This is a genomic window from Sebaldella termitidis ATCC 33386, from assembly GCF_000024405.1.
GTDB classification, from domain to species: domain Bacteria; phylum Fusobacteriota; class Fusobacteriia; order Fusobacteriales; family Leptotrichiaceae; genus Sebaldella; species Sebaldella termitidis.
In genome coordinates, this window is record NC_013517.1 from 3,748,644 (window position 1) to 3,806,314 (window position 57,671).

General features: G+C 33.6%; 53 protein-coding genes (2 of these 53 cut by a window edge). 7 read left to right on the forward strand and 46 right to left on the reverse strand.

The window, feature by feature from the left end:
• The 20 genes from STERM_RS17460 to STERM_RS17555 all read right to left on the reverse strand — a co-directional run.
• On the reverse strand, positions 1 to 77 hold the start of the coding sequence (locus STERM_RS17460; protein WP_012862952.1) for a flavodoxin. 418 nt of this gene lie to the left of the window's left edge; the window shows 77 of its 495 coding nt (coding positions 1–77); the start codon lies at positions 75 to 77; its stop codon lies off the left edge, out of view.
• 158 nt (positions 78 to 235) lie between these two features.
• Complete coding sequence (locus STERM_RS17465; RefSeq protein WP_012862953.1) at positions 236 to 1,309, reverse strand: D-alanyl-D-alanine carboxypeptidase family protein; 1,074 nt, start codon at positions 1,307 to 1,309, stop codon at positions 236 to 238.
• Between the two features lie 196 nt (positions 1,310 to 1,505).
• A complete protein-coding gene (locus tag STERM_RS17470) occupies positions 1,506 to 2,438 on the reverse strand; it encodes a carbohydrate kinase family protein (RefSeq protein ID WP_012862954.1) in 933 nt (310 codons plus the stop codon).
• Positions 2,439 to 2,456: 18 nt separating this feature from the next.
• Positions 2,457 to 3,404: an ABC transporter permease gene (locus STERM_RS17475; RefSeq protein WP_012862955.1), complete on the reverse strand. Its 948-nt coding sequence runs from the start codon at positions 3,402 to 3,404 to the stop codon at positions 2,457 to 2,459.
• Complete coding sequence (locus STERM_RS17480; protein ID WP_012862956.1) at positions 3,385 to 4,899, reverse strand: sugar ABC transporter ATP-binding protein; 1,515 nt, start codon at positions 4,897 to 4,899, stop codon at positions 3,385 to 3,387. The genes STERM_RS17475 and STERM_RS17480 overlap by 20 nt, the downstream gene beginning before the upstream one ends.
• A gap of 22 nt (positions 4,900 to 4,921) precedes the next feature.
• Entirely contained in the window at positions 4,922 to 5,863 is a 942-nt protein-coding gene (locus tag STERM_RS17485) for a substrate-binding domain-containing protein (RefSeq protein ID WP_012862957.1), read from the reverse strand.
• An 18-nt stretch (positions 5,864 to 5,881) separates the two neighbouring features.
• Entirely contained in the window at positions 5,882 to 6,889 is a 1,008-nt protein-coding gene (locus STERM_RS17490) for a LacI family DNA-binding transcriptional regulator (protein ID WP_012862958.1), read from the reverse strand.
• Positions 6,890 to 7,239: 350 nt separating this feature from the next.
• Positions 7,240 to 8,628 carry a DKNYY domain-containing protein gene (locus tag STERM_RS17495; RefSeq protein WP_012862959.1) on the reverse strand — a complete coding sequence of 463 codons (1,389 nt, stop codon included), beginning with the start codon at positions 8,626 to 8,628 and terminating at the stop codon, positions 7,240 to 7,242.
• 29 nt (positions 8,629 to 8,657) lie between these two features.
• The gene (locus STERM_RS17500; RefSeq protein ID WP_012862960.1) at positions 8,658 to 9,539 is read right to left on the reverse strand and encodes a DMT family transporter; all 882 of its coding nucleotides are present in this window, start codon (positions 9,537 to 9,539) and stop codon (positions 8,658 to 8,660) included.
• 75 nt (positions 9,540 to 9,614) lie between these two features.
• The gene (gene recG / locus STERM_RS17505) at positions 9,615 to 11,681 is read right to left on the reverse strand and encodes an ATP-dependent DNA helicase RecG (protein WP_012862961.1); all 2,067 of its coding nucleotides are present in this window, start codon (positions 11,679 to 11,681) and stop codon (positions 9,615 to 9,617) included.
• A gap of 66 nt (positions 11,682 to 11,747) precedes the next feature.
• Positions 11,748 to 12,386: a hypothetical protein gene (locus STERM_RS17510; RefSeq protein WP_012862962.1), complete on the reverse strand. Its 639-nt coding sequence runs from the start codon at positions 12,384 to 12,386 to the stop codon at positions 11,748 to 11,750.
• Positions 12,387 to 12,419: 33 nt separating this feature from the next.
• Complete coding sequence (locus STERM_RS17515) at positions 12,420 to 13,172, reverse strand: YebC/PmpR family DNA-binding transcriptional regulator (RefSeq protein ID WP_012862963.1); 753 nt, start codon at positions 13,170 to 13,172, stop codon at positions 12,420 to 12,422.
• Between the two features lie 132 nt (positions 13,173 to 13,304).
• Positions 13,305 to 14,246 (reverse strand): tetratricopeptide repeat protein, encoded by a 942-nt coding sequence (locus STERM_RS17520; protein ID WP_012862964.1) that lies wholly within the window; start codon positions 14,244 to 14,246, stop codon positions 13,305 to 13,307.
• Positions 14,247 to 14,285: 39 nt separating this feature from the next.
• The gene (locus STERM_RS17525; RefSeq protein ID WP_012862965.1) at positions 14,286 to 15,551 is read right to left on the reverse strand and encodes a tetratricopeptide repeat protein; all 1,266 of its coding nucleotides are present in this window, start codon (positions 15,549 to 15,551) and stop codon (positions 14,286 to 14,288) included.
• 197 nt (positions 15,552 to 15,748) lie between these two features.
• Entirely contained in the window at positions 15,749 to 16,393 is a 645-nt protein-coding gene (locus tag STERM_RS17530) for an L-fuculose-phosphate aldolase (protein WP_012862966.1), read from the reverse strand.
• 15 nt (positions 16,394 to 16,408) lie between these two features.
• Positions 16,409 to 17,476: a 2-hydroxyacid dehydrogenase gene (locus STERM_RS17535; protein WP_012862967.1), complete on the reverse strand. Its 1,068-nt coding sequence runs from the start codon at positions 17,474 to 17,476 to the stop codon at positions 16,409 to 16,411.
• Between the two features lie 40 nt (positions 17,477 to 17,516).
• Positions 17,517 to 18,926 (reverse strand): PTS galactitol transporter subunit IIC, encoded by a 1,410-nt coding sequence (locus STERM_RS17540; protein WP_012862968.1) that lies wholly within the window; start codon positions 18,924 to 18,926, stop codon positions 17,517 to 17,519.
• 11 nt (positions 18,927 to 18,937) lie between these two features.
• Positions 18,938 to 19,234 (reverse strand): PTS sugar transporter subunit IIB, encoded by a 297-nt coding sequence (locus STERM_RS17545; RefSeq protein ID WP_012862969.1) that lies wholly within the window; start codon positions 19,232 to 19,234, stop codon positions 18,938 to 18,940.
• A gap of 14 nt (positions 19,235 to 19,248) precedes the next feature.
• On the reverse strand, positions 19,249 to 19,710 hold the full coding sequence (locus STERM_RS17550; protein ID WP_012862970.1) for a PTS sugar transporter subunit IIA: 462 nt from the start codon (positions 19,708 to 19,710) through the stop codon (positions 19,249 to 19,251).
• Between the two features lie 14 nt (positions 19,711 to 19,724).
• Positions 19,725 to 21,833, reverse strand: a complete 2,109-nt coding sequence (locus STERM_RS17555) for a PRD domain-containing protein (RefSeq protein ID WP_147289495.1) — start codon at positions 21,831 to 21,833, stop codon at positions 19,725 to 19,727.
• A 187-nt stretch (positions 21,834 to 22,020) separates the two neighbouring features.
• On the opposite strand from STERM_RS17555, the gene STERM_RS17560 reads away from it, so the two are divergent.
• On the forward strand, positions 22,021 to 23,442 hold the full coding sequence (locus tag STERM_RS17560) for a TrkH family potassium uptake protein (protein WP_256594989.1): 1,422 nt from the start codon (positions 22,021 to 22,023) through the stop codon (positions 23,440 to 23,442).
• A gap of 100 nt (positions 23,443 to 23,542) precedes the next feature.
• On the opposite strand, the gene STERM_RS17565 is transcribed toward STERM_RS17560, so the two are convergent.
• From STERM_RS17565 to STERM_RS17645, 17 genes are all read right to left on the reverse strand, one after another.
• Positions 23,543 to 24,277, reverse strand: coding sequence for a class I SAM-dependent methyltransferase (locus STERM_RS17565; RefSeq protein WP_012862973.1), 735 nt, complete (start codon positions 24,275 to 24,277; stop codon positions 23,543 to 23,545).
• A gap of 72 nt (positions 24,278 to 24,349) precedes the next feature.
• A complete protein-coding gene (locus STERM_RS17570; protein WP_012862974.1) occupies positions 24,350 to 25,831 on the reverse strand; it encodes a carboxypeptidase M32 in 1,482 nt (493 codons plus the stop codon).
• 229 nt (positions 25,832 to 26,060) lie between these two features.
• Positions 26,061 to 26,342 (reverse strand): hypothetical protein, encoded by a 282-nt coding sequence (locus STERM_RS17575; protein ID WP_012862975.1) that lies wholly within the window; start codon positions 26,340 to 26,342, stop codon positions 26,061 to 26,063.
• Between the two features lie 11 nt (positions 26,343 to 26,353).
• A complete protein-coding gene (locus STERM_RS17580; protein WP_081439666.1) occupies positions 26,354 to 27,913 on the reverse strand; it encodes a PAAR-like protein in 1,560 nt (519 codons plus the stop codon).
• Between the two features lie 180 nt (positions 27,914 to 28,093).
• Positions 28,094 to 28,300 carry a hypothetical protein gene (locus tag STERM_RS22320; RefSeq protein WP_041310104.1) on the reverse strand — a complete coding sequence of 69 codons (207 nt, stop codon included), beginning with the start codon at positions 28,298 to 28,300 and terminating at the stop codon, positions 28,094 to 28,096.
• A gap of 9 nt (positions 28,301 to 28,309) precedes the next feature.
• A complete protein-coding gene (locus STERM_RS17590; protein WP_012862977.1) occupies positions 28,310 to 28,942 on the reverse strand; it encodes a DUF502 domain-containing protein in 633 nt (210 codons plus the stop codon).
• A gap of 15 nt (positions 28,943 to 28,957) precedes the next feature.
• On the reverse strand, positions 28,958 to 30,298 hold the full coding sequence (locus tag STERM_RS17595; RefSeq protein ID WP_012862978.1) for an FAD-dependent oxidoreductase: 1,341 nt from the start codon (positions 30,296 to 30,298) through the stop codon (positions 28,958 to 28,960).
• Positions 30,299 to 30,338: 40 nt separating this feature from the next.
• A complete protein-coding gene (udk, locus tag STERM_RS17600) occupies positions 30,339 to 30,980 on the reverse strand; it encodes a uridine kinase (RefSeq protein ID WP_012862979.1) in 642 nt (213 codons plus the stop codon).
• A 213-nt stretch (positions 30,981 to 31,193) separates the two neighbouring features.
• Entirely contained in the window at positions 31,194 to 32,051 is an 858-nt protein-coding gene (locus STERM_RS17605; RefSeq protein ID WP_012862980.1) for an AraC family transcriptional regulator, read from the reverse strand.
• Between the two features lie 135 nt (positions 32,052 to 32,186).
• Positions 32,187 to 32,648: a PTS sugar transporter subunit IIA gene (locus STERM_RS17610; protein WP_012862981.1), complete on the reverse strand. Its 462-nt coding sequence runs from the start codon at positions 32,646 to 32,648 to the stop codon at positions 32,187 to 32,189.
• A gap of 52 nt (positions 32,649 to 32,700) precedes the next feature.
• Positions 32,701 to 33,063: a hypothetical protein gene (locus STERM_RS17615; RefSeq protein WP_012862982.1), complete on the reverse strand. Its 363-nt coding sequence runs from the start codon at positions 33,061 to 33,063 to the stop codon at positions 32,701 to 32,703.
• A gap of 40 nt (positions 33,064 to 33,103) precedes the next feature.
• Positions 33,104 to 33,889 carry an ADP-ribosylglycohydrolase family protein gene (locus STERM_RS17620; protein WP_012862983.1) on the reverse strand — a complete coding sequence of 262 codons (786 nt, stop codon included), beginning with the start codon at positions 33,887 to 33,889 and terminating at the stop codon, positions 33,104 to 33,106.
• A 116-nt stretch (positions 33,890 to 34,005) separates the two neighbouring features.
• Entirely contained in the window at positions 34,006 to 34,752 is a 747-nt protein-coding gene (locus STERM_RS17625; protein ID WP_012862984.1) for a DUF4253 domain-containing protein, read from the reverse strand.
• A 163-nt stretch (positions 34,753 to 34,915) separates the two neighbouring features.
• Positions 34,916 to 35,353, reverse strand: a complete 438-nt coding sequence (locus STERM_RS17630; protein WP_012862985.1) for a hypothetical protein — start codon at positions 35,351 to 35,353, stop codon at positions 34,916 to 34,918.
• Positions 35,354 to 35,415: 62 nt separating this feature from the next.
• The gene (locus STERM_RS17635) at positions 35,416 to 36,762 is read right to left on the reverse strand and encodes an Nramp family divalent metal transporter (RefSeq protein WP_012862986.1); all 1,347 of its coding nucleotides are present in this window, start codon (positions 36,760 to 36,762) and stop codon (positions 35,416 to 35,418) included.
• A gap of 31 nt (positions 36,763 to 36,793) precedes the next feature.
• A complete protein-coding gene (locus STERM_RS17640) occupies positions 36,794 to 37,606 on the reverse strand; it encodes a ZIP family metal transporter (protein ID WP_012862987.1) in 813 nt (270 codons plus the stop codon).
• A 15-nt stretch (positions 37,607 to 37,621) separates the two neighbouring features.
• Positions 37,622 to 38,281 (reverse strand): metal-dependent transcriptional regulator, encoded by a 660-nt coding sequence (locus STERM_RS17645; protein ID WP_012862988.1) that lies wholly within the window; start codon positions 38,279 to 38,281, stop codon positions 37,622 to 37,624.
• Between the two features lie 234 nt (positions 38,282 to 38,515).
• Between STERM_RS17645 and STERM_RS17650 the strand changes: the two genes are divergently transcribed.
• Together STERM_RS17650 and STERM_RS17655 are read left to right on the forward strand one after the other, a co-directional pair.
• Positions 38,516 to 39,364: a hypothetical protein gene (locus tag STERM_RS17650; RefSeq protein ID WP_012862989.1), complete on the forward strand. Its 849-nt coding sequence runs from the start codon at positions 38,516 to 38,518 to the stop codon at positions 39,362 to 39,364.
• Positions 39,365 to 39,518: 154 nt separating this feature from the next.
• Positions 39,519 to 40,316 carry a DKNYY domain-containing protein gene (locus STERM_RS17655; RefSeq protein WP_012862990.1) on the forward strand — a complete coding sequence of 266 codons (798 nt, stop codon included), beginning with the start codon at positions 39,519 to 39,521 and terminating at the stop codon, positions 40,314 to 40,316.
• A gap of 152 nt (positions 40,317 to 40,468) precedes the next feature.
• On the opposite strand, the gene STERM_RS17660 is transcribed toward STERM_RS17655, so the two are convergent.
• From STERM_RS17660 to STERM_RS17675, 4 genes are all read right to left on the reverse strand, one after another.
• The gene (locus tag STERM_RS17660; protein WP_012862991.1) at positions 40,469 to 40,921 is read right to left on the reverse strand and encodes a hypothetical protein; all 453 of its coding nucleotides are present in this window, start codon (positions 40,919 to 40,921) and stop codon (positions 40,469 to 40,471) included.
• 229 nt (positions 40,922 to 41,150) lie between these two features.
• Entirely contained in the window at positions 41,151 to 41,735 is a 585-nt protein-coding gene (locus tag STERM_RS17665; RefSeq protein WP_012862992.1) for a hypothetical protein, read from the reverse strand.
• A 25-nt stretch (positions 41,736 to 41,760) separates the two neighbouring features.
• Positions 41,761 to 43,017 (reverse strand): DKNYY domain-containing protein, encoded by a 1,257-nt coding sequence (locus tag STERM_RS17670; RefSeq protein WP_012862993.1) that lies wholly within the window; start codon positions 43,015 to 43,017, stop codon positions 41,761 to 41,763.
• Between the two features lie 13 nt (positions 43,018 to 43,030).
• The gene (locus tag STERM_RS17675) at positions 43,031 to 46,018 is read right to left on the reverse strand and encodes a UvrD-helicase domain-containing protein (RefSeq protein ID WP_012862994.1); all 2,988 of its coding nucleotides are present in this window, start codon (positions 46,016 to 46,018) and stop codon (positions 43,031 to 43,033) included.
• Between the two features lie 183 nt (positions 46,019 to 46,201).
• On the opposite strand from STERM_RS17675, the gene STERM_RS17680 reads away from it, so the two are divergent.
• Positions 46,202 to 47,629 carry an MFS transporter gene (locus STERM_RS17680; protein WP_012862995.1) on the forward strand — a complete coding sequence of 476 codons (1,428 nt, stop codon included), beginning with the start codon at positions 46,202 to 46,204 and terminating at the stop codon, positions 47,627 to 47,629.
• Between the two features lie 57 nt (positions 47,630 to 47,686).
• Here the strand turns inward: STERM_RS17680 and STERM_RS17685 are convergent, their stop codons facing one another.
• Positions 47,687 to 50,350, reverse strand: a complete 2,664-nt coding sequence (locus tag STERM_RS17685) for a phosphoenolpyruvate synthase (RefSeq protein ID WP_012862996.1) — start codon at positions 50,348 to 50,350, stop codon at positions 47,687 to 47,689.
• A gap of 244 nt (positions 50,351 to 50,594) precedes the next feature.
• Between STERM_RS17685 and STERM_RS17690 the strand changes: the two genes are divergently transcribed.
• The gene (locus STERM_RS17690) at positions 50,595 to 51,005 is read left to right on the forward strand and encodes a hypothetical protein (protein ID WP_012862997.1); all 411 of its coding nucleotides are present in this window, start codon (positions 50,595 to 50,597) and stop codon (positions 51,003 to 51,005) included.
• A gap of 209 nt (positions 51,006 to 51,214) precedes the next feature.
• Here the strand turns inward: STERM_RS17690 and STERM_RS17695 are convergent, their stop codons facing one another.
• The 3 genes from STERM_RS17695 to STERM_RS17705 all read right to left on the reverse strand — a co-directional run bounded on the left by STERM_RS17695 (position 51,215) and on the right by STERM_RS17705 (position 55,046).
• Positions 51,215 to 51,679 carry an NUDIX hydrolase gene (locus STERM_RS17695; RefSeq protein WP_012862998.1) on the reverse strand — a complete coding sequence of 155 codons (465 nt, stop codon included), beginning with the start codon at positions 51,677 to 51,679 and terminating at the stop codon, positions 51,215 to 51,217.
• Between the two features lie 36 nt (positions 51,680 to 51,715).
• Complete coding sequence (locus STERM_RS17700) at positions 51,716 to 54,277, reverse strand: PD-(D/E)XK nuclease family protein (protein ID WP_012862999.1); 2,562 nt, start codon at positions 54,275 to 54,277, stop codon at positions 51,716 to 51,718.
• Positions 54,278 to 54,452: 175 nt separating this feature from the next.
• Entirely contained in the window at positions 54,453 to 55,046 is a 594-nt protein-coding gene (locus STERM_RS17705) for an FMN-dependent NADH-azoreductase (RefSeq protein ID WP_012863000.1), read from the reverse strand.
• A gap of 135 nt (positions 55,047 to 55,181) precedes the next feature.
• Here STERM_RS17705 and STERM_RS17710 point away from each other — a divergent pair, with 135 nt between their 5' ends.
• Complete coding sequence (locus tag STERM_RS17710) at positions 55,182 to 55,508, forward strand: winged helix-turn-helix transcriptional regulator (protein ID WP_012863001.1); 327 nt, start codon at positions 55,182 to 55,184, stop codon at positions 55,506 to 55,508.
• A gap of 125 nt (positions 55,509 to 55,633) precedes the next feature.
• Complete coding sequence (locus tag STERM_RS17715) at positions 55,634 to 56,200, forward strand: hypothetical protein (RefSeq protein WP_012863002.1); 567 nt, start codon at positions 55,634 to 55,636, stop codon at positions 56,198 to 56,200.
• Between the two features lie 993 nt (positions 56,201 to 57,193).
• Here STERM_RS17715 and STERM_RS17720 read toward each other — a convergent pair.
• Positions 57,194 to 57,671, reverse strand: the 3' portion of a protein-coding gene (locus STERM_RS17720; protein ID WP_012863003.1) for a DUF1848 domain-containing protein. Its footprint extends 458 nt past the window's final position; only the last 478 of its 936 coding nucleotides appear in the window; its start codon lies beyond the right edge, outside the window — the gene reads right to left on this strand; the stop codon is at positions 57,194 to 57,196.

Sequence of the window (57,671 nt, forward strand, 5' to 3'; positions counted from 1 at the left end):
AGCTTTGCTGATATTTTATTCGCTACCTCTTCAGTTACTCCTGTAGTTGACCCGTAAAATACTCCTATTTTCGCCATTACCGAACCTCCTGTTATTATTTAATAATATAATATCAGATTTTATTTTGATTGTCAAATATTTTTATCTATATTTTTGAAAAAAATTTTATTTACAAAATAATTAAAAATCCGCTTTTCTTTTTATAAAAAGCGGATTTTCTGTAATCTAAATCATTTTATTTTGATATACTAATCTTATCAGATTCCTTGTATTGGAGTTTTCCCGTATATTCATTTCCTTCAAATACTACTGTGTAGTCTCCCAGAACTTCTCCGTTTTTTATCTTTCTGGGAAGAGTTTTTATTACATTAAACTTATACTCTATCTTAGAAGCATCAAAATTATTTATGTTGATGATTTCCTCCACATCCTCGCTCGGATACAGACTATAGTCCTTATTGCTGATTTTTATTGTAGCTATTGCTTTATTGGTGTCCACTATTTTACTTTTTTTATAAGTGGAAAAGAATGAATTAATTTCATCAGCGCCTACAGTATCTCTGTTCTTAGATTTTTCAGAGCCCATAACCACTGCTATCATTCTCAGACCGTCTCTTTCAGCTGTTAATACAATATTTGACCCTGCTGCTTTATGATATCCTGTTTTCAGTCCGTCAACGCCCTCGACTTTCCCGAGCAGATTATTCGTAGCCTTCAGCTGTATTGTACCGTCTTTTATATAGTCAGAACTTTTATCGGCTATTTTCATATATTCAGGATACTGTATTGCTGTCATAGCCAGCTTGTAAATATCATATGCATTCCCCTGATCCATACAAGTGCCTGTATTGCCGGGCGGCAGTCCGTGCGGCGTACAGTAACGCAATGAGTCAAGACCCATGCTTCTTGCTCTTTCATTCATCTTATCCACGAAATCATAAACATCTCCGTGGCTTACATATTCTGCCAGTGCATAAGCAGCATTATTAGATGATCTTATTGCTGTAGCTTTCAGCAGCTCTTCCACAGTAAATGTTTCTCCCGCATTCATTTTTACACCATATGGAACCTTTGAAGCCGTATATGAAATAGTTACATTATCGTCTAAAGATATTTCTTTTGCATTAACTTTGTCTAATGTTAATAAAATAGTCATTACCTTTGTCATTGATGCTAAGGGTCTTACCTCGTAGATATTATCCTGAACATAAATATTTCCTTTAGTATCACCTACTAATAACTCTTTATAATCATAAGAAAAAATAAATACTGATAATAATAACATCAGGCTTAAAATTTTTGTTTTCATGTTTCCTCCTTAATTGACTTACCTTCTATTTTACTAGTTTTTTCTTATTTTTGCAAGTCATGTCAGAGCACTTGATTCATAAGCTGTTTATAAATAATAATGAGTAATTTTCCCGAAAATACAGATTAAAAAAAATTTACTTTATCAAAAAATGACTTTCAAAATCCAAAAAATCAAAAGTCATTTTTTCCAGTGTTTACTTTTTATAAATATTATCTATTTCCTCTTTTGTAAGATTTCCTTCCATAGGACCCTGTTTAGTAACAGAATATGCTCCTGCAAGATTAGCATAGAACAATGCTTCTTTGTAGCTGTAGCCCTGAGAGACCAAAGATACAAAAGTTCCTCCGAAACAGTCACCTGCACCTGTAGGATCTACTTCTGTTACTTTGACGGAATCCACACTTATCTCCTCAGTTTCAGTGTAAAGAGTCGCTCCTCTGTCTCCTCTTTTTACCACTACTACCACAGTACCGTCTTCAAGAAGTTTTTTTACTGCATCTTTTTCTGTTTCCATTCCTGTCAGGTCAAGAAGTTCCTGCTCTCCCGGAAGAATTATATCTGCATTCCGCATTATTTTTACTATTAATTCTTTTATTCGGGGATTTTCCATAAATTCTTTCCTGAAATTCGGGTCAAATGTTACTTTTATCCCTCTTCCTTTTAATTCAGGAAGAAGATTATTAAATAAATCTATCATATTCTCATTAAAAACTGAGCATCCCATGATATGAAAATATTCACACCCGTCGAGACAGCTCTTGTCTATTTTTCCGTAATTCAGTTCCTGCAGGGCTGAATCCTTTATAGTAAAGATAAAGTCTCTGCTGCCGCTTTCCTGATATACCACAAATGCTACCGCTGTAGTTTTTTCATTTGAAATATGTACCTGCGAAACATCCACTCCGTCCTTTTTCAGTCTGTCCGTATTTATTCTTCCGAAGTCATCATTCCCGATAACGGAGATAATTCCGGTATTTCCTCCCATTTTGGCTGCCTGATCTATAAAAATAGCCGGCGCACCGCTTGGATAAGGTCCGGTAAACTCTCCCGTTTCTCTGAAAGTCTGATTTTTTCTGGTTCCCATGATTTCTACCAATACTTCTCCTGCTGTTAATATCTTAGGCATATTTCCTCCTGTGTCATTCTATTTTTTCTTTTTTTTGCTCTGCACATCAAAATAAACTGCAAGTATTATTACCAGCCCTTTTACTATTAACTGATAAAAATATGTTATATTCAAAAGATTCATTCCGTTATTGATAACCCCTATTATTATAGCCCCTATAAATGTTCCTGTTATCGTACCGTATCCTCCGCTGAGACTGGTACCTCCCAATACTGCCGCTGCTATAGCATCCAGCTCATATCCGTTTGCCGAGTTCGGCTGTCCTGAATAAAGTCTTGACGCCAGAATTATTCCGCTTAATGAAGCAAGCAAACCAATAAGCATATAGATGTAAACCTTGACTTTTTTTACATTTATACCGGAATACAGTGCCGCTTCCTCATTACCTCCTATAATGTAAGCCTGTCTCCCAAACTTTGTTTTCCCCAGAATTATATTCATAATAATAAATACTACTATTAATATAACAATAGGAAATGGTATGCCGAATAGCTTTTCATTTCCCAGATAGAGAAATTTTTCATTTGCTATCTGTACAGGTCCTCCCCCGGTCAATATATATGCAATCCCCCTGAATATTCCCATTGTGGCAACAGTTACTATAAATGCCGGAATTTCTGCCTTTGAAATCAGAAATCCGTTTATGAATCCCAGAATAACACCCATAAGCAGACATAATGCCAATGCCAGTGCAAACGGAACCTTCAGATTAAGCAGCAATGCTGCCGATGTTCCTGATAATGCTATGATCGAACCTATAGAAAGATCAATCCCCGCTATTATCAGTGCAAATGTCATTCCAAAAGCACTTATTGCTATTATTGATACCTGTAAAATTATATTCAGTATATTGTTAAATTCTCTAAAACTCGGTGATAAGAAAGAAAATACAGCTATAAGAGCAATTAATCCGATTAATATTCCTCCGTACATCTTAAATATTTTTTTAAAATTTATCATTTCCATCTAAGTTTACACCTCCTGTTGAATATCTCATTATTTCCTCCTGAGTTGTCAGCTCCGGATTCAGCTCTTTTACTATTTTTTTCTCTCTCATTACAAAAAGCCTGTCACTCATAAACAATACCTCGGATAACTCTGAAGATATCATTATTATTCCCACACCTTCACTTGCCAGTCTTCTCATTATTTCATATATTTCGTGTTTGGCTCCTACATCTATTCCCCTTGTAGGCTCATCCAGAATCAATATATCCGGTTTAGTCTCCAGCCATTTTGCCAGTATTACCTTCTGCTGGTTTCCTCCGCTCAGGTTTCTTATGTGCTGGTCACTGCCCGACGTTTTTATTCTCAGATTTTTTATTTCAGTCTTGGCAATTCCTTCTTCCTTTTTATTATCAATCAGCTTTAGCCTGCCTATTATGTTATCTATTGTAGCCATGGTAATATTCACCTTTACATCATTATCCAGCACTACTCCTTCTTCTCTTCTGTTTTCTGTAATAAATGCTATTTTATTTTTTATGGCGTCTTCCGGTGATTTTATATTTACTTTTTTATTATTTATAAAAATCTGTCCGTTATCCAAAGAAGCAACACCAAATATTGCCTTTGCCACATCACTTCTTCCGGCTCCTACGAGACCGAAGAAACCGACTATTTCTCCTTTTTTTATATCAAAGCTTATGTCTTCAAAATAATCCTTCTTTGATAGTGACTCCACTCTCAGGACAGCTTCATTTCCTGTTTGATAGTCTTTTTTAGGATAAATATCTTTCATTTCCCGTCCTACCATCATTTTTATAAGCCCGTCAATATCTGCCTTTTCTCTCGGAACAGTTCCGATATATTCCCCGTCTCTCATTACTGTTATATTATCAGATATTCTCAAGAGCTCATCCATTCTGTGCGATATATAAATTATTGATACCCCGTCTTTTTTCAGCTTATCTATAATTTCGAAAAGTTTTTCTGATTCTTTCAGACTGAGAGAAGAAGTGGGTTCGTCCATAATTATTATATCAGCTTTAAATGCCACTGCTTTGGCTATTTCGATCATTTGTCTCTCGGAAATACTAAGATCCTGTACCAAAACCGACGGCTCCATATCTACATCAAGATATTCCAGTATTTCCTTACTTTTTTTTGTCATTTCCTTATAATTAACAAAAAGATTATTCATCGGCTCCCTGTTTGCAAAAATATTTTCTGATATGCTCATATTGGGACACAGACTTAGTTCCTGATATATTATGCTTATTCCGAGACTCTGTGATTCTTTAGGATTTTTTATATCAGTTTTTTTCCCTTTTAAAATTATTTCACCTTCATCAGGGGTATAAACCCCTGATAAAATCTTCATAAGTGTAGACTTCCCGGCTCCATTTTCCCCAAGCAAAGTATGTACCTCACCCTTTGCAAGCTTTAAATCTACATTTGATAATGCCGTGACACCGCTAAATCTTTTTGTAATACCCTTCATTTCCAAAATGTATTCCATTCAGGACAGCCTCCGTTACAATTTATTTTTTTTCTCCCTCTTTTGTAAAAATTCCTGGTGTTACAGGTATATTTTTCTCCACCTGCTCGCCTTTTAAAATTTTCAGAGTAGTATCTACTGCTATTTTTCCCATATCCTCAGGATATTGTGTTATTACTGCCGCAAATGATTTTTCTTTTGTTACTGCATCTCTTGCTTCCTGCATCCCATCGAATCCTATTACTTTTATCTGGTCTTCTTTACCAGCTGATTTTACTGCTGCTACTGCTGCAAGAGCCGCATCATCACCAAAACCAAATATTCCTCCCAGATTTTTATTTGCCTGAATCATATTCTGTGCTGCTGTAAGAGCTTCCGGTCTTGTAATCCCTGCCTGTATAGCTACTATTTTTATATCTGGATATTTAGCTATTACTTCTTTAAATCCTTCTATTCTCTGTACCACTGAATCTACTGTAGGATATTCTATGACTGCCACTTCACCTTTACCGTTAAGTAGTCTTGCCATTTCTTCACCGGCTATTTTTCCTCCTGTATAGTTGTCTGTAGCCACATGAGCTGCCACATCTACGCCTATAGCAGGAACATCTACTGTTATTACTGGGATATTAGCCGCTTCTGCTTTCTTTACCGCAGCAAGAACTCCTTTAGAATCCACCGGACTGATAATGATAGCATCTACTTTTTTTGTAATGAAATCTTCTATATCCGAAATCTGTTTATTCAGATCCTGATTTGCTATTGAAACATTTAATTTTACATTCTGTGCCGCTGCTTCTTTTTCAATGGCATCCTTCAGACTAAGGTAAAAAGGATGCTGCTGTGTCAGAAGTGACACTCCTATTGTATAAGTCTTTTCACCTGTTTCTGTTGGTTTATCCTCTGTTTTACCGGCAGCCTGGTCCTTTGACCCGCATGAAAAGATAAACAACATTGTTACTAACACTAATAAAATTTTTTTCATATTATTTTCCTCCTGTTTTTATTTCAATTTTTTTATAGATTCTGTTATCACCAATTTTGTATCAAGTATTTTTACGTTACTTTTTCCGGAACTTCCGTTATTTGTTTCTTCAAGAATACTTTTGGCAGCCTCTGTTCCTATAAGCTGTGTGGGCTGATATATAACCGATATCTGCGGCTTTATCATCTTGAAAAGATCACTCTGGTCATATCCCAGAAGCGATATATCCTCTCCTATTTTCAGACCTTCGTCATACATATACCTCAGACAGCCGAGAGTCGTCTTATAGTTTGTGGCAAATATAGCTGTCGGCTTTTCTTTCATGCTCATCAATTCTTTAATTGCCCTGTATCCTTCTATTTCCGTATAATCTGTATATTTAACATAATCATTGTCCAGCTTGATACTCTCTTCTTTAAGTGCCATTTTATAGCCTTCAAATCTGTTTTTGGCAGTGTAAACTGTTTTAGGACCGTTTATTATACCTATTTTAGTATGTCCTCTTTTTATGATCTCTGAAACTCCCTCATAACTCCCCGTAACATTGTCACAGACTACTGCATTTAAGGATACTCTGTCAAATATCCTGTCTATAAGAACAAGTGGGATGTTGTTCTTTTCAAATTCTTTTATGTGTTTATATATACTTGAGGTAGGCATCAAAATAATTCCGTCTACCTTTTTCTTCCTTAAAAAGTCTAATTTTTCGCTCTCAATATTCCATTGATTCTGTGAACTGCATATTATTGTACTGAAATTCTGTTCATTCAGCACTGTTTCTATTCCCTCTATTACCTGAGTCACGAAAATATCTCCTATATCCGGTACAAGAACACCTATAGAATTGGTCTTCTTGCTTCGCAGCCCCTGTGCAAGATAGTTTGTTTCAAAATTTAATTTTTTTATCGCCTCCTCTATATGTTTTTTATTCTTTTCTTTTACAGAAAATCCATTAATGTACCTCGATACTGTTCCTATAGAGACTCCAGCCATTTTAGCAACTTCCTTAATAGTAGATTTTCCCATGATTTCTCCTTTTTTGAAACGTTTCAATTTTTTTAAAAAAATAAAAAGAGAATATTTTCTTGTTATCTTTCAAACAAAACCTTTATATAATAGGTTTTTATTCTTTTTCTTTTTTGTTTTTTTAAAACGTTTCAATTTTTATATTATAATATACCTCGTTTTTTTTTAAAGTCAAATTTTTTTTACAGATTATTTTTCACTATAGAGAAAAATACCTTTAATATACTGTAATTTTATTATATTATTTTTTTTGCACAAAAAAAACGGAGATATTTTTTTCCTATCTCCGAAATTATTTTAAAAAGAATTCATTATTTTATTCCCAGTTCCAAGCATTTCTGTTTTACCTGTCACTCCCCTATAATATATGAATCCAACAATACTCCGCTTACATTTTTTATTCCTGTCAGTTCTGTTACTTCACCATTGTACATATCTGAAATAAAATAATATTTTTTAACTGCTGAATTATAAAATAAATTTCCGCTTATATTTTCTGTAGAATCCAGCAATTTTATTTTTTCATTTTTTATTTCACTAAACTGCCATCCGGTAGTATCTCCGCTGTACAGATAATAACCATTTTTATCACTTGCTATCTTATTATTATATCTGTCATTATATATCAGCCTGAATGTATCACTGTCATATTTTTGCTCCGTAATTCCGTATATCGGGGATATAAGATATATTTTTTTACCGTTTCTAAATAAATTCCCATTATCCAGCCACTCAAAATCCTCGGACTTAGCTGTTTTCACATCCAGATACGGATCATAATAATAGCTTTCATCATCCAGAATCCATTCTGTATATTTTGCATTTACCGGTATATTTCGTTTTTCTATCTTTATCTCCGGCTCATATTCACGAAATATATAAGTCTGATTCTCATCCTTAAAAATCGTTTTTCCTATAACCTCTGCTTTTCCCTGCAAAGCTGTACTGCTTATTTTTTTTCCTTTGTAATATATCCCGTCTTTGCTGTAGCCGATTACAAAAACCTCAGGCTCTGGATTCCACAGCTTCAGCAGCCGAAAACCTTCTGTATCTTTTATTTTAAGTGCCTTGTTTTTATAGTATATATTCTTTCTGTCCCTGGCATAATTTTCATCTAATACCTGAAAAGTTTTTTCATCCGCACCTTTTATTTTCAGAAATTTCGATTGTGCTGAAAAATACTCATAAACATAAGAATATATCCCGTTTTTATCTTTAAAATAATTATTTCCAATCTGCTTTATACTTGCTGTATCTATATTTCCGATATTTACTCTCTCTTCCTCTGAAAAAGAATCCGGGCTGTCTGTATGATACATTTTTTCGTTTTTCAAAATCAGATATCCCGAATATTTTCCGGGAATTATATTTTCATCCAGTCCGCCAAAAATTTTCAAATTTTTCAAAATTACATATGGATTATCTGTATCATAAGTACGAACGGCATAACTGCCCTCAGGCTCGCTTGTCCACACTTCATCAGATATTTTTTCCTTTAAAATATACATTGTTGAACTCATAACCGCGGCTTTATATTTTTCCCCCTCAGCTGCATTTTCTTTTCCATTTATATAGAATTTTCCGCCGTTTTCCAGCATATTCCTTTCTTTGACAGCATGTGTACTTTCACTTTTCCCAAGATTCAAAACTGTGCCGTCTTTTCCCACGTAATATACATTTTCTGACAAACTGCTCCATATGCATACTATAAATGCTAAAAAAATATATCCCTTTTTCATTAATCCTCCTTTTTATCCTCTGAATTTTCTTAAGTGCTCTGCTCCTTCTTTGCTCCAAATCCGAGCTTAGTTTCTGAAACTATAACAGAAATCAGAATAAGTGCTGCTCCCGCTATTGCCTTTGGCGTTAATACTTCATGCAGTATCAGAAATGACAAAACAGGTGCAAATAATGATTCAGTACATAATAATATCGAAGCTCTTGCAGGTGTTGTGTACTGCTGACAGGTAGTCTGAAGCAGAAAGCATATTCCCGTGGAAAAAATCCCAAGATATAATACTGCCAAAAACTGTGTCTGTGTTACATTTAATGTTATACTTCCGTTGAATACACATGTAATAAATGAAAACACAGTCATAGTATACATCTGAACCAGATTCAGCCTTATTGCATCTACTTTTTTTGACAGTATCCCGGTAAATGTTATATGACAGGCAAAAAACACAGCACAAATCATTGTAAGTATATCCCCTTTATTGAGAGAAAAATCTGTTCCTGTCAGACTGAGCAGGCCGATCCCGCATAAACACAGTACAGCTGATAAAACAGCGAATATATCAGGTCTTTTTTTATAAAACATCCAGTATAAATACGGCACTAAAACTACATTTATCGCTGTAAGAAAAGCATTTTTAGATGCTGTCGTATACACCAGACCCACAGTCTGAAACGAAAAGCCGAGATATAAAAAAACTCCCAGCAGAACTCCAGCCAAAACCTCTCTTCTTGTTACATTGCGCAGCTCTCTGAAAAAGATCACGCTTATAAATATTGATGCAAAAGCCGCCCGCAGAAACATCATATAATACGGTGTAATTCCGCCGTCCAAACCTATTTTAGTCGCTGTAAACCCTGTTCCCCAAATAAAACCTACCAATAACAGCCCTAAATCAGCTGAATACTTTTTCATAGTTCTCCATTCTGTAAAATATCATGTTGTTATTTGATACTTACTCTAAATAAATTATACTCTTATATAAATTTTCTATTTTATCAGGCTTTCACCATCATGAAACTTTCTGTATACATCACTTTTCAAATATTCATTTTCCACATGTCCGTTATTTTCCTCAAGATATTTCAGAACAAAATCTCTTATATATTTTATCTCTTTTATATTTTTTATAATATCAGTAAGCAGGAGGTCTGATACACCGCTTTGCTTTGTACCGAATATCTCTCCCGAGTTTCTCAGCTTCAGGTCTTCCTCTGCTATTTTGAAGCCGTCTATGGTATTTTCCATTATTTCCAGACGTTTTTCCGATATCTCATTAATGGTTTCCGATTCCAGAAAGCAGTAAGACCTGTATTCCCCTCTCCCTACACGGCCTCTGAGCTGATGCAGAGAAGAAAGACCGAATCTCTGTGCGTCTCTTATTACCATTATCGTGGCATTAGGCACATTCACCCCTACTTCTATTACAGTAGTAGATACCAGTATATTCAGGTTTCCTTTTCTGAATTTTTCCATTACTTCCTGTTTATCTTTATTTTTCATTCTTCCATGAATCAAGGCTATCTCCATCCCCTTAAAAATTTCCGAATATTCTTCAAATGTGCTTTCCGCAGACTTTACATTAAGAGTCTCACTCTCTTCTATCAAAGGTGAAACAACATATACCTGTCTTCCTTCCCTGATTTTCTCCTTTATAAAGTCATACATTTTATTTTTTTCTTCCTGATCCTTTATCCATTTTGTCTTTATCTGTTTTCTTCCCGCAGGAAGCTCGTCAATAACAGAAACATCCAGATCTCCGTAAATAGTAAGCGCAAGAGAACGCGGTATAGGAGTGGCACTCATAACTATAAGATTGGCGAGCTCGCCCTTATCTCTCAGCAGCTTTCTCTGTACTACCCCGAATCTATGCTGTTCATCTATTATTATCAGTCCCAGACTGTGAAATACTATATCATTTTCTATAAGTGCGTGTGTTCCTATGACTATATCCACAAGTCCTGCTTCTATTTCTTTCAAAAGCTTTTCTCTTTTTTTGCCTTTAACACTTCCTGTAAGCAGCTCTACACGGACATTAAGATTGTTAAATTCATCCACTATTCCAAGATAATGCTGTGTAGCCAGTATTTCAGTAGGGGCCATTATCGCTCCTTGATAGTTATTTTCTACCATGTATAAAAGCATAATCAATGATACTATGGTTTTTCCCGAGCCTACATCACCCTGTATCAACCTGTTTAGTATCTTTCCTTTTACCAGCTCATTATAAATTTCTTTAATTACTTTTTTCTGTGCTCTTGTCAGCTCATAAGGAAGCTCCCTTATGAACTGCTTTACCAGCTCTTTATTATTTTCTATTTTATATAATCCCTTATTAGCCTTATCCACTTCAAAACGGCTTTGAAGTATACCCATTTCCAGCAGAAAAATTTCTTCCAGCATAAATCTTCGCAGTGCTTTTTGTTTCAGCTGTTCATTTTCCGGGAAATGAACATTAATTACAGCATCTTTTCTGGGAAGAAGCCCTTCTTTCTTCATAAGTTCATCAGGCAGATTCTCTTCAAGCAGATAACCGAAATTCAATATAGCCTCATGTATTATCTTTCTTAAGTCTCCTTGTTTCAAAGAAGAAGTAGATGAATATATAGGCAGAATCTGATTTCCGGGAAGCAGTGAAGCCACACTTACATTTTTGTACTCAGGATTGACTATCTGCATTCTCATCCCTTTTTTTGCCTTTCCGTAAACAATCATTTCATCGCCGATTTTTATGTTTTTTTGTACAAATCTGTTATTAAACCATGTGAGCTCTATTACTCCTGTATCATCACCAAGCCAGGCACGATACATATATCTTCCGCCTTTTATGTAGTTATTCGAGGCTTTTAATATTTTTCCCTTCAAAACTACAAATTCATCAGGCAAAACCTCACTTATATTCTTACTGTTGCTTCTGTCTTCATAGGCCCTCGGAAAAAAATAAAGAAGATCGTATAATGTACGCACATTTAATTTATTCAATTTAGAAACATTAGCTTTTCCAAGTCCTTTTATTTTTAATTCGTCTAAATTTTTAAACAATAAATTATATGTCATTATTCTCTCCTTTTTATTATTTTAAAAACTCTCTAAGAACCTTTCCGTTATTAGAGAGTCTGTATTTTATTTGAATTCTTTTTCCAGATAAAATGTCACATAATTAGAGCCGCCGTGTACTCCGTTTATCAGACCGAAAATACCTGATCTGTGCGATATTCCCACACCGCCGTAAAAATCATCAAGCGGTTCTATTCTTGTGATATCTCTCAGATTTACTGCTATTCCGAACTCCAGATAATTCAGGAAATTTGAATGAGACTTGCCCTCAAAATCCAGATTTTCCTTTTCCAGATAAGGTATCTGATTGGCATAGGATAACCCTTCCAGTACATATACCTTAGTTCTTACATATTTAGACCACGGAAACTTTTTCCATGTGAACTTTACACCTGCATTATACTGAAAAAAATCATCCTGATAATTATTCTCCAGATGATATATCAGTCCCGCCTGAGCACTGATATCCAGTGACCCGTTCCATATATTAGTCCACAGATATTTTTCTCCCGATAAACCTACCAGTGATGTTCCTGCCGGATCCCTGTTATAATCCCAATCTAAGACCAGATTTTGAAGTGTTGACTTATAACCGTTTCCATACATTAATTTAACTCCGTATTTTGGTTCATCCGGTTCAAATCCAGAATCCGAAAATGAAACCAAAAAAGCTAAAAAAAATAATCCAATGATTACTTTTTTCATTTCTCCTCCTTTTTATTGCCCTTTTAATATTTTTTAAGCATCCAGTTCTGCCATAATCTCGTCTGCTATATCAAAATTACTGTATATCTCCTGTACATCCTCATTTTCTTCCAGATCGTCATACAGTTTCATTAATTTTTTAGCTGTTTCAAGATCAGTAATCTCTATTTCAGTAGCGGGATGCATAGTTACCTCACCCTCTTCATAAATCAGTTTATTAGTATCAAACGCTTCTTTTACTGTATCAAAATCATTGGTATCTGTTATTACCAGCCATGCTTCTGATTTTTCCACTACGTCTTCTGCTCCGGCATCTAACGCAGTTTCCATTAATACATCTTCATCTATTCCGTCTTTTTTAAATTCAAAAATACCTTTTCTGTCAAATAAAAAAGATACCGAGCCAGTTTCACCTAAATTTCCGTCATTTCTAGAGAAATTCATTCTTACTGTAGATGCAGATCTGTTTTTATTATCTGTAACTACATCTACTAAAAAAGCCACTCCTCCCGGTCCGTATCCTTCATATCTGATTTCCTGATAATCTACGCCTTCGAGCTCGCCTGTTCCTTTTTTTATAGCTCTTTCCATATTATCTTTAGGCATATTTGCTGCTTTTGCCTTATCTACTGCCAGTCTCAGTCTTGGATTAAATCCTATGTCTCCTCCTCCAAGTTTAGCTGCTATAGTTAATTCTTTTCCGATTCTTGTAAAAACCTTGGCTCTCTGGGCGTCCTGTCTCCCTTTTCTATGTTTTATATTAGCCCATTTACTATGTCCTGCCACAAAAATTACCTCCACATTTTTTGAATATTATACCATATTTATAATTCTTTGAAAAGATTTCATACACCTGAAAATTAACTGAAAGGAATTTTTCAGTTAATTTCAGACAAAAATATACTGTTAATTATTCTATTAAAATTTTTTCTTTTCCCAGTTTTCCTTGCCAAGCTCCTGCCCTGCCGCAGCTTCTATCTCATCGGCCTTTTCTTTGTTTCCTTCTTCTATATTTATTTTATACAGATAAGCATAGGCATCTCCCAGATAGTCCAGACTCTGATTTTTTTGATACATAGGCACTACCTTTTCCAGATATTTTAGAGCCTGCTTATTATCTCTTTTATAATAATAATTTACTCCTGCGCCGAAGTAGTTCTCCGCTTCATCAGGATCGGCTTTCAAGCCTTTAAGATTATACTTTAAAGCTTCATCAAAATTCTTTTCCTCATAATAAAAATTTGCCAGCTGACTGTAAAAATATCCCTGAGCCAGTCCTTTTGAAACAGAATCATTAAGAAACTTTCTTGCCTTATCTCTTTCGCCTTTGTCCAGATATGTGAAATAAAGCATTCTTGCAGCCTTATCAGCTTTATCTTTTGCTTCTGCTTTCGTATAAAGTGCAATCGCCTTTTCAAAATTTTTCTCTGCTTTATCATATTCACCCATATCCGAGTATATAGCTCCGGCACCATAAAAATTCCCGCCCATTCCAGGATCCTTTTCACTTCCTTTTACATAAGTTTTCAAAGCCAGATCAGTTTTCCCCTGAATACTCTGCAGATAGCCGAGTTCATTATAAGCATAGCCTTCATTCGGATTTATTTCCAATGCTTTATTTAATACAGCCTCAGCTTTTTCATAATCCTTTTCCTCTATATAATAATAACCCATTTTAGCTGTATAATACGCTTTGTTCTGCGGGTCGGTCCTTCCCATCTTTTCGAGATACTTTATTGTTTCTTCTATACCCGAATCCTGATAAATTTTCAAATCATCAGGCAGTTTCTCCTCGCTCTTTAAATTATTACAAGATAATACCGTGCATACCAACAGCATAATTAAAAATATTTTTTTCATATTTCTCTCCTTTATTTTGATTTTCTCTATATTTATAACTTATTTTTTCTTTCTTTCCCATTCCATACTGCCCAGATCATTTCTTGCAGCCTTTTCTACTTCGGCGGCCTTTTCCCCGTCATTATTTTCTATGACAGTTTTATATAAAAAAGCATATGTTTCACCCAGATATTCCTTATTATCAGTTTCACGATAAAGCCTTGCCGCCTCTTCAAAATATTTCGCGGCATTATCCAAGTCTCCTTTATAATAATAGCTTATCCCTGCTCCGAAATAATTTTCCATACTGTAAGAATCAGCCTTTATTCCCTCAAGATTATACTTTAAGGCATCGCTGAATCTTCTTTCCTTTATATAAAAAGCTGCCAGATGAGAACAGAAGGTAGCCTTATTAATATTATTTCCTATTGACGTTTTCAGGAATTCTTCAAGCTCATCCTTTGTTCCCGAATAATTTTTCACATAATAAATTCCGTCATATGCACGCTCCACACCTGTATTATTTCCCTCTTCACCGTATAGTTCCACAGCTTTCTTTAAGTATTCCTCCGACTCTTTATATTTTTTTGTTTCATAATACAAAACTCCTGCGAGATAATAAGTATCTGCATTTTCAGGCTCATTTCTCATTCCTATATGTACATACCTGATGGCAGCCCTGCTCATTCCCTTGGAATAATAAAGTTCAGAAAGCTTTTTGGAAAAAACGTTTTTATGAATATCTCTTTCTATCGCTCTTTTCAAAAATCTTTCCAGTTTTCCGTCATCACCGATAGAATTATATGTATAATACAGTAATATTGCCGCCCTGTTAAGCTCGTCCCGTTTATTCGCCATTTTATACATATTAACTGCTCTTTCCAGATATTCAGCGGCTTTTTCATAGCTGCCAAGATCAAAATATGCTGCCCCGGCACCAAAAAATATATCAGGATATTTCTCTTTTAACCTTGTTCCTTTCAGATAATATTCCAGTGCCTCTTTATTTCTTCCCTGCAGACTGTAAAGAGTCCCTATCTTAATATAAACCTCTTCCATTTCTTTATCTTCCGAAAGTGCTTTTTTCAACATTCTTTCAGCATTTCCATAGTCCTTTTCCTCATAGTAATAATATCCCATTTTTGCGTGATAAAGAGCTTTTTTCGCGCTTTCTATTTCTGCCATATTTTCCAGATATTTTAAAGTTTCATTTATTCCCTTGGAATAATACATATCATAATCATAATCCGTGATACGTACCAGCGGTCCGCTGTTATACCATGATGCTGTCCCTAAAAAAAATAATACCAATAATAATTTTTTCATCAGCTCCTCCTCCGCTTTTTTATCAATTATATCATAATTTTTAGTATTTTTGGGTATCATATTGAATTTTATTACAAAATAAAATTTTAGCTGTATAAATTCTTTTATTGATTTAAAATAGATTTTTTATTATAAAAGAGTCAGCAGCCAAAAAATGATTTTGACACTGACTCATATATTTTATAATAGTCTAAAATTTATAATTTTTTCCCGTAAGGCTTAAACTTCTCAAGAAATTCGTCCATTTCCTCTGATTTCAGCGGAATCGGCTCTCCCACACATTTTGCTTTATAGTATAATTCCGCCACAAATTCTGTTTCTTCCGCTGTATCAAAAGCATACTCCACTGTTCCGCCTATTGCAAGCAGTCCGTGATTGGCAAGAAGACAAGCGTTTCTGTCTTCCATTGCTTTAAGCGCCGCCTGTGCAAGCTCCTCTGTACCAAATAATTCATAAGGCGCACATCTTACATTTTTCCCTGCATATCCTATCAGATAATGAACAGGCTCTATTTCCCAGTGCAGTGTTGCCAGCACTCCTGAATATGTCGAATGTGCATGTACCACTGCTCCTACATCATCTCTGTCTCTGTAAAATACCCTGTGCATAAAATACTCGCTTGAAGGCTTTTTATCCCCGTCTACCTGTTTTCCGTATAAATCAAGTACTGCCACATTTTCCGGCTTTGTCTCAAAATAATCTATTCCGCTGGGACTTATTGCCATCAGCCCCTCTTCCTTATTATAAATACTTATATTCCCCCCTGTTCCTTTAGTCAGACCGTGTGTTATCAGTTTTTTTCCGTATTCCACTATAAGTTCTCTTTCTTTTTGTAAAATCATATTTATATTCTCCTTCTATAATTTAAAATTTTCGGCTGTTTTTCGGTTTATTATCATATCCAGCTTTCCGTTATTAAAAAATTCATTCATTTCATTCACAAGAAGCTTAGGTGCTTTTGGTATTGCATCTACAGTATCTCCGGCTATGTGTGTAGTCAGGGTAACATTATCCAGCTTCAATATAGGATGATTCTCTGGAATCGGCTCTTCCCAGAATACATCTATTGCGGCTCCGGCTATTTTCTTTTTAGCGAGAACCTCTACAAGTGCTTTCTCATCAAGTATTCCTGCTCTCGCTGTATTTATAAGATATGCGCTTTCCTTCATGAGCGATAATAACCCCATATTGACAAAATTCCTTGTTTCATCTGTAAGTCTTATATGAAGTGATATAATATCAGAATTTCTGAATAAATCCTCCAGCGGTACAAGCTCTATATCTCCAAGCCCGTCTTTTTCCAAATCCTCCTTATTTATAAACGGATCATGAGCTTTTACTTTTATTCCGAGCTTTATTAGTTTTCCCGCTACTATCTTTCCTATATAGCCCATGCCGAGCAGACCAACCTGAAGCTCTGAAAGTGTAGTAACATATCTGCTGTTTGGAAATGACTTTCTCCATCCACCGTTTATTATAGATACATGACTTCTTGTTATATTTCTGCATTCACTGTAAATAAGTCCCAGTGTAAATTCTGCCACAGGCTCTGCATTTCTTATCACATGAAGCACGGGTATATTTTTTTCAGTGGCGGCCTCTATGTCTATATGCTCTACTCCTCCCCTGCATGTTCCTATAAGTTTAAGATTTACCGCCTTGTCCAGCGTCGCCTTTGACACAGGGGCAAAGTGCACCATTAAGATATCCGCATCTTTTAGCTCATTTGTTATTTCCTCTGAAAGCTTCCTTGCTTCCGGACCGTTTTTTTCAAGATCCAGTATTACCTCCTGAAATTCTTCTTTTGTTTTCATTTCCCAGTCGAATTTCACGATCTTTTTATCATGTCCGGGAAATAATCTTTCTGCCTGCTTTTCCATATAATCAGAACTTACAAGAGTATCTCCCACTACTACAATTTTCATCTCTCCTCCTTAATTTTTTGTATTATAAAATTATTGTTGTTTATTCCAAAGCAACTTCGCCGCTTTCTTTTTCAGCAGCTCTTTCCAGATAATCGTGTACTCTCTCTCTATTCTTTTGAAAAATAAAATAAAGCACAAAGTAAAGTAATATAACCCCGCCTATTATTAAGAAATTTCCTGACAGAAAGGCAAAAAACAAAAGTCCCATTACCGGATGTCCTATTACTGCAAAACTTGTTATTAATGCAGCTCCCGCCGGTATGCTTACTCCTGTACTCAAAGCTACCTCTGTGAATATCGGGGCTACTGCCGAACAAGTATACAGAGCTATTGCATACCATATTCCCCCTGATATGACACTCTTGAAAATATTTCCGTTTCCTACGCATATTATCAGTTCCACCATATAAGGAAGTGCTATTAAATCCACCATAGGCAGAGTTTTATTCCCAGGAAGCAGAAATGAAGCTGCAAGTATAATCGGTATTAACATTATTCCTGTAATTAATGTAGCAGGCTCTCCGTATCCCGCCGCATCATTTATGGCAAGATACCATTCTCTTGATTTTCCGCCGGCTTTAGCTGTTCCTCTTGAAGCTTCAGTCAAAATCTGGAATGCTGATGCAAATATTCCCGCTACTTTCGGGAAAATAGCCAAAACTGCCGCCGTACTTATTCCCACTGTTGCTATCTCTCCCCAGGAAGCCAGCTGTCCCAAATCCTTCAGATTTCCGAGAATTCCAAGAAAAAGTCCCAGAATCAGCCCTAAAAACATAGGTTCTCCAAGCAGACCAAGCCTTTTTTTCAGATTTTCCGGATCAAGCTTTATTTTATTCGCTCCGAGTTTGTTTAATACCCAGTCCATAGCTATTGCATAAGGCACAGACTCTATATGGTGCGGCGCCGTTATTGTACAATTCGGGTATCCGTAATATTTTGACCATCTCTTCTGAACTACCTCGGCTAGGAGTAATGTATAAAGATTCATTACAAGCATACATCCAAGTGACAGCCACAGGTTTCCCGTTACAAAGTAAAGCATCGAACCCCACAGCATATATGAATAATTATTCCAGAGATCTCCCGGCATGAATATATTTGTCCATTTCAAAAGAAACAGTACTGCCTGAAATAAAAGACCGAGTCCCACAAAGATCATTCCTATCTTGGTAGAATATCCTACTATTGCCGAAGCCTGCCATCCCGTATCTATAACCGGAAGATTGATTCCTGTTATATCTACCATTTTCTGTACCGTAGGTACTATAACAGGAATATAAGCCCCTATAAGCATATTAAATCCCGTAAGACCCACACCTGCAAGCAATGCGGAATTAAATGCTTTTTTGACATTTACTTTCATTATCAGTGCTATTATAAATAAAACAGCCGGAACAAATATTGCAGGTCCAAAGGTGTCAAAAATACTTTTCAAAGTCTGAAAAAACATAAAAATCCTCCCTATCCTTTAGAATTCAAAATTGTCAATACTTCCTCGATAAACTCCTCTTCGCCGAAACCTGTAAGAAATCCCATCGCACTTACTATCGGAACCCCGTAGACATCTTTAATCGGACATGTGTATGCAATAAAATCAAAGCTTCCCGAACCAAGAGCTGTTTCTATTCCTCCGGGATTCACTTCCGTAGCATTTACATTAAAACCGTGTTTCCCTAAATGCTCTTTTATTTTTGCCGATAACATTGAAGATGTTACAGTACCGGAACCGCATACTGATAAAACATTAATTTTAGCCATGATTCTCACTCCTTTTATTTTATTTCATTTAAAAAACCCAGTAATCCGTAAACTTCATCTATAGAAGCAGCATTCTTTATATTAAGCAATAACTCATGATTTTCAATAAGTGTTACCAGTCTCTGAAGAAAATCTATCTGCAGATCAGGATTATTAATTGCTATCATTATTATTACAGAAGCATTTACTTTTTGTTCAGGTTCACCCATCATACAGAATTCCACAGGATTTTTTAGCACCGAAACCGCAATTTTCGGTTCATTTACATGCTCTCCCGTGGTATGGGGAATTGCTATGCTTATATTTCTGCATAATATTCCTGTGGGAAACTCCTTTTCTCTTTCTACTATAGCCTGCGGATAAGTTTCCTTTACTATATTTTCTGCAAGCAGCTTTCCTCCCATATACTCCAGCAGACTGTCCCTGCTGCTCTGCTCTACATCTAATTCTATAAATTTTTTGTCTAGTAGTCTCACTTTTATCTCTCCTTCTAAATTTCCGTATACTTTTTTATAAGGCAGAAAACAGCTTCACTGTCCCGGACATCCTCCAGTTCCTCCAAAAATCCTGTATTTTCCGAAAGCTTCAGTATATCTTCAAATGATCCTGATAATTCTTCCTTTGAATGACAGGAAATAGCCAGTATATTTCTTACCATATACTTCCCCGGAAATTCCACAGGAAACTTTTTTCTTAAAAATGCAATACCTGTCTTGAATACATTATTTTGTTTCTCGGCATGCAAAAGTATAAATTCGTTTTTCAAAACCATGTAAACTCCGTTTTTATTGATATTTCCGATTATATTCTTTATATATCCCTCATTTATATAACCGTTTTTCAGCAAAATACCCCCTGCTGTATTAACAGTCTCAATCCAATCTGTCTTTTTATCCGACACCATTATATTCCCCAGTGTCAAAAAACTGCTGAGCCGCTCTTTAACTGCTGTTCCGTCATCTTCCCTGTCATCCAGAATTTTTCCGCCAAACCGGTTTATCAGTGAATCGCCAAGATTGTCCATATTTTGAAAATTTTCCGAACTGTTTAATATTTCCAGAATTTCTGTCAGCTTTATTCTTGACATTCTCTTGTTTACTCCTGTATTTCGAAGATTTTCCCTGTCGGAATCAGATAATACAACCCCTACTTTTATTATATTTATATTTTTTTTTATTATCCCTTCCTCTATATCTATGGTGGATATTATCAGATCTATATCAGAAAGATCATAATCAAATACTTTATAATAAGGTATCAAATCCGCTATTTCTATATTGTATTCAGCTGACAGCTGCTGAGACAAAAGATTTGACGTGGCATATCCCGTACTGCATACGAGAAGTATCCTGTATATTTTTACCTGCTTTTCCTTTGCCCTCTCTATGGCAAGTTTGAAATGAACTGTAAATAATGCAGTTTCTATGTTACTTATTTTACACCCTATATAGTTTTCCAGATCTGCCAGACTTTTTCCCACTATTTCCAAAAGCTCTTTTTCTGTATTAATTATTTCTTCCAATACCAGCCCGGGAAAGAATATATTATTCTTTATTCTGTATATTGTGGGTTTTATATGATTTAGAAGTCCCTCAAAAAGAAGCTCGTCTTTTGTTATTTCTACTTCTGTATATTTATCTACTTCATTTATTATCTTTCTTACGAGTATTTCAGTTTCCACCCAGTTTTCATAAAATGAATAATCAAAATTATAAGTATGGCTTCCCAAAAGATAATCCACTATTTTCAATACTTCATTTTTATGAATTGATATTTTGTATTTGCTTTCCAGCTCATTTATGGAATTGCTTATGACTTCATATTCTTTAGTCATAAGAAGATATTCGTTAAGAACCGGCTTTTCCTCTGTGTGACTGCCTGCCTGCAGTCTTTTTACCAGTATCATGATATATAAGACCAGAACTTCATGTGCTTCGTTTGACACTATTCTGTCAAGACTTCCGCTCAAATTTTCCACATATTTATATAAATCTTCTGTATCAATATTTTTTCTGTAATCTGTCAGTATTTTTTTTATTTCAAATTTTAGAAAATCAGGAATAGCCTCTGTATTATTTCTGCTGTACCCTATGTTATAATCCACATAATACTTCAGCTGTTTCTGCCGTATTTTTTCTTCATCTCCCGTTACTAAAAAGCCTCTCTTTTTATCAAACTGCAATGCCAGCTCCCTGTCTTTTATTTCCTCTCTCAAAATTTTCAGATCTTTTTTTATTGTAAGCTCACTGACACCCAGCTCAAAAGCTAATTTTTCCGTTGTAAGTTTTTCCTGTGTATTAAATAATATTCGTATTACAATAAATTCTGTCCGTTCTCTCTCAGAAAATTTATAATCCTTTACCTCCATATTTTTCAAAAAACTTTCAAGATTGAAGCCCTTTTGAAACCTCAGATATTTGTTATCCTCTATAATAGGCAGCTTATATTTTTTCAGATAATAATTCAGGTTTTTTATATCGTATCTTATGGTTTTAGGGATGGTGTACAGCTTTTCACTCAAAAATTTTACGTCGGTTTCCTTATATCCGTTTAATATATCCAGTATTTTTATATGTCTTTCATTTAGAATATTACTCACCTCCTTTTTTTCTGGTGTATTGACTAACACTATATATTTACCATGGAAATTTTTATTTACAAGTAAAGTAAAGTCTGAAAAAACGGTAAAATTTTATCCTCTAAAAAAAACTTCCTCTGTTTTTAATTAAGAAACAATATTTCCAGGAAATTCCACAGAGTAATTTATTATTTGTTTTTATTAAAATTTGAAAAGTACTGAATTTCATTGTATAATAAAAAATAAAAATTCATATTGGAGGAAATTAGTGGCAGAAAAGAAAAAAAGAATGTCTCCATATTCTGTTTTGATACTTTCATTTCTTTTGATTATTATTATAGGTACTACATTACTCAGTCTTCCTGTATCGAGTTTTCCCGGCAAAAAGCTTTCTATGGTAGATGCCCTGTTTATAGCCACTTCGGCAGTAACTGTAACCGGTCTTGTTATTACAGACATAAATTATACATTTACTTTATTCGGAAAAACTGTTTTGATTATACTTGTCCAGCTTGGCGGCTTGGGAGTAATGACCTTTTCGTCTGTAATAGTATTGCTTCTTACACGTAAAATAGACTATACAGCTAAAAAAATTATACAAAAGGATCTTAATTACAACACTCTTTTTAATATACAGGCATATATAAAAAATCTTATAAAAATCGTATTTTTAATAGAATTCATCGGTGCATTCTGTTTATTTTTTGTTTTCATAAAAAAATTCAGCTTTCTAAAAGCTGTTTATTATGCGGCATTTCATTCGATATCTGCATTTTGTAATACAGGATTTTCTCTGTTTCCGGACAGTCTCAGCGCATACAGAACAAATGTCCCCGTGAATCTGATCATCCCTCTTTTAATAACTTTGGGAAGTCTCGGTTTTACTACGCTAAACAGCATTTATATATCACTTTTTCCAAAATTCAGAAGTGATAATAAAAGAATGCATTTTACTCTTACTGCCAGACTGTCTGTTATAGTATCGCTTATTTTGATTATTTCAGGAACTGTCCTGACGCTTTTAATTGAAATGTCAAATCCTGAAACTTTGAAAAATTTTGTTTTTCATGATAAACTGCTGCTTTCCTTTTTCCAGAGCGTAAGTATACGGACAGCAGGTTTTCAGACACTAAATCTGATTCATATGAAAAATTCCACTCTTATACTTTATATGATACTTATGTTTATAGGAGCCTCTCCGGGCTCTACCGGCGGCGGAATAAAAACAACTACTATTGCTGTAATTACGCTAGGTGTATTTACTACACTATCACATAGAAAAAATATTGAATTTCACAAAAGAGAAATAAGCTGGAGGATTTTTAATAAAGCAATTGCCTTGGTTTTTATATCAGTAATGTATATTTTCTTTACCGTTTTTATTTTGAGTTATATAGAAAAGGAGCAAAAGTTTATACTTTTACTTTTTGAAGTGATCTCAGCCTTCGGTACTGCAGGTTTATCACTGGACATAACACCTGTCCTCAGTTCTTTTTCCAAAATATTAATTTCCCTTACTATGTTTCTTGGAAGGGTTGGTCCGCTTACAGTAGCTATGGCGCTGACCATGAAGCGGAGAAAAAAAGGCCGATACAGTTATCCTGTTGATAAAATCCAAATCGGATGCTGATTTTGAAAAGGAGCTGAAATAAAATAGTATTTTCCCGGATTTTACACCTAAAACCGGATAATTGCTATTTTATATTCAGCTCCTTTTTTATTTACATTTTTTATAATTCATTATTTCTGTTTTTTTTAAAAACAAATATACTTTGCAGTGATTTATTATTCCACTCTTCTTTTTTGAAAGAAGAATATACATTTTCCAACGCAAAGCCTTCTTTTTCTGCCAGAAATACGAGCTCATCCTTTGTAAGCGAGTAAAGCTCCTGATGAGATTCTATCTCTTTGTCAGCAGTTTTAAGAATTGTATGAAAATCTATTATTCTGCTGTTTCCGTATCTGTGATAATTTCTTATAAATTCTGTGTCTTCATTTTTTATAGTAGGGAGAAAGTTTATATCATCATTAAGTATTCTGTCATAATTAATGATCTGTATAACCAGCCTGCCTCCGTCTTCCATGACTAAATTTAATTCTGTCAGTGCTTTTTTTATTTTATCCGGAGAAGTAAGATGTACAAGAGAATTCCCTATGCAGAATACTCCGTCAAACTTATCCCTTTTGAATACACTGCTTAGTTCCAGCATATCTCCGTATACGAATTTTATGTTATTCTTCTGGTCATATTTTTTCTCTGCTTCTTCAAGCATACCTTTATCCAAATCCACACCTGTTACACTTCTGTCCGGTGTAAGCAGGGAATCTGAATATTTTCCGTCTCCGCATGCCAGATCAAGTATTTTCTTTTTCCCGTCTAATTCTTCCTCAAGAAATTCCACAGCAGCAGGATTCAGAGGAAATATTTTTTCATAATAAATGCTTATATCCTTATAAAAGAGCATTTATCCACCTCCTGACTCAAAATATATACGTAAAATGATCATTTCAAACATTCTTTAAATATGCACTGCTTTTTAATTACAAAGTACATAAAGCTTTCCGTATTTCTCTCTCAGATAGTTTATATAGTAGTTAGGATTAAATTTTTCTTTTGTGGTATCCATTATTATTTCTTCCGGATTTTTATATTTTCCGTACTGATGAATATTTTCTCTCAGATAAGTATTTATTTTTTCAAAGCTTCCACTTTTCAGTTCTTTTTCTACATCGAATTCAGCACACATTGCATGATAAAACTGACTTGCATAAGCACTGCCGAGAGCATAAGACGAGAAGTACCCGAATGACCCTCCTGACCAGTGAACATCCTGTAATATTCCCTCTCTAAAAGTCTCAGGTCTTATTCCCAAATATTCCTCATATTTGTCAGCCCATTTTTTAGGAAGCTCGTTTATATCCACATCTGTTTCAAAAATTTCTTTTTCCAGTTCATAACGAATTAGTACATGTATCGGATAAGTAAGCTCGTCTGCTTCTATTCTTATCAAAGAAGACTTAGAGTCATTTACTATTCTGTAAAACTTTTCAAGTGATATATCCCCGAGCTCCTCGGGAAATTTTTCCTGCAGCTTGGGATAAACAGGAATCCAGAAATTCAGATTTCTTCCGAACATATTTTCATACATTCTTGACTGTGATTCATGTACACCCATTGAAGTCCCTTCACCCAAAATTGTTTTGGAAATTTCATCCTTTATATTCTGCTCATATATAGCATGTCCTCCCTCATGTATTGTAGAGAATACCGCACTCAAGGGATCACTTTCATAATAATGCGTAGTTATTCTTACATCTTTATTGTCAAAATTCAATGTAAAAGGATGCTCACTCTCTTTTATTACCCCTTTTGAAAAATCAAATCCTATATATTCAGCAAGAAATTTTGAAAATTCCTTTTGCTTATCTGTATTAAATACGCCTTTTAACTTATTGTCTCCTTTATTCAGGGTATTTATTTTTTTTATCAAAGGTATTAATTCCTGTTTTATTTTTTTGAAAAATTCATCTGTTTTTTCCACTGTCATTCCTTCTTCATAGTCATCAAGAAGTGTATTATAAGGATGATCCTTGTATCCTCTGTATTTTATAAATTTTTTGTTAAAATTTATTATTTTCTCTAGATACGGCTTAAATATCTCAAAATCATCAGCATTTTTAGCTTCCTCCCATTTTGAGGTAGCCTCTACCGTAAGCTGTGAATATTCTACATACTCCTCTTTTGGTATTTTTTCCAGCTTTTCAAAATCTTTCCTAAGAGTTTCTATTACCTTTTTATCAAGATCTGACAAAGATTCTGTTTCTATATTATAAAGCATATCCTTAAAATCATCATTTATTATCAAACTGTAGCTTTCAGCACTCAAAAAACCCATAGTTGCTGCTATTTTTTCTAATGCCATTTTTGGTGCTTCTGTTTCCAGATCCCAGTGAAGCAGTGCTATTGCATGGTCAAACGCCTTTTTTTTCTCTAATATTTCAAAAATCTTATCTTTCATGCTGACCTCCATATATTTATTGTTTAATTTTTTATCTCCTGTTGTTATAGTATACCAATATTATTTTAATAAGTACAGTATTTATATTCTCAGGTAAAACATCGGTCAGCCCTTGAATTTACTGACAAAAAAAGAGAAGCTGTTCAGCTTCTCTTATCATTTCTGGAATAAAAAGATTGTTTTTATCTGCTTGCATTGCCCCATTTGTGACCAAAGTTTTTTGATCATTCTATTCACTTAAATCCTCTTTAAAAATAAAAAATACAGTATCTTTTATTTCAGATTTATTCATAATTTCTTTTATAACCAAACTGATACTAGTTTTACCATTTGGAAGAGGCTTGACAGGCCTAACAAAAATAGCTTTAGCAATAACTATATTATTAGAATCTAATAAATAAATCATTTGATCCATTTCTTTATCTTTTATTTTTTGAAAAACTTCTTCATTAATAATAATTCTCCATTCCTTAAAAACATTAAATATTCCTTCTATGTTTAAAATACTCATTTTATCACATCCTATTCTATTAATTTTACGCTATTCCAATAATCTAATTCCCCTTTTAAAACTTTTATTTCTATCTCGTCAAATCCAATCATTTGCCTATGCCTATACATAAAATCTCTTACATGCCGTTCTACTTTAATTTCATAGGTTCTGTTAACGTCAAAGCTTGGTTTGAGGGGAATCTTATTCCCTTTTGCATGTTTTACTTGGGTTCCATGTAAAAATTCTTCTACTACAGTTAATCTGGACGGATTCTCTCTAAGTAAAATATCAGTATTAAACTCACCACCAGCTAAACCATCTGCATTTGACATTTCTAAATACAGAAGATCATCTGTTCCTGGCTTAGCATATACAACATCTCTTCTAGAACTTACTTTATCCAACAACTCTTTTGAAGCCCGTTCAGTATTTTTTACTTGTGATGATTTTAAAGAATTTTCATATTTTTTAGTAATTTCATCATCAAGTTGTGTTAATTCATTTTTTATTTTTCCAGTTTTTACCTTCCCGCCTTTTAAACTTTTATGAATTGCATATATCTGCTGTCCTAATTCAATTCCTGACTGAAATTTAGTTAGCGCCATATTTTTTCTAGTATGTAATAAATATGCTGCTTTTCCATCAGGTGTAAGTGATTCAACTATTTTTTGAACTTCATCTTGTGAAAAATAAGTATATCCTGCAAGATTTGCAGCAATCTCCGGGTCACCACCCAAAAGTCCCGGTAACATTTTTTTATTTTGCGAATCCATCCCCTTACTATAAAGTTCTCCTATTCCTTCACGGCTTGTTCCTCTTCTAAAAAGCTCTCTTATTCCAAATTCTGGTGGAGTCGTATTCGGTTTAACTTCGCTTCTTAAATATGCTTCAAGCATTTGCTCACTTAATCCTGTCTGCATTTGCATATAAGTATTATTTAAATTTAATTCCCTTGCTTTCCTCTGACTATGCTGATAATCTCTTTTTTTTATCCTGTCAAGCTCTTCCATTCTTTCCCTAGCTTCTCCACTTGGATATCCATAATTTATATTATTTTGCATATAAGGATTATTAATATTATTTCTTATTTTTTCTGCTTCGCTATTATAAAAACTTTCCGCAAACTCATCAAAAACTGTTTCTAGCTGCTGTATCATTCCTTCCTGTAAAAAATCAAAACTCTTTTCTAATGCTTCTAATGTCTCGGAAGTTTCTCCAAAAATTTCTGTCATTGCAATTGCATTATCAATTTGTTTACTATCAAATATCGTGATTTTCCCACCATAAGGACAGAAACAATAGCTATCCTCAAGTAATGCTTCAGCATTACCTAAAATAACCTTTGAATATGTCTCAAACCAGATGAGAAACTGCCCGTATAAATCTGTTTCCATTTTACAAGAACCCGTTACACTACAATTACCAAAAGATTTTATATGTTCTCCTGCCACATTATCTGTTTGGTTTGCTACACTATACCCTTGAAACTGGATTGTTTTTTCTGATACTTGAAATTTACTTATTGATCGGCCTTTATCACAGGTTAATTCAGTTCCCTTTATCAGAAAATCTTTATTTTCCCTACTTATCTTAACTCCCCCTTTCTTATTACAACTTTAGAAAGTTTAACATATTTTTAAAACAAAGTATATACCTTATTCTATAATTTGAGTTAAAAAAGAGAAGGAGATAGAGAAAGGCAGCAAAAAAGAAAATACAGATATTTTGGAGCATATAATAAGAAAAATATTCAAAGACATTAGAAATAATTATGGTCTCCAACATGCTGTTCCTAATGGTGAAACTGCTAATACTATTAATGGTAAAAACATTAACGCTGAAATACAATAAAGTTTTTCATTTTCTCTCCTTTTATTTTTTACATATTCTACTATATATTTTTTTAAATAAAGTATTTTTTCAATATTATTTTTATATTCTATTAAAAAATGACCTGTATTTTTAATAAAGGTCATTTTTCCATACTATTTATTTTCTTTATTTCTAACATATTTTTCAAGATACTCTTCTATCAGTACACTTGACCCGGAACCGCCGGATAATACTGTCCTCATAGTATTTTCCACTCCTTCGTCCAGAGGAAATACTCTTTCTCTGGGCACATGATATATGAATCCCGAAGTAGGATTAGGCGCCGTAGGACAAAAAATAGTAACATACTCTTCATGATCGTCGTCACTTACTATTCCTGTCATCAGAATATCGTTATTATACAGCTTGAACAACACTACCTTAGAAAAAGGTCTTGTTTTACGTTCAGTAGAAAGTATCTGACCCAATGCCCCTTTTACCATGTTATAACCGGGAATTTTTGCCAGAAGCTTTACTTCTATATTATTATGAACCCAGTTTCCCACTTTGGTTTTTACTATTAAGCCCACGCAAAAACAGATTAACACTACTATTGCCACAGCTATTATTACCGGAAGTATTCTGACATCTATTATAAACATAGACACCAGTTTAGTTACCGGACTTATGTACTTTATTACAAAATTTACCACAATGCTGAATATCCATAACAGCAGAGCCACAGGAAGAATTACCAGAAGTCCGCCTATTATTGATGTTATAAAAAAATTTCTTAACCTTTTCACTTTTTCTTTTCTCCTCTATTTAATTAATTTTCTGTAGGCTACTAAAAGGGGATTCCATACGCTTGAGTTAGTAGGAGAATAAGCAAAGTCTATTTCTATGAATTTTTCCACAGGAATTTCAAAATTTATTACTATTGCTATCTGATCCAGAAACTGTGCTACTGCCTCATGTCCTGTTACCGTTCCGCCCAGCAGTACTTTTCTGTCTTTATCATATATCATCTCTACCTTATTAGGTTTAGAATCTTCAAAATCCGAATTCTTTGTCATGGCTCTCATTTCCAGCCTGTCGGCATTATATCCGTGTCTTTTTGCTTCATCCAGAGTAAGCCCTGTCTGTGCTATTCTTATTTCGTAAAAAGAAGACGCATAGCTTCTGAGTGCCCCTCTCCATGACACATCCTGTCCTGACAGATACTTTGCCAGAATCATTCCTTCTTTATTTGCCACATCTCCGAAAGGAGCATATAAATATTCATTTGTAAGTATATTTCTCGTATATATGGCATCACCCAAAGCATATACATCCTTAGTATTTGTCTCAAATTTGTCATTTACTATTACTTTTCCATTCTTTGTTTCGATACAGCTGTTTTCTATAAAATCAATATTCGGAGTTATTCCTATACTGAATAACACAATATCAAAGCTTACCTCTTCGCCGTTTTCCAATACAAGGGCAGTAGCCTTTCCGTCTTCTGATTTTACTTCCGTTACTCCGGAATTCAGCTTCAGTGTTACGCCTTTTGCCGCCATTTCTTTTATTATGGGTTCTTTCATGCTGCTGCTTACTGTAGGAAGTATGTCTCCCATTTTTTCAAGTATAGTGACATCAAGACCTCTTTTTTTGAAAGCTTCGGCCATCTCCATTCCTATAAAGCCTCCGCCTACTACTACAGCCTTTCTGATATCATTTCTTGTATCAAGGAATTTCTTTATTTTTTCAGCATGTACTGCATGAGAAAGTGTAAATACATTTTCCAGTCCGTCTTTATATCCCTTTATATTAGGTACAAAAGATTTTCCACCGAAAGCCAGAATTAACTTATCATATTGAAAAGCGCCGTTTATATCAGAACCGCTTATTTCCAGCTCTTTTTTTTCAAAATCTACTTTCTTCACTTCATGATTTACCAGAACGTTTAACCCTCTTGATCTGAATTCATCAGGTGTCCCCAGAACAACACTTCCAAATCCCAGCTCACCTGCAATATAGTAAGGTGTAGGACAGCCTGCCCATGCTACATACGGTGTTTTTTCAAAAATAAATATCTCATCACCGGGATTCATTTTTTTATATTGTGTAGAGAACATCATTCCTGCCGCTCCCCCGCCAATTACCGCTATTTTCGCCATGTATATCGCTCCTTTTATTTATGATTAGATTTTTTTAATACTATGTATTGTTCATACTCGACAGCAGATGCTTCAGCCTTGTCGCTACCATTTTTATTCCTATTTTATTGTTGCCGCCGCGTGGAATAATAACATCGGCATATCTTTTGCTGGGCTCTACAAACTCCAGATGCATTGGTTTTACAGTTTTTCTGTACTGGTCTTTTATGCTGTCGAAACTTCTGCCGCGTTCTTTCATATCACGTTCTATTCTTCTCAGAAGTCTCTCGTCGTCATCAGTATCCACAAAAACTTTTACGTCAAAAAGGCTTCTTAACTCTTCAAGTGTAAATAATAATATTCCCTCTACCATAATTAATTTCGAAGGTTTTACTATTTCCACTTCATTTTTTCTATTATAAATTTTAAAATCATAAATAGGCTTTGCTATTTCATTTCCCGCGCTTAATTCTTTTATATGCTGAATTAACAGCGGAAAATCAATCAAATCCGGATGGTCATAGTTTAGCTCCACCCTTTCAGAGAATGAAAGATGATCATTTTTTACATAATAAGAGTCCTGTTCCAGTAATACCGGATTTATTTCATAATTTTTCAGATATTCCAGAATATAGTGCGCTACACTTGTCTTCCCTGAACCGGTTCCTCCTGCTATTCCTACCACTATTGATTTAGATTTCATAATACCTCCATTATATTTAGTATATAATATATAAGGTATGTTTTCAATATTTTATTTGCTATTTTTCTGCACTGTTTTGAAAGTTTTCGTTACAGATATTATACACCTGCCGGCTTTGTTTTTCCTTTATATAAAAAAATCCGGCATTTAATAAATCCGGATTTTATTTTTAATAAGATTCTGCACTATTACAGCATATCTTTTTTATTTTCCCTATGCTTTTACCACAGGAATCCATATTTCTGTGATATAATCTTCATTTTCTATATCACCGGATAAATATAATTCAAAATCCGGCTTATTGTCATGTTTATATTCCGATCCTGTTAACACTTCCTCGTAAATCTGCTTTGTTACAGACTGAACAGATTCTGGAAGCTTTCCCTTGGCTTCAAAAATCATCCATTTTGCATCGGGAATTTCATATTCTTCCAATTCACCGCCTGCTTCGGCACTGCTGTTTATACATATCATATAATCATATCCTGCACCTGTTTCATGTGGTATGCATAATCCCAGAAATCCTTTCAGCTCCCCGTCCATTTTACTGCACATTTCTGTACACTCCTTAGAAGCATTGAATTCTATCCAGAATTTGGGAATATTTTCCATACCCTCTTCCACATTTTTATATGTACGCTTCATGCCAATTACCCTTAATTTCCCTTTTTCTGCTATTCTGTTTTTCATTTCTTTTCCTCCTTTAATTATCATGGAGAAATGAAGCTTTGGATAAGTTTTCAATTCATTGCTTCTCACTCTTCCGTCCTTTGGAGAAATTCCGTGAAAATTTTTGAAAGCCTTTGAGAAAGCATCTGCTGATTCATAATTATATTTAAATGCTATATCTATTATTCTCATATTGGTTTCTCTTATATCCACAGCCGCTTTTGAAAGACGGCGGTTCCTTATATACTCTCCGAGAGTTACTCCCGAAATTATCGAGAAAACCCTTTGTACATTATATTCCGAACATAGACATATCTGAGCTATTTTTTTTATTTTCACATCATTTTCAAGATTGTTTTCTATATATTCCAAAGCATTGTTTAAAGCACTTATCCAGTTCATTTTTTTCTCCTTTATGATAATATTATAACCCGTTTAAAAATCAAAAGCATGTCTTATTATGCCCGGTTTTGAAGGAATTAAATATCTATTATAAAAAAGCTGTCTTTTCTAATTTTAAAGACAGCTTTTTCCTGTTTATGCTTCATATTTATCAAGAATTTCGTATAACTCTTCTTTGGTCTTCACTTCCATAACCTTTTTTATATTGTTTTCATCAAGAAAAATCTCAGAAACCTTGGCAAGAAGATTCAGATATTCGTTTGGATTTTCCTTTGGCGCTGCAATCATAATAAATATTTTCGACGGCTTCTTGTCAAGAGCGTCAAAATCTATTCCTTCTTTTGAAATACCAAAAGCCAGAGATATTTTCTTTACTGCTCTTGCTTTCATATGGGGTATTGCCACTCCGTCCTGAAATCCTGTAGAACAAGTTTCTTCCCTGTTATTCAGCTTTTCTATAAATCTTGCATAACCGCTGTCATCTACAACACCAGTTTTTTTAAATGTTTCCCCCATTTCGTTTAGCAATTCCTCTTTTGTTTTTGCTCTCAAATCTAATATTATTCTGTTCTCATCTAAAAAATCACTAATTTTCATGCACTTCACTAATCCTTTCGTTTATTATCCCATTTAGAGATAACATATAGTTTTATATCAAAAATTTTTTTAATAAATTCTCAGGTACGCCGTAAGTAGCTGAAAAATAAGAAGTTACTCCTTCTTCAAGAAACCGGTCATATGCATCTCTGTACCATTCCGGATTATCCGCAGAAGTATCATATTCTTCATAGACTCTCACATTAAAAAACTGTCTGTCCGGCCACGGCTCGATACCAAAAATTTTTAGTCCGTAAAATTCTGCTCTGTCCAATATTTTTTCAAAATCATCCTTACTAAAATACTTGATTGACGGCGAATCAAATCCGTCATTCAAATCTTCCAGATCATAAAATACATATTTATCCAAAAACTCTTCTTCTTTGGATAAAACCCCGCTGAATCTTCCTTTCATTTATCCGACTCCCTGTCTCCTGCTTTAATTATACCGGTTATCAGCTGGCGGCCCCGAATATCATCCCCAGTATAATTCCTCTGACTGCAAAATCTCCCTTAATTCTTATATTAGCATACTGTGCTTCCTCAAAGCTGCTATATTTTATACATATATACAGTATTACGGGAAATTCATCATTTTTAAAAAAAATACCGGATTTATTTTCTATTTCCTCAAAATTACAATCCTGATACTTTATTGCCCGGGAATATGCCTTTTCCAGATATTCGTATTTTTTCACATCATTTCTAAAGCTCTTTACAGTGGATTCAGCCGCTTCCCTGATATTAAACAGCTCACATATTTTATAAAGAAACTTCACTAGGAATTCTGTAACTAAAAGTGATCTGTAGCTTGTATGAGTTACCTGTGTCTGCTCCAAAGCTTTCTCCAGAGCGGTCTCCCTGTCCTTCTCAAAATGCATAACCGGTCCGATTCTTGCCGCACCTCCCAGTTCCTCTGACTCATATCCGAACAGATATCCGTTTTTATAATACTCCAAAGATTTAGACGAAGCTTCATCAATATATCCGTCATATGAAATCATATTTTCAATCCAGATTTCTTTAAATACTTCATAATCAAATGAATTTTCCGAAATATAATCCGCAAGTATTTTTATCTGGTAACCGTAATGTGTAAGATTATTTCCAGCAGCTTTTTCATTATAAGTTTCTGATAGTAGTTTATCAGTTTTAGAACAAATTTCATAGTTATTTTTTATATTTTCCAATGTACTCGCATCTCCGGAAAAAGCTCCGGTAAGTATCTCCGACAGCGCCATAAATATGTCCTCCTTTACAAAGCAGAAAAATTCTTTTGTTTTCCGGCATTCGGATAAAATCTCAAACAGAATGCTGTTCACAGGCTGCTAATATATTTATATATCTGTTTTTCTGATTAATCCCACCAGAAATACCATGCAGAAGAATTCTTTAATGTACTTGCCAAGGCTCTTATTCTGTCCCAGCCCCTTGCTGCCTGCATAACTATATCATAACAAAAAGAAAACTGCTCTTTTGCAAGGCTTTCTGCTTCTTCTTCGGTTTTCGGAGGATTCTCCGCCTTCAATTCCCATACATCATAAGTCACTACTGCAGGTACAGCCTTATATTTTTCATACCAATAACGAAAAACTGCTGCCTGTGCCGCCGGCTCCGGACAGTCGTTAAAACCACCCATAGGAATCCATGCTGCTATTTCCCAAGGATTTTTCACAGGTATTTTTACCAAAAGTATTTCATTATACGGAGCTGCTTTATCTATATGCGAATAAAAACCATGACAAGGCTCTGTTTCCAGAAATTCTCCCATTATATCCATATCTTCATGCATTTCTGAATATTCCGAAAACCTTTCATCTAAAAATTTTTTCACATCAATTGATTCTGCTTCTTTAATTATCTCTTCTCTGTACTTCTCTATTTCTTCCCTGCTGTTTTCCATTTCCCTGTCTTCAAGAGCAAGTTCCAGCGCTTCTGCCAGTATATCACTTGGTATTATAATTACGGGATAAAAGCCCTCTTCCCTGCCCTGACTGCTCCATTCTCTGAATTTATTAATTATCCCTGTATCATTTTCTTCATTTTCAAATATTTCGTATTCACACCCCAGAAAGTCAGCTATAAATTTACATTCTTCAGTCATACATCACCCTTTCCGGCAATTAGCCATCTTATATTGAATTTCACAGCTTCATTATACTATAAATTTTCGTAATAACAAAACATATGTAAAAAGCTCCGGCGGCTGCCGAAATTAAAAAACGCCCCAGAATTTCTGTATTCTGAAACGATTTCTATATTAATATTTATTTTACTCCGAGATTATTCAATATTTCATATATTCTGTCACGATCATCCTCTGTAAGTTCTCTTAAGAATTTGTATGCTTTTTTATCTCCGCTTACTTTCAAATCTTTTTTTGAAACATTAAATGTTGTAATATCGTTACTTTCTGAACCTACTCCAAATGCATACATTCTGCTGTTTGTGCTTACCAGGGTTCCTTTTTTTCCCTCTGATATTCCCAGATACAATCTCATTATGTCACCGGGTACAGCATCAGGTGCTCCGTCAGGTCTGACATATCCGTCATAGACTATTACTTTTTCCCCGTCAGCAGTAAATATATAATATATTCCTCCGTTTGTGTAATCTTTTCCATTAGAGTAAACTCCCGATTTTACTGTTTCCGAAAAACCTAACAGCCCTATAAAAAATAACATAGCAAATACTATTTTTTTCATTCTCTTCTCCTTTTTAACGCCTGTTTTATAAAGATAATATCACAAAATATACTAAATGTAAATTACTTTATATTCTTTCTGTTTTTTATCGGATAATAGAATATATATCCCAGAAAAATCAGTGCAGCAATCAGCAAAGCATAAAGAAAGTATCCCAAAAGAAATATTCCCGACTCAAGCTGTGTGTCAGCTATATCAAATACTAATTTTATATTTAATAAAATTATGATAAAAGCAATTACCCATGAAGCTGTTTTGGTAAAATTTCCTATAACATATCTTCCCATTAGTCTGCTGCTGCTGACAAAATGAATAAGCGGAACTACTGCAAAAGGAAGCTGGATACTGAGAAGCACCTGACTTAGTATGAGAAGATCTCCGGTTTCCTGTGAGCCGCCTATTACTATTATAATAACAGCAGGTATCACAGCCAGCAGTCTTGTAGCCAGTCTTGTTTTCCACGGTGCTATTTTCATGTCTATAAATCCTTCCATCACTATCTGGCCTGACATTGTTCCGGTAATTGTGGAAGACTGTCCTGCAGCAAGAAGTGCTATTCCGAATAATGCCGGAGCCAGCTTTGTCCCGAGCAGAGGCTCCAGTAGATGGTAAGCATCCTGTATTTCCTCTATTCCAAAATAACCCTTTTTGTGAAAGGTGGTAGCTGCCAGTATCAAAATTGCGCTGTTTACTAAAAATGCAAGATTCAGCGCCACTATTGAATCTATTTTATTATATTTCATTTTTTCTTTTTTGGATATTTTCATTTTATTTATGACAATATTGGAATGTAAGTATAAATTATGCGGCATAACAGTAGCTCCTATTATTCCGATGGCAATATACAGAGCACCGGAATCCGAAAGTCTCGGAATAAAACCATAAACAACCTCGCCCATATCCGGCTTTACAATGAGAAGCTCCGCCAGAAAACTCATCGCTATAATACTTACAAGACTTATTATAATTATTTCAATTGTACGCTTTCCGCTTTTGTGCAGCGCCAGAATAATCAAGGTATCAAAAGCAGTTATTATTATACCGGCCAGTATAGGAACATGAAACAGAAGATTCAGACCTATTGCAGTCCCTAAAACTTCTGCAAGATCTGTGGCGATTATGGCTATTTCTGCCAAAACCCACAGAGTAAACGAAGTTTTTCTCGGATATTCCCTTCTGCAGAGCTGTGAAAGATCTCTTTCTGTTACTATTCCTATTTTTGTGCACAACACCTGTAATACAACTGCCATAATATTAGACATTAATAATACCCATATCAGCTGATAGCCATACTTACTTCCTCCGGCAATATCAGTGGCCCAGTTTCCCGGATCCATATAGCCTACCCCTACGAGATATGCAGGTCCAAAAACAGCAAACATTTTTTTATAGTTTTTTGGTTTCTTCATTTGGCTTACCTCTCTGAATTAAAGACTTTATCTATCCCAATGCTACATCCAGTATCATCATTATAGTAAAACCAAGCATTGCTCCTACTGTTGCCGAATCTGTCTTTTCATCCCTCTGTGCTTCCGGAATAAGCTCCTCTATACACACAAATATCATTGCACCTGCTGCAAATGCCAGTGCAAAAGGCAGAAGTGTAGTCATTTTTATTACAAATAAGGCTCCTATAACACCTGCTATAGGTTCAACTATTCCCGACATCTGTCCGTAAAAAAAGCTTTTTCTTCTGGACATTCCCTCACGTCTAAGGGGAATCGACACTGCCGCACCTTCGGGAAAATTCTGTATTCCTATTCCCAATGCAAGAGTCATTGCTCCAAGATAACTGCCGTTTGCTCCGTTCAGGGCTGCCGCTCCGAATGCCACTCCTACTGCAAGTCCTTCCGGTATATTATGAAGAGTTATAGCCAAAATAAGAAGTATGCTTCTCTGCCAGCTTGTTTTTATCCCTTCTGCTTTCTTTGTATCCAGTCCCATATGAAGATGCGGAAGAATCTTATCTACTACAAGCAGAAACAGTCCGCCTGCAAGAAATCCGCCTGCTACGGGTACCCATGCTATATCACCGTTTTCTTCGGCTATTTCCAGAGCAGGTGCCAGCAGCGACCAGAAACTCGCAGCTATCATCACACCTGCTGCGAAGCCCAGCATAGCATTCAGTATTCCTCTTTTTATATCCTTAAAAAATATTACCATGGCTGATCCCAGCGCAGTAAGAAACCATGTAAATAATGTCGCGAATAAAGCCTGAAGTACAGGATTTACTGTTTTAATACTTTCTAACATATTTCCTCCTTAAAATTATGCATCTAATGTTCTTAATCTGAAATGCTCCTGTATTTTCTCAGACAGCACCAGATTATTCCAGTTATTTTCCACTCTTATAATAATGGTATTATCAGTTTTCATTCTTTTCAGAATTTCTACCCATTTAAAATTTTTTATTCCAAATTCCTCTATATACTTTTCTGCTGTTTCATCTGTAAGAATAAGCTCTCCTACCATTCCGCATTTTACATCTGACATTTTATAAAGCTTTGATTCTTCTTCCCAGAAAATTATATTTGGAATTTCACTGCCGTGCGGGCAGACAGCAGGTTCTCTCAGATATTTATAAAGTCTCTCTACCAGTTTTGCAGAAGCATTGTGTTCCAGCAGCTCGGCATCATCATGAACGTCATCCAGCTGATATCCCAGTTTATTCACAAGAAAATATTCCCAGACCCTGTGTGCTTTCAATATAAATAATGCTTCATATTTTCCGTCTTCGGTAAGTTTTATTCCTTTATACGCATAATGATTAACAAGAAACTTTTTCTCCAGTCTCTTTATCATCTCATTTGCCGAAGGAACTGATATATTCAGATAACCGGCTATCTTCTTTACTGATACGAATTCTTCTTCTTCTGAAAGCAGATATATTCCTTTTAAATAGTCCTGTTCATTTCTGGATAATCTCATTTTTCCTCCAATTAACAATTAAATCTTTTTCTATGAAAATATTATAGCATAACCTTATATTTTTTTCTATATTTATTTATTTTGTTATGGCAAGCATTATGTTTTTATTATTTTATGAACCTTTATTCCGTAATTTTTTTCTCTTATTAATGCTTATTTTTCTGATTAAATTGACTTTTCTCCGGCTTTAAGTTAAAATTTATTATAAATAACACAGGAAAGCGAGGAATAAACATGCGGATAATGCTTATCTATCCCAAATATCCGTTAAAAAATATTGTTGACCCTGACTGGCTCGAGGAATACAATGCCGTTTCTAAAATATCTTGTATTGAAACAGGTTTGTATGATGAATATGAAAAAAAGCTTATTTTCAGTAAATTATCTGAAAATGACCGGTATATATTTTTATACAGAGGATGGATGCTGGAACCCGAGGATCATCCCTCATATATTTTCCCGCAGTACCGCTGGTTCTCTGACCATATTCAGGCAAAAACAGCAAACAGCGGTTTTTTCTGGACAGAATTACTGGAGCCATACATTATAGGCCCCACAATTTTATATAATAATGATTTTTTGAATAGTATCCAGAGTATTGATTCAAAATCTTTTGATATACTGAGTGAAAAACTATACTCACTGACAGTACCGAAACTCGGAAATCTTCTCTTTGTAAAGGACGGAGTAAAATCAGAAACCAACCCTGTTATTTCATCAGCAGAAGAATTAAGTGTTTTGTTATCAAAGATGGCAAGTCATACTGGAAAATTCCGTGACGGCTTAATTTTTAAACCCGCAGTAAAAGTGGAAAATGAAAAACGCTTCTTCTGTTTTGCAATAAATAATAATATTATAGTTTTCCCTCAGGATAATTCAGAAAAAGAAGAGACAGAATTTCTTATATCAGTTATAAATACTGCTATTCCTGCTCTAAATCTGAACTTTTTCACACTTGACACTGCTTATGCAGACGGAAAACCTGTTTTAGTGGAATTAGGACACGGCGAATATTCTTCGTTAAAAAATCTAAATCCTGATGCTTTTGCACAAATACTCGGATCTGTAACAGAAAAATTTTAATAAATTTTCTTATTTATAAAATTCCTATGGAACCTGAGTCTGTTCCAAAATTAAAAAAAGCTGCATGGATAAATGATAAATACAATATTCCATGACAGAGCGTCCGGAAGCAATTTCCGGCATATTTAAAAAAAATTTACTTAAGAGGTGTACTGTGAAAAAATTATGTTTATTGATTTTTATGGGAGTTTCACTGGTTTTTTATGCTGCTTCACATGAAGAGCATATGATAGACGACTGTTATAACTGTTATATAACCAAAAATAACTCTGTTTATTTTGTTGATGATGCTTCCCATCCGTATAAAATTGAAATTGCCGATTATATTTCCTTTACTGTTCTGAGTCAGTTTTATGCTAAGGATAAAAATAATATTTATTTCTTTGAAGATATACTCGAAAATGTTGACAAAGATACTTTTTCTGCATTATCAGGCTTTTATGCAAAAGATGATAAGCATATATATTTCGGGGATAAAATATTTCAAAATGTTGATTTTGACAGCTTCAAGGCTTTGAATATTTTTTATGCAAAAGATAAAAATTCTGTTTATATCTATAATAAAAAAATTAAAGGTGCAGCTCCGGAAAGTTTTCACACTCTTTCCGGTTTATATGCCAAAGACGCAAATCATGTGTATTTTGAAGGAGCTATTATTGATAAAGCAGATGCTCCAAGCTTTGAAACACTGGATTTTTCATATGCAAAGGATAAAAAAAATGTGTACTATCTGAAAACAATTATAAAAAATTCTGATATAAAAACTTTCCGTGTTCTAAATAACGGATATGCTGCTGATAAAAATTCTCTTTACTATGACGGACAGGATGTAAAAGGTTCTGATCCGGATACTTTTGAAGTTTTAGATGACAATTTTGTAAGAGATCAAAATCATATTTATATGTGGGGCAATATTGCAGATGATGATTATGAAATAACGAATAAAAAATAATTCTCCTGCCTGTACGAAATTAAAAAAGAAGAGACAAAAGTTTAAAATAATGTCTCTTCTTTTTTATTCCAGATTTTATAATCATAAATACCCGAAAACTCCCAGAGTATAATTCTTTGCCTCAAAGATTTTGAATATATTACGGCAAAAAATTAATAACCCAGTTTTTTCAGGACTTCATTTATTTCATCTGTTTTGGCACCCGGAGCATTTATATAAATAAAAGTCTCTCCTACTCTTGATACGACTTTATACGTAGAATTACTTTTTAGTGTATATTTAGATACATTCCCCATAGATTTTTGAGTTTCCACCATAGCATTTCCTTTAGTTTTCTCAAATTTTTCTTTATTCAGATTATACGAGCCCACAGCGTAATCTTTATTTTCAGTAACGAAAAATTCTATCTGATACCCGTCTTTCTTTGCTATTAAAACTGCTTTAGCACCTTTTCCTACATATTTTTCAGAAATATCCTGTACCTGATATCCTTCCTGTGTCATCTTATTTTTAAATTCATCAGCAGTAAGTGCTTTTTTCCCTTTACAGCCTGTAATCACAAATAATAGCGTGATACTCATTAAAAATAATAAAATTTTTTTCATAATTCCTCCTTGATATTGTTTTAATACTGTTATTTTTAATTTTTGATCTTTTCACAGACCGCAGTTCAAAATAAATATTCGATCTACAGTCTTTAAAAATTTCTAAATTTAGACTATATTCTACTACATTATAACATAGTTTTCAAATAAATATTATTATAAAAAACATATAGTAAAAAATCCCTGAAAGAGATTATTTATAACCTTTCAGGGATATCCGCCAAATATTTTATTCTATATTTATTTCTATTGGTATTATAATATTTGAATAAGTTTTGCTCCGATCCTCAAGGACAAGCTCACCTGTAAGCTTTCCTTCCGTAATGCGCATATTTTTATTATTTTTCACTCTTAAATCAGAAATATCAAAATTTACAGTGAGAGTTTTTTCCTCATTAGGTTTAAAATTCAGTCCTGATGCTGTTTCTATCACATATTTGCTGTTTCTCCCGTCAGGTGAAACTTCTACGCCTACTCCGGTACCAGTCCGTGTTCTTCCCCCTGAACCTATCCCTATTCCTACGCCAATAACAGGACTAAAGCTCCATGAAGTTTTCTTTTTCAGCTCCACTTCGTACTTATTTCCATTATCATCAATATAAAAAAGCGAGCTTTCTATCCAAAGCTTTAATTTTTTATCTGTACGATTAGTGAGTGTAATTATATCAAAAAATTTACTCTCAGGTCTTACTGTTTTAACTATAGATGAAGGACTAAGCTCCACAGGTCCGCCTGAAAGAACAGTTTTTGCATCACCAAATGCCAAAACTGTAAAAAAAAGCATAAATACTAAAAATCTAAAATTTCTACCCATAACTTTTTCTCCTTTTTTACTTTTTTTACTTTCTTTGTTTTTGTATCCCTAAAAGTCCGTCTATTATTTTCTTCTTGAGCTTTCTTGCATCATCAGCTGTATTCAATTCTTCCGGCTTGACTTCTTTTAATCTCTGCCCGGCATAATACACATGTTTTTTGTCTTTGATAAGCTCATCGCCCATGTACACATAATTTTTCCCGTCTATATCTGTCTCGAGCTTTCGCTTTTTACCCAAAAGTGATGCACTTCCCAAATATAAAATATTATTTTTATAAAGATAATATGGTCCGCCTATATATTTCAGCAATGCGGGATCAAGCTTTTCAAGCACTGAATCGCCACTGTAAACATGATTTTTATCCTTGGCCAGATTTTCTTCACCCAGCTCCTCAAAGGTTTCAACATCGACACCTTCTACAGGTGTACCTCCCCAGTAAACCTTCGTCTTATCTTTTATGTAAATCCCGTTTTCCCAAATCTTATAATTTTTCATATCAATATCCAGAATCTGTTTAGATTCATAAATATGATTTTTATCTTTGGCATATATATTCCCTATCTGAACAAATGTTTCAGGGTCTGCCCCTTCCATAATTTCTCCGTAATAATAAACATATCTGTTATCCTTAGTGTATATTTCGCTTTTCTTTCTGCTCTGGTCTGCTACTATTACGAATGTAGCAGGATTTGCGTCCTCTAATACACGATTCTCCATATATACACGGTTACTGTCTTTGGAATATGTATCCGAAAGAGGCTCAAAAGTATTTATATCTGCCCCGCTTATCTTTCTTCCGTCGTAATATACATTTTTATCATCTATAACATAGTTTTCCAGTAATATTCTGAATTTACTTATATTAATATTCAAAGGTTTTCCTTCTCTGTTGTATATTTTTTTTCTGTCTGAAAAATATTTCGGAATCTCCCCGCCTATTGCAAAAAATGTTTCCGGATCTGCTCCTTCCAGAATCATTTCCCGGTAATATACATGATTTTTATCTTTTGACATATAATCGCCCACAAGAACAAAACTTTCTATATCTGCTCCCGCTATTATTTTGTTTCCGAAATATATGTGCTCATTATCTTTGGCATAATCAAAACTGAGTATTTCAAAAGTTTTTTTATCTACATCATACATAGGATTCGTTTTATAATGAATTATATTAAATTTTTTTGCATAGGTACCGTTTAGAATGTTATCGTCCATTCCATCGTCTTTACTACAAGAAATTACTGTTGAAACTAAAATCAACGTTACTAGAAACTTCCTCATTCTTACTCCTTTACTATAATCTGATGAACTCTTTTCTGAAATCATAATCCGGAAGTTTTTCTTTTAATATTTTTTCATATTTTAAAATCTGCTCCTGATTATGGATTTCTCCGCTTTTAAAATCTAAAATAACTGCCTTTTTGCCAGTTCTGTCCAATAGTAATTTATCTATCCTGAAAACTTCACCTGTCACACCGTCTGTAATCTCAAATTCATTAAAAACTTCCCATGTCTTATAAAAAAGCTCCTTATTACCAAAAATAAAATTATCTGCTCTTTTAAATATTTCTTCCAGCTTTGACTTTCCCAGCATATTTCCATATTTTTGAAATACCTGGGATCTGGCAAAATATCTTTCTTCCTCACCCGCATACTTTATATTTTCAAAATAATAATGAATAGCTAATCCTTCTTTTCTTGAATTTTCTATTTCTAATGATTTTGTACTTTTTACTATTTTATCATATTTTTTATTTTCTATAAAATATTTCTTTATATTTATTTCTTTTTTCTCCGGCCTTTTACTCTCTTCCTCTTTATTTTGATATACTCCGTCTGTATAAAAAGAGCCTGCTACCTCTTCTATTTCAAGACCCGAGGCTTTGTAAAGGGCATTTTCCAGATTGTCATTTCTAAATCCTTTTTTTCCTGTATAATAAAAAATATATAAATTCGATTTTGCTCTTGTAAGTGCAACATAAAGATTATTTATTTTTTCGTCTTCCTCTTTTAGATCACTGTTTTTGGGAAATTTTCTGTATTCATCCAATAACTCTGTGATTCCTCTGTTTCTGCTGTTAAAGATTATGTAGTCCTCCACTTTGGTAAAAGTTTTGTCAAGCTCAGTGATGAATTCAAGTCCTCCCCTGTTATTTCCCTTTTTCCCCGAAGAATCTATCAGATAGTAAACTGTATTGTATTCCAGCCCTTTTGACTTATGTATTGTTGTTAATATTACGGCATTAGTTTCATTAAGTCCCTGAATTGACAGCAGCTCTTTATTCTCCTCTGTTTTACTCAAAAAATCCTCCATAGACTCAAATTTGAGCATTAGATTATAAAGATACAGAATATTTTTATACACAATACTGCTTTTTTCTTCTTTTATGATATTAAAATTTTCAAATATATACCTTACCTTATCAGTATACTCCATTTTCTCCGCTATAACCAGCTTTTTAAAAAAATCTTCAAGTACACCGGGTTTTTCTGACCTGCCCTCAAGGTATCCCTGAATCTTATATTTATTTTCCAGTATATACCTTAGATCCTCTGCATTTATATCTATAAAGCTGCTTCTCAGAAATTTTACAAGAGATATAAAATCTTTGTAAACCAAAAAATGAAATAAATAAAATACCGCTTCGGTTTCTTCATATTCTTTCAGAGTCTTGTTGCTTTCCAGTATAAAGGGTATCTTGTTTGTTTCCAGATAAGCGGCTATATTGGCCAGTTCACTGTTTTTTCTTGCGATAACCGCAGTATTCCTGTAATTTCCGTTTTCTTTCAGGGAAGCTGTTATATCGCTTAATATTTCTTCTATTGTATCTGTTTCAGGATCATCGTTATTATATGCATTCAGTTCTACATATCCTTCCGGGGAATTATACTCTACTTCTTCATAATTCCATGTATCATTTATATTATTAAAGAATTTATTCAAAAATATCATAACTTTTTCTTTTGTCCTGTAAGTTTTTGCAAGTGAATTTACATTTACCTCTCCGTCCAGTATATTTTCCAGATTTTCAAAGAGCTTTTTCTCACCGTCTCTCCAGCCGTAAATAGACTGTTTGGCATCCCCAACAATGACTGCATTTTTACTTCCCTCTACTATCGCCCGAAGAATTCTCCACTGAAGTACACTTGTGTCCTGAAATTCATCTATAAAAACAGTCTCTATCTCATTTCCAAAAAAATCATAAAATTCCTCTGTTACTTTTCCGTTATTTATATATCTGTTATTTTCCATAAGAAGCTTATATGTGTATATTGTCCTGTCACTATTATTAAACGACTTTTCCGAAAATCTTATCTGATCATATATACCAAAAATTATATCGGAAATTTCAAAATAATCCTTTTCATAGCTGATGATTTCCTCATTAAATATATACTTTGCAAGAATTTTCTTATAATTCCTGTATTCTTCCTTAAAATTTTCTGCTGCTTCCTTGTATTTATTTCCTTTTATTTTTCTTCCGTTCCATATTATATCACTGGTAGCCTTTAAAAATTCCCTTATATTTTTCAAAAAATATTTTTCCTTATCATTTGAATCCAAAAAACTATTATAAGACAAAAAAGGCTCCTTCAAGACTTCCTCTCTGCTGAATTCCGAAAGCATTATCACCTCATCCGAAACAAGCAGCAGCTTTTCGGTTTCATAAAGAAGATCAGCTGTTTCAACCTTATACTTCTTTCTTGTTTTTCTCTCATTTCCGATAAATTCGAATTTCCACCTGTTTTTTATCAGCTGATCTATCAGCTCTTCATACTCTTCAAGATTTCTTCTTCTTTCTTTCAATAGAAAGCTTTTTACCTTTTCCATGTGATATCTGTTTGAAATAAGCTCTGCAAGTACATTTTCTATTACTTCCTTATTTTCATCATTATCTGTATTATATGTATAAATATGTTTTTTTTCAGCTACAATTCTGTCAAAAATAATTTTTATAAATGAATCAATTGTATATATTTTTATTTTATCTTTATTATAAATAATATCTTTGTATATTATTTTCATTTTTTCTTGGTTAACTGTAAGTCCCGGATCTGACTTCCTTATATTTTCCAGTATCTCATCCCCTGCTTCTGTACCCTCTGATATTTCCTCCAGAAATAAAAGCACTCTTTCTCTTATTTCAGAAGTAGCTTTCTTGGTAAATGTCATTACATATATTTTCCTGAAATCAGTCCCCAGAATCAGCTCTTTTATATATTCCAAAGCCAGACTGTAAGTTTTTCCTGTTCCGGCACTTGCTTTTATTATTTTTTTCATTAGTGTTCCTTTCAGGAATTTTCTTATATTATATCATAAATCTCGTTTTATAAAAACATCACTGTTTTTTATATATTCTTGTTTATCCCTTATTTTTCGTTTTTTTAGATTTTATATTTTTTTAAATAGTTTTATACTAAAAAATAAGTTATAATATTTGTATACTAAAATAAGGAGAAAAATATGGACGAAAAAGATACAAACTCATATAAAAATAAATGGATAATATTAATAACGGTTCTGCTTCTCATATTTATGTCAACACTGGACGGAAGTATTGTTAACGTAGCACTTCCTGCGCTTTCAAGAGAGCTTGGTGTTTCCAACAGAGCTGTAAGCTGGGTTGTGTCCAGCTATCTCATAACAATCTGCACTGTTATTCTCGTATTCGGGAAACTTGGAGATATTACAGGAAAAACAAGAGTATTCAAATATGGAGTTCTGCTTTTTACCTTTGGTTCTTTTCTATGCGGTTTTTCCTCATCGTTGGGAATGCTCATTTTTTCAAGAGCACTGCAGGCTGTGGGTGCTGCTGCTGCAATGGCTACCAGCCAGGGAATTATTACCCAGACTTTTCCAAAGCATGAAAGAGGTAAGGCTCTAGGATTAAGCGGAACTTTTGTTGCATTAGGAGCTATGACCGGTCCTCCTCTCGGCGGCTTCCTGATTTCAATATTTAACTGGAACTATATTTTCTATATAAATGTACCTATTGGAATAATTGCATTTATTTTCTGCATGAAATTTCTTCCCGAGGAAAAATATGAAAAAATAAAGTTCCCTGATATAAAAGGCTTTCTGCTTTTCTCTGCAGCTGTAATAACTTTATTTATAGCTATCATAGAAGGTGAAACAATGAAATATACTAATCCTGTTATTCTTGCATGTTTTTTTGTTGCCATAGTAAGTTTTATAATATTTATCTTTGTAGAAAAACGTACTGAAAGTCCTATGCTTGATCTGAACATATTTAAATCAAAGCTTTTTTCTATAAGTATTTTCTGTGCATTCATAGTTTTTGTCGCTACTTCATCTGTTGGTATTATACAGCCCTTTTATCTGCAGTATACAATGAAATTTTCTCCGGAAATGACCGGACTTCTTATGATGGCTTATCCTGTAGTTATATCTGTTACTGCGCCGAGCAGCGGTACACTTTCAGATAAAATAGGATCGGAACTTCTGACTTTCCTCGGACTTTTGATTATCAGCATCGGTTTATTTCTTATGGCATTTTTGAATGAACATACACCTGTTGTATTATTTCTGGCAATTGTAGTTGTTATGGCTTTTGGAGCTGGATTATTTCAGTCGCCTAATAATTCTCTTATCATGTCTACTGTTGAAAAAGATAAACTTGGTATAGCCGGAAGTGTTAATGCACTTATCAGAAATCTCGGAATGAGTGTGGGAACAGCTATGTCCACCGCAATACTTTATTCCAGAATGAGCAGTCTGGCAGGATATGAAGTGACAAGCTATATCGCAGGAAGAGATGATATTTTTATAAATTCCGTAAAATATGTTTATATCACGGCTGGTATATTATGTATAGCAGGAGCTCTTATCACTTATATGCGGCTTCATAATTCCAAAGTAAAACATTTTTAAAAGAAAAACACTTTTCTGTAAACTTAATTAGAAAAGTGTTTTTTATTTATCTTTATTTCAAATTTCTTCCTTATATGCCTCTAATATCTCAACATATCCTTCAGTTCCGTTTACTCTTATTCTGTCTCCGGTTTTTATCTTCTTGACAGCATCTTTTACACCTGCTGCTGCAGGTATACCGCACTCCCTTGCCGTAACAGAACTATGCATCATCATTCCTCCTGTTTCTGTTACGACAGCCGAAGCTTTCGTAAATAAAGGAGTCCATGCAGGATCTGTACAAGAAGTTACCAAAATCTCGCCTTCCTTCAGATCTGCATCGCTTAATTCCAAAATAACATTTGCTGTTCCTTCCTTTACCCCTGCTGAAGCTGCCATTCCTATAAGAGCTCCTTCCGGAGTACTGTTATTTCCTGTTTTATCTGTAAGTATTTCTCCGTCACTTGTCATTATACGCGGAGGAGTCATTTTTTTGTAAAATTCAAAATCTCTTTTTCTTTTTTCAAGAATTTTATTTATATCCTTATTGTATACTCCTTCCAGAATCTCTATTACTTCATCAAAGGAAAAATAAAATATATCTTCTCTGTTATTAATAACTCCCGCTTCTACGAGAACATCAGCTTCATCCAGAACAGCAGTCCTTGCTATATCCAGAAATTTTACCATAAAATATTTTGGTGACTTGCGAAATCCAGCCATAGTTCTGTATATTTTTATGAATTTTGCTGCTTTTCTTGCTTTTGAGTTTCCAAGCTTACCCTTTATTCCGCTTACTATTTTATCCTCAGCTTCTTTTGCAGTCTGCAGACCTTTTTTAAATTTCTCACGGTGTTCATTCATACTGCTTATTCTAATGTAATCCATGATAAGCGGAAGTATCTCCGCTGGAGCCTCTTTCCATCTTTTTACACTAATATCTATTTCTCCTGCACATCTTATTCCGTATTTTGCAATAAATTTTTTCATTTCCAAGGTAAATTCGAGATTAGTTTTCAAATTTTCCAGATCATTCCAGAATGTTTCATTAGTGGTGTTTTTCATAAATTCTTTCAGTTCTTTGCTGCCTCTTGCCATATCAGCCATATCATAAATTTCCATCATCATATCTCCGGCAATATCATTCTCAACAGACATGTTCAGCTGTGTCAGCAGTTCCTCTGTTTCTTCAGTACTAAAGCATTCCATGCACATTTTCTTGATTTTGACCTGAGATATCACAGCCGAAGCAGGAAATTCCACAGCTTTGGAAAATAGGAAATTAAACATCCCGCCTATATACCATCTTATCCTTTTTATCTTTTCAATTCCCTTGTATGAATTTATATCATTCTCCCATTTTAGAGCTTCATTTCTAAAAAACTTTTCTCCTCTTGCCCTTAGTCTCTTCACATTCCAGACATGCAGATTTAAACCGGTCTTCCAAAATACAGGAGCCAAAAATTTCTCAGCTTTTTTTGTAAATTCTTCATCAGAAGCAAATTCACTTTCTCTCTCTGCTAATTCCTCAGCAATATTTGCCCCGTCCACATCAGCATACTGAATAATATCGGAAATATTCTCCCTTATCTTGGGAATATGTAAAAAATAACCTAAATCTATATAAATTCTTCCGCCAGCTTCAGTCTGGATAGAAACAGAATCTGCCGCACCAAATTTGTCAAAAATTCTTGTTGTTTCAAAAACAGAAAGTGCCAGGGGTTTCATCGCTTCAGTCATTCTTTGTATATGCCCGAATGAATAAAATATATGCTTCTGGTTATCATGAGATTTTGGAATAGGAAATAAAGAAGTTACGGGTCTGCTCTGAAGTATATGAAATTTCCCCTGATAAAATCCCCATTCTATATCCTGAGGACAGCCGAAAGTCTCCTGAATCTTCAATCCTGCAGCAGTAAGCTTTAGTATCTGTTCATCACTCAAAACCTGTTTTTCCATATATTCTTCCACTATTTCCACTTCTATGACTCCGCCCTCGTTATCAGGAAAAATACCTTTTTCTTTTCTTGCAATTTTCTTATTTATTATTTTGGAATTATAAATCTGATAAAAATCCGGCGTTATCAAGCCTGACACAAGAGCCTCCCCAAGCCCGTATCCTGCATCTATATCTGTTATCTTTCTATTTCCGCTTATCGGGTCGGCAGTAAACATAATTCCAGAATATTCAGAGCCGATCATTTTTTGAACTATAACCGCAAGCTTTACTTTAGTATTATCGAATCCGTTTTTATTTCTGTATATTATCGCTCTGTCGCTAAAAAGAGAGGCCCAGCATTTTTGCACGGCTTCCACTATATTTTCATAGCCTCTGATATTCAGAAATGTATCCTGTTGTCCTGCAAATGATATTTCTTTAAGGTCTTCGGCAGTACCGCTTGATCTTACTGCATATGAATAATTCGCCCCCAGATTATTCCAGGCCCCGTACACTGCTATCTTCACTGCTTCTGATACTTCTGCTTCGGTAATTATATTTCTTATATTTTTACCTGCTTCTGTTATTAATTCTGTATTTTTATAATCAAGTGTATTCAAATTTTCTATCATTTCTTTTAATGCTTCATTCTCTACAAGCAGGTCATAGGCCTCGGTAGTTACACAAAAACCCTCGGGAACAATAAATTTATTATTGAATAATTCCCCGAGATTAACGCCCTTTCCGCCTGCAAGACTCTGTTTTTCCTTATTTATCTCATTAAAATATAAGATATACTTCATATTCTTCCACTTCCTTAAATAAATCTGCCAATATCATTAATATATTAACATAATCTATGTTATATTGGTAGTTTCTTTTTCAAAATGTTTCTTTATAAAAAAATATGTTTAAATCCATATTTTTTATATAATATATATTATTTTTTGTTTACAATTTTTAAATTTTATGCTAATATGTAAACATAAAATAAAAAATACTGTTCATTAATAAAGTTTTTCAAATAATAAATTTCTGGGAGGAAGAATGAATTTTAATGATGACACAGAAATCATTAATCCGGTACTGAAAATTATCAGAGAGTATGAAATGTATGAGAAAGCTGAGCTTGCACGTTATAATCTGGAAAAGAAAGAAAAGAAAAAACAAAAAAGAAAATTTAAAAACTCAAAACATTATAAGCTTCTCAAAAATGCAGCGATATATATAGGAATATTCATGATGATCTCAGCATTTAAGATGAATGCAGTATATGCCGTTATGGATCTTAATATGCAACTGAAAATACTGGATTCCGAAATTACAGAATCTGAGAAAATACTAAACAGCCTTAATATATCTGATGTTTATCAGATGGATCTGGAAAAGGTAAAAAATACTTCTAAAAAAATGGGATTTACAGAAGAAAAAAATGTTGCCTATGTTTATTTTAAATAAATATTTATTTTGGTTTTATTCATGTTCAAAAAGACTGCACTGTGTAAATTGTCAGTCTTTTTTTATTATAAAAGAGCCTTTTAAAAATATAAATGTATAACAATAAAAATCATAAATTATAACATTTTATTTTTCAAAAAGGCTCTTTCTGTTTTATTAATTATCTATTTTTTGCTTTTTCATTCTGGACACAGTTTTATATCTCTGTACTAATCATAGAAAGTAACACTGTAATCCTTCATTTTTTCATTTTCATCATATACAAACTTGGCAGAAAACATTCTGTCTTCCATCATCCATCTCATGAAAAGCTCATCGCCCTCCCACATATCCAGCTCAAACAGCTTGCTGTCCTCCACCCATTTCAGATCACCTTCTGGGGATTCTATAATCTCTCCGGAAAATTTTTCCACTACATACAGGTAGCCGTACCAGTCCTCACTATTATTAAAATCAGGAAATGTAAGCAGTCCCCGTAATTTTAGTTCCTCTGCCTTTAAACCGGTTTCTTCAAAAACTTCCCTTACTGCGCATTCTTCAGGTGATTCCCCTTTTTCTATCTTTCCGCCTACTCCTACCCATTTTCCTTCATGTATATCATTTTCCTTTTTTGTCCTGTGAAGCATAAGTGTTTTCCCGTCTTTTTTTATATAACAAAGAGTTGCTAATTTCAATATTTTCCAGCTCCTTTTCTCTTTTTTATTTATTTTCTATTTCATGTTATCATATCTCATTCTGCATATTTCCCTGTACTCACAGAAACGGCAATTCTTCGGATCGTCTGTTCTCCTGTATTTATCCGATTTCTCAAAGTCATCTATTACTTCCTTCATATCGCTCAAGGTTAGGAATTCTTTTCCGTCGTCCTTATCCTCAAAGCTCATATCCAAAACATTATAAATTATCTTTTCTGCACTTTCATTTTCATAAATCAGATTTGAATAGAAGTAAAGCTGCCCCAGCTTTCCCTTTCCTGATTTAAAATCAATGATAAAATGTTCTTTTTCTGTTTCTATGAGCAGATCGAGCTTTCCTACGATCTTTACATTGTCCGTTATCTGTCTTTCCTTCTTAAATTCAGGCTCAAAAACTATTATTCCGTCTTTTATTTTTTTCTCAATATTCTTAAAAAATACTGCAACACTCTCAGTAACTATCGGAAATATAATTTCTTCATAATAATTACCATACTTTTTTGATATCTTTTCAGACTCGTTTTTTATTACATTCTTTACAGTCTTTTCTACTTCTGTGGTATTTATATCAAATTTCAGATTATTCATAATTTTTTCCTTCTGAATAACAGATATTTTTTCAAATACCTCATGTATAAGTATTCCCAGAGACTTTGAGGTTATTTTTTCCTGCGGCTCCACGAATTCTTTCAAACCAATCATTTTTTTCAGATAAAATCTGTAGTGACATTCTCTCAAATCCCTGAAATCATAAGCCCCTATTTTTAATTCACTCCCGGGTCCGGATTTATACAAAGTGTCGTCTCTGCTTCCGTTATATTCTATTTTCTTCTCATCAAATATCTCTTTAAGAATACTTTTTATATTTGATTCATTGAACATAATCTCATTAAATTTCAGATTATTTTCTATTCTTATTTCTTCTGCAAGTGAACTTACAAAAATATTCTGATCCTGTATTTCCAAAGAATATATATCTATAATTTTTGCACTGTTTAAAAATCTGAAAATCCTGAATTTTTCATTTTTTTTCAATTCTTCTATACCGGGAAGCCCGTTTGCCTCACGTTCTCTTTCCCCGAGAAAAAAAAGATTCTCATTTATATCATAAAGATTTTTTTCATGAATATTGAAAAGGACTATTTTTTCCTTTTCCTCGTTTCTGTAGCTTTTAAAATCATCCAGTATTATTTCCTGCGAATCCTCTTTTATATTTAATGTTACCTCTTTAAAATCAAAGTATTTCAGTATTATTTTCAAAAAATTGGCACCGTTCGGCTTAAAATAGCTTTCCCAGTCTCTGTGTATTTTCAGCTTTTCTATTGCCTCTATTTCATTCAAAGCCTCGTAATACTTGTCAAGATCATCAGTAAATCTGTTATCCAGCAGTATTGATTTATTAAATTTTTCCATTACTCCGAGAACCTGAAGAAAATTTTCCGTATTAAACATACTTTCCAAATCAGAAAATATTCCTGACATTTTTTCTCTGAAAATTTCATTTAAATTCAGATGGTTTAACAGATTTCTGGTTATATAAATATAGTCGTACTGTATTATTTTATCTATTGTTTCAGTAAAAAAAACATCTATTTTATAATAATCTGCAAATACCTTATTCGATATTGCATTTCTGAATTTTTTGAGATTTATGTTAAAATCTTCTGTATGTGTTTCCTTGCTTTCCAAAAGCTCCAGAATATATTTGAAAAAAGTATAAAATTTCGTATTTTTAAGGTAAATCTTACTTTTTACATTTGCTTTACTCTGTGATAACAAATTAAAATAAATCTCATTTTCCAGATCAGGAACAAGAAGATTCAGATTTTCCAGATTTTTATTTCTTTCAAGAATATCAAAGACATTTAATATTTCATTATCACTTCTGTATAAAGTCACTTCCTTATCTTTATCAAAAACCATTCTTGCTTTTTTTATTTTCAGCTCAGTGCTGTCATAATCCTCTTCATTTATCTGGTTTACTATTTCCACTGAAAACTCCCCGTCAAGCTTCCCGGCTATTTCTTTCTCAAAGGCAGTAAAATTAAAATGATTAACAAAAATTATGTCGGTATATCCTTTTAAAAATAAAGTATTAAAATTTTCCGGACTTTCCAGAAAAAGTTTATTGGTATAGTCTAATTCCAAAAGTTTTTTTTCATATTTTACTTTTATTTCCTCAAGAATTTCATAGACTTTCCTTTTATTTTCACTTTTCAGAGTGAGCTTGTTTATCCCCCATTCTTTTAATTCTTTATAAAAATTTAAAAATGAAGAGGCTATATCAATAGAATCAAAATAATTTTCTATCTTAAAAAAGTCTCTTTCTCTCTCATCAAGTATTTCATAAAATAATATCTGCTCTTTCTCCTCCTTTAGTACTACCTTATCAGTATAAAACAGCTTCTCCCTGAGCTCGCCGATGTATATAAATAAGTTTTCGCTTACAACCTCTTCACTTTCATACAATTTCTCAAACTCTGATTTATCTGAAGGATTAGAAAAGACAAATACCGTATTCTTTCTATTCATATATTTTGAAAAATCTCCAAAATATCCTGTATTGCTTATTATCATTATATCTCCTGTATCACAGTAAATTTATTCTAATTTCATTTATAAGTATTATATACATGATACCATAAATTTCCCCAAAATATAACATCAAAAAACTTCCTGTGATAAAATCTGTTTATCTCAGGAAGTCCCCTGTTTTTTATTATTTTTCAAAAATTTCGATACTGCCTCATTTTTAGAAGAGCTTTGCTTTTTCTTCCAATTCCGGCTTTATTTCATCAAACCTTTTATTTAAAGTATCCCTGCTATACATATTAGTACCTTCCAAAACCACAGAATCTGTTTCCATCCCGAAAAAATCCCTGAAGATAAGATTCAGATACTTTATTCCATTTTCCATTGATTTCATCGGTTCTTCAGAATAAACTCCCCCTCTTCCCATGAAAAATATTGATTTCTTCCCGCTTACGAGGCTCTGAAATCCGCTTTCAGTGTATCTAAAAGTTTTTCCCGCAATTAATAATCTGTCAATATAAGCCTTTAATATTGAAGGTATTGAAAAATTCCAAAAGGGAGCAGCTATAATAAATTTATCATATTCCATAAACTGGCTGGCATACTTTTTTTCCTCAGTTTCTTCCAGCACAGGCATCTTTCTGAGCTCATCCCCGCTTAACGGCTGAATTCCTTCACTATAAAGATCTAATTCATCAATTACATCATCAGGATTAAATCTTCTGTAATTTTCCAAAAAATTTTCCGACATTTTCAAACTCCACGAATCATCTGTAGATTTAGGAGTCGATTTTATATACAGTACTTTATTCATTTTCCAGCTTCCTTTCTTTTTCGATTATGTTATAATAATGTTATCCTAAAAAGTAGTTTTTGTAAAGTAAGCACTTTTTAGTTATCTGATATCTAAAAGATACTAATTAATTTTACTGAGAAAGAGGTATATTATATGTATGAGGATTCAAAGACCTGTCCTGTGGAAATTACGTTACTGCTTATCAATAATAAATGGAAAATAAGAATCATAGGCTCTCTTCTAAACGGAACAAGAAGATTTAATGAAATAAGAAGAATTCTTGAAGATATTTCCCAAAAAGTCCTGACACAGAATCTGCGTGAAATGGAGAAAGACGGACTGATTAACAGAAAGGTTTATCCCGAAATTCCGTTAAAGGTAGAATATTCACTGACGAAATTGGGATATTCCCTAAAGCCGATATTAGATGAAATGGTGGAGTGGGGAATTAAATATGAAAAAAATCTGCTGGATAAATAAAATATAATAATGCTGGGCATAAGTATAATTTTTCAGCTTATTTTGTTTTTCATTGACTTTTTTTCTAAAACAAAATATAATTTACCAATGATTAAATATAAAAAATATTATTAAAGGAGATAATAATGAAAAAAATTATTTTAATTTTTATGATCTTTTCCATTGGTGTATTTGCTAAAAGCTTTGATTCAACGGAGTCCAAGAAAGCACTGGATAAATTCATAGAAATAGAGCGTTCGGGAGATTTTAAGAAATATGCCGGGGATAAACAGGCGGAAGCTATGTTTTCCATAAGTAATATGACTGAACAGGAAATAAAAAACATGAACACAGGGAAAAAAATAATCGGTGAAAATTATAAATATAAAATTACCAATGTAAAAGAAACAGGAAATAAAAGTGAAATTACTATGGCTGTAGAGTATGAAACCATGGATTATAAAGGTGAGAGCATGAAAAAAGTGCTTGAAGATTTAGAAGCTCAATACAGTGAAAAATGGGCAGAAAATCTTTCCACTGAGGAAACTGTTGATAAAATAATGGAAAAATATACTGACTTTTCAGTTGTAAAGCGAACAATAAAAGTAAATCTCAAGAAGGAAAAAGGATACTGGCAGATTGATCTTAATGAAAATGAAGATTTCATGGTTAGTTTATATTCTCACGGAGATCTTTATTTCTGGCGTGATTAACAGAATTTTTCATAAAAATCCATAAGTAAATATCTGCACACAGAATACTAAATATAAAATATTCTGTGTGTTTTTTTATTAATAAAGAAAGCTGTAAAAACCTCCTCTTATATCTATACCCTAATTTCGACAATTCCCGCTAAACAGCTATTCAACTAAAATACAAAAAAATAAAAGGCTGTTTTAGTAATACTAAAACAGCCTATTTCCTTAAGGGGTATTAAAGGAAATTTAAAATGAAGAAAAAAGCTTTTATCTAAAAGACCTGTATATTATATGTACACTTTCTTTGAGGGCACTTTATTTAGACTTAGAAACATGTTAGTATGTATATTCTAAATATTATTATTCTTTACTTTCACGTTTTCTTATATAATAACCTGTTTATTTTTGATTAAACGACATTGTATTTTCTTTTATTCTGCATGGCTGCAAATATGAAAACTAATAAACAGACAGTCTATGCTCTTTCATTAATTTATAATAAAACATCATTTTAGTTTACAGTTTATATTTTATATTATATTTGTAAACTAAATAGGCGATTTATCTTTTATTTTAAAGGGATAAATAAAAAAATCATGTATTTTATATAATATATACTATTGAAAAAAGAATACATTACTAATACCTGATTTTATTAATTTCTACAGAATAAGGAATAATCATATGGAGCATTGAATAACATAGAGTACTGTCTTAGCATAACATATGTATACATTTTCTGCATTGTAGATCCCGATTGTAATATTATATTATTTTCTTTCTATACTTCTGCATATTTTTTGACAAATTGCAAAGCGCTTTCTTTTGCTCGGCAGCTGTTTATAATAATGAACTCCCAGTTTCCCGGCAGATGGTGACTTGGTACCTAATCCTTGCATCAAATACTCACTTAAGCACTCCCGGCAAAACTTTTTTCTTTCGATTCCAGCACTGTTCTATTTCTATTTATAATCTCGTAAAATGTTATAATCTTACCACTTTCTGCTTTTATAATTGCAATTTCTGCTGCCTTTGACCGATAAAGCTTTTTTGATTACCCTGCTGTATTGTGTCAGTTTCATTCAAATGCCCTAATAATAACGGAGAATTTGAATCATGATATTTATAATTCTCAAATGCTTTATTCGGATTTTTATTGGCATAACAGTATTTACAGCCATTCAGACAGGTATCATAAGCACCGATATCCCGGCTTTCAATACAATGACAGCCCTGTCTCGTACCTTTATGCTTCAGATCTTTAAACGAAATTCCATTAGCATTCCCCATGATTTCCAGTGTCATACATCCGGACGGATAAATTCCGTAATGTAAATAATCTCCGTTTGTACCACAGGTCTGAATATACAAGTTATTGCTTTTGGCAGTTTCGCCAAAGCTCTTCGCAAGCATGTCTTTGTCTTTATCTGTCATGGGAATCAGCTCCGGCATATTTATTTCCAGCTTCTTATACATCTCTACAAAA

Bases quoted from the DNA above. Each gene is read 5' to 3' on its own strand.
- STERM_RS17465 (WP_012862953.1), bottom strand. From the start codon at position 1,309: ATGAAAACAAAAATTTTAAGCCTGATGTTATTATTATCAGTATTTATT.
- STERM_RS17470 (WP_012862954.1), bottom strand. From the start codon at position 2,438: ATGCCTAAGATATTAACAGCAGGAGAAGTATTGGTAGAAATCATGGGA.
- STERM_RS17475 (WP_012862955.1), bottom strand. From the start codon at position 3,404: ATGGAAATGATAAATTTTAAAAAAATATTTAAGATGTACGGAGGAATA.
- STERM_RS17480 (WP_012862956.1), bottom strand. From the start codon at position 4,899: ATGGAATACATTTTGGAAATGAAGGGTATTACAAAAAGATTTAGCGGT.
- STERM_RS17485 (WP_012862957.1), bottom strand. From the start codon at position 5,863: ATGAAAAAAATTTTATTAGTGTTAGTAACAATGTTGTTTATCTTTTCA.
- STERM_RS17490 (WP_012862958.1), bottom strand. From the start codon at position 6,889: ATGGGAAAATCTACTATTAAGGAAGTTGCTAAAATGGCTGGAGTCTCT.
- STERM_RS17495 (WP_012862959.1), bottom strand. From the start codon at position 8,628: ATGAAAAAGGGATATATTTTTTTAGCATTTATAGTATGCATATGGAGC.
- STERM_RS17500 (WP_012862960.1), bottom strand. From the start codon at position 9,539: ATGAAAAAGTATTCAGCTGATTTAGGGCTGTTATTGGTAGGTTTTATT.
- recG (WP_012862961.1), bottom strand. From the start codon at position 11,681: ATGACATATAATTTATTGTTTAAAAATTTAGACGAATTAAAAATAAAA.
- STERM_RS17510 (WP_012862962.1), bottom strand. From the start codon at position 12,386: ATGAAAAAAGTAATCATTGGATTATTTTTTTTAGCTTTTTTGGTTTCA.
- STERM_RS17520 (WP_012862964.1), bottom strand. From the start codon at position 14,246: ATGAAAAAAATATTTTTAATTATGCTGTTGGTATGCACGGTATTATCT.
- STERM_RS17525 (WP_012862965.1), bottom strand. From the start codon at position 15,551: ATGAAAAAATTATTATTGGTATTATTTTTTTTAGGGACAGCATCATGG.
- STERM_RS17530 (WP_012862966.1), bottom strand. From the start codon at position 16,393: ATGATTTTACAAAAAGAAAGAGAACTTATAGTGGAATACGGAAAAAAA.
- STERM_RS17535 (WP_012862967.1), bottom strand. From the start codon at position 17,476: ATGAAAATTGTAGTAGTGGGAGATACTCTTGTAAGTTCTGATTATATG.
- STERM_RS17540 (WP_012862968.1), bottom strand. From the start codon at position 18,926: ATGTTTTTTCAGACTTTGAAAAGTATTTTTGACACCTTTGGACCTGCA.
- STERM_RS17545 (WP_012862969.1), bottom strand. From the start codon at position 19,234: ATGGCTAAAATTAATGTTTTATCAGTATGCGGTTCCGGTACTGTAACA.
- STERM_RS17565 (WP_012862973.1), bottom strand. From the start codon at position 24,277: ATGCTCTTTTATAAGGATATAAGCATTTATTATGAAAAAATATTTCCT.
- STERM_RS17570 (WP_012862974.1), bottom strand. From the start codon at position 25,831: ATGAAAGATAAGATTTTTGAAATATTAGAGAAAAAAAAGGCGTTTGAC.
- STERM_RS17575 (WP_012862975.1), bottom strand. From the start codon at position 26,342: ATGAGTATTTTAAACATAGAAGGAATATTTAATGTTTTTAAGGAATGG.
- STERM_RS22320 (WP_041310104.1), bottom strand. From the start codon at position 28,300: ATGACCTTTATTAAAAATACAGGTCATTTTTTAATAGAATATAAAAAT.
- STERM_RS17595 (WP_012862978.1), bottom strand. From the start codon at position 30,298: ATGGCGAAAATAGCGGTAATTGGCGGGGGAGCGGCAGGAATGATGTTC.
- udk (WP_012862979.1), bottom strand. From the start codon at position 30,980: ATGAAATCTAAATCAATAGTGGTAGGAATAGCAGGAGGAACCGGTTCA.
- STERM_RS17605 (WP_012862980.1), bottom strand. From the start codon at position 32,051: ATGAACTGGATAAGTGCTTTAAACAATGCTTTGGAATATATAGAAAAC.
- STERM_RS17610 (WP_012862981.1), bottom strand. From the start codon at position 32,648: ATGAAAATTAGTGATTTTTTAGATGAGAACAGAATAATATTAGATTTG.
- STERM_RS17615 (WP_012862982.1), bottom strand. From the start codon at position 33,063: ATGAAAGGAAGATTCAGCGGGGTTTTATCCAAAGAAGAAGAGTTTTTG.
- STERM_RS17620 (WP_012862983.1), bottom strand. From the start codon at position 33,889: ATGGCGCTGTCGGAGATACTTACCGGAGCTTTTTCCGGAGATGCGAGT.
- STERM_RS17625 (WP_012862984.1), bottom strand. From the start codon at position 34,752: ATGACTGAAGAATGTAAATTTATAGCTGACTTTCTGGGGTGTGAATAC.
- STERM_RS17630 (WP_012862985.1), bottom strand. From the start codon at position 35,353: ATGAAAAAAATAGTATTTGCTATGTTATTTTTTATAGGGCTGTTAGGT.
- STERM_RS17635 (WP_012862986.1), bottom strand. From the start codon at position 36,762: ATGAAGAAACCAAAAAACTATAAAAAAATGTTTGCTGTTTTTGGACCT.
- STERM_RS17640 (WP_012862987.1), bottom strand. From the start codon at position 37,606: ATGTTAGAAAGTATTAAAACAGTAAATCCTGTACTTCAGGCTTTATTC.
- STERM_RS17645 (WP_012862988.1), bottom strand. From the start codon at position 38,281: ATGAGATTATCCAGAAATGAACAGGACTATTTAAAAGGAATATATCTG.
- STERM_RS17650 (WP_012862989.1), top strand. From the start codon at position 38,516: ATGCGGATAATGCTTATCTATCCCAAATATCCGTTAAAAAATATTGTT.
- STERM_RS17660 (WP_012862991.1), bottom strand. From the start codon at position 40,921: ATGAAAAAAATTTTATTATTTTTAATGAGTATCACGCTATTATTTGTG.
- STERM_RS17665 (WP_012862992.1), bottom strand. From the start codon at position 41,735: ATGGGTAGAAATTTTAGATTTTTAGTATTTATGCTTTTTTTTACAGTT.
- STERM_RS17670 (WP_012862993.1), bottom strand. From the start codon at position 43,017: ATGAGGAAGTTTCTAGTAACGTTGATTTTAGTTTCAACAGTAATTTCT.
- STERM_RS17675 (WP_012862994.1), bottom strand. From the start codon at position 46,018: ATGAAAAAAATAATAAAAGCAAGTGCCGGAACAGGAAAAACTTACAGT.
- STERM_RS17680 (WP_012862995.1), top strand. From the start codon at position 46,202: ATGGACGAAAAAGATACAAACTCATATAAAAATAAATGGATAATATTA.
- STERM_RS17685 (WP_012862996.1), bottom strand. From the start codon at position 50,350: ATGAAGTATATCTTATATTTTAATGAGATAAATAAGGAAAAACAGAGT.
- STERM_RS17690 (WP_012862997.1), top strand. From the start codon at position 50,595: ATGAATTTTAATGATGACACAGAAATCATTAATCCGGTACTGAAAATT.
- STERM_RS17700 (WP_012862999.1), bottom strand. From the start codon at position 54,277: ATGATAATAAGCAATACAGGATATTTTGGAGATTTTTCAAAATATATG.
- STERM_RS17705 (WP_012863000.1), bottom strand. From the start codon at position 55,046: ATGAATAAAGTACTGTATATAAAATCGACTCCTAAATCTACAGATGAT.
- STERM_RS17710 (WP_012863001.1), top strand. From the start codon at position 55,182: ATGTATGAGGATTCAAAGACCTGTCCTGTGGAAATTACGTTACTGCTT.
- STERM_RS17715 (WP_012863002.1), top strand. From the start codon at position 55,634: ATGAAAAAAATTATTTTAATTTTTATGATCTTTTCCATTGGTGTATTT.